Here is a 55,963-nt window from a genome sequence, read left to right as displayed (position 1 = left end):
GGTTTGCCAACGCGGTCAGGGCCATGCTGCGCCAAGACCCCGACATCATCATGATCGGCGAAATCCGCGACCGCGAAACCGCCCTGGTGGCGGTGCAGGCAGCGCTGACCGGGCACCTGGTACTGTCGACCCTGCATACCAACGACGCCTGCGCAGCCATCACCCGCTTGCAAGAGCTGGGTGTGGCCGACTACCTGATCAAGGCGACGCTTATCGGGGTGATGGCCCAGCGCCTGGTGCGAACCGTCTGCACCGACTGCCAGGCAGGCTCATCAGCTACCTGCCGAGCCTGCCGCGGCACCGGCTTTCAGGGGCGCACGGGATTATTCGAACTGCTCGAGCCCAGCGACACCTTGCGCGCATTGATCGGCCCTGATGCCGACCTGACCCGTTTGCGGCGCCAGGCGCTGGCCGATGGCCTGGTTGACCTGCGCCGTTGCGGCGAGGCCAAAGTGGCCGCTGGGCAGACCCGTACCGAGGAAGTGCTGCGCGTCTGCAACTGACGAAAAGTCCTTTGTATTCAAGGAACTTGCCTTGCCTGTAAAGATCCAAGCGCGCATCTTCAATCATCACCCTTCGAGGTGTTTCAAAATGCGTCTCAAAACCGCCATTGCCGCGGCTACCTTGCTTTCGCTGCCTCTTGGCTCGGCCATGGCCGATACCTTCTGGCGTAACGTGATGACTTCCGGCGCTACCACGGCGTCAAGCTACCTGACCTCGCGGGATCACAAGCGGGTAGTGGCCGCGCAGGATGACGCCAGCAGTTTCGTCGCCAGCGAAGGCGCGATCCGCGGGCCGTTCCTGGAAGCGGCCATGCGCGAGGCACGGGCAGAGAACCCAGGGATGCAGGCTTCCGACATGGAGCTGGCCAATGCCATCCTGGCCAAGAATGCGGTAGCCGAGTAACTGCGTCGCCTGCTTCGCGGGTAAACCCGCTCCTACAGGTACCCGCGAAGCATCCAACACCAACCTCAGCGATAAGCCTCCACCGGCACACACGCACAGAACAGGTTCCTGTCCCCATATACGTTGTCTACCCGGTTCACCGCCGGCCAGTACTTGTGCTGGCGCACGTGAGCACTGGGGGCCACCGCCTGCTCCAGGCTATACGGCCTGTCCCACACCCCCAGCACATCAGCCAAGGTATGCGGTGCATGCTTCAGCGGGTTGTTCTCCGCTGGCCAGTTGCCCTGCTGTACCTCGTCAATTTCCGCTCGAATCGCCAGCATCGCCTCGACGAACCGGTCCAGCTCGGCCTTCGATTCACTCTCGGTCGGCTCCACCATCAGCGTGCCTGGCACCGGGAAGGACATGGTCGGTGCGTGGAAGCCATAGTCCATCAGGCGCTTGGCCACGTCCTCTTCGCTGATGCCTGTCAGTGCCTTCAACGGCCGTAGGTCGAGGATGCACTCATGCGCCACACGCTGGTTGCGTCCGCGGTAGAGCACCGGGAACGCCGCGCCCAACTGGCTGGCGAGATAGTTGGCCGAGAGGATAGCCACCTCGCTGGCGTCGGCCAGCTGCGGGCCCATCATGGCGATGTACATCCAGCTTATCGGCAAGATGCTTGCACTGCCCCAAGGGGCGGCGCTGACCGCGCTATTGTTCGGGTCCAACCCAGGCACCGGCACTACCGGGTGGCTGGCGACGAACGGCTTGAGGTGCGCGCGGATACCGATCGGCCCCATGCCTGGGCCGCCGCCACCGTGGGGAATGCAGAACGTCTTGTGCAGGTTCATGTGTGAAACATCGGCCCCAATGTCTGCGGGGCGCGCCAGGCCCACCTGGGCATTGAGGTTGGCACCGTCCATGTAAACCTGGCCGCCGTGCTGGTGCACCACATCGCAGATTTCGCGTATCCCCTCCTCGTACACACCGTGGGTCGAGGGGTAGGTGATCATCAGGCACGACAGACGCTCCCCGGCTGCGTGTGCCTTGGCTTTGAGGTCAGCCAGGTCGACGTTGCCATCGTTGTCGCAATCGACGATTACCACTTCCATGCCGGCCATCTGTGCCGACGCCGGGTTGGTGCCGTGGGCCGACGACGGGATCAGGCACAACGTGCGCATCGGCTGATGGCGGCTGCGGTGATAGCGCGTGATGGCCATCAGGCCGGCGTATTCACCCTGAGCACCGGAGTTGGGCTGCATGCAGATCGCATCGAAGCCGGTGATCGCGCACAGCCAGCTTTCCAGTTCGTCGATCATCGCCTTGTAGCCTGCTGCCTGGGCCGCCGGGGCGAACGGATGCAGTTGAGCAAAGCCGGGCCAGGTGATGGGGATCATCTCACTGGTGGCGTTGAGTTTCATGGTGCACGAGCCCAACGGGATCATCGACTGGTTAAGCGCCAGGTCCTTGTTCTCTAGCTGCTTGAGATAGCGCAGCATCTCTGTTTCGCTGTGATGCAGGTTGAACACGGGGTGGACGAGAAATGGTGTGCGTCGCACCAGGCTGGCAGGGATACCTTCAGGCAGGGCCAACTGGTCGAGGGCGTTGATTTCCAGGCCATGATCCACCCCCAGGAAGATGTCGAGCAGGCGCAGCACCGTCTGTTCGTTGCAGGTTTCGTCCAGGCTCACCCCCAGGTGCCCGCGACCGAGAATACGCAAATTGATGTGCGCGGCCTCGGCGCTTTCAATGATGGCCGCCTGGGCACCGCCAACATCCAGGGTAAGGGTGTCGAAGAAGTGCTGATTGAGGCGTTTGATGCCTTTGGCCTCGAGGCCGGCAGCCAGGATGAAGGTCAGCCGGTGCACACGCTGAGCGATGCGCTGCAGGCCTTCCGGGCCATGGTAAACCGCGTAGAAGCCAGCAATGTTGGCCAGCAGCACCTGGGCCGTGCAGATGTTGGAATTGGCCTTTTCGCGGCGAATATGCTGCTCGCGGGTCTGCAGGGCCATCCGTAGTGCGGTGTTGCCACGGGCATCGCGTGACACGCCGATGATGCGTCCCGGCATAGCCCGCTTGTAGTCGTCGCGACAGGCGAAGTAGGCCGCGTGAGGCCCGCCGTAACCCATCGGCACACCAAAGCGCTGGGTCGAGCCCAGCACTACATCGGCGCCCAGTTCTCCGGGCGGCGCCAACACTACCAGGCTGAGCAAGTCCGCGGCCACGCAGGCCAAGGCCTGCTGGCTGTGCACCTGGTCGATCAGCGGGCGCAAGTCGCGCACTTTACCGTGGGTGTCGGGGTACTGCAGCAAAGCACCGAACACCGAGTGTTTGGCAAGGTTATCCACAGAGTCGACGATCAGCTCGAAGCCGAAGCCCTCGGCGCGGGTCTTGAGTACCGAAAGGGTCTGCGGATGGCAGTGCTCGTCGGCGAAGAAGGCGTTGCTCTTGTTGCGTGCCACCCGCTTGGCCAGGGCCATGGCTTCGGCGGCAGCGGTGGCTTCATCGAGCAGCGAGGCATTGGCCAGAGCCAGGCCAGTGAGGTCGATGACCATTTGCTGGAAGTTCAGCAGCGCCTCCAGCCGGCCTTGGGCAATTTCGGGTTGGTATGGCGTGTAGGCGGTGTACCAGCCAGGGTTCTCCAGCACGTTGCGCAGGATGACTGTGGGGGTGATGGTGCCGTGGTAGCCCATGCCGATGAGGCTGGTCCAGACCTGGTTCTGTTCGGCGTAGCCGGCGAGCTTGGCCAGGGCGGCTTGCTCGTCCAGTGCCGCAGGCAGGTTGAGGGGGCGATTGAGGCGGATGTCTGGCGGAACGGTTTGCTCGATCAGTTCGTTGCGGCTGTTGATACCCAGCGCGTTGAGCATGGCCTGCTGCTCTGCGGCATCGGGGCCCAGGTGGCGGCGCAAAAATGGGTTGAGCTCTTGCAGTTGATGCAGGGATGGCGACTGGGACATGACGACGCTCTCTTCCTAGACCAGGTCTCATGGAGACTTACAAGTCTAGGAAGGGATTGCCGATTGTGCGGGGAAACTTGTCTGCAGGCCCGGCCTCTTCGCGGCTAAAGCCGCTCCTACAGGGGCTGCACCCGCCTCGAATGCAGTGCTGTACCCGTGTAGGAGGCTTTAGCCGCGAAGCAGGCGACGCGGTCTTACTCGCCAATCAGGGCCTTGTAGCCAGCAGCATCCAGCAACTTGTCCAGCTCGGCCGGGTTGCTTGGCTTCAATTTGAAGATCCACGAATCGTAAGGCTCTTCGTTGAGCAGTTCCGGGCTCTCAGCCAGCTCTTCGTTGACCGCAATCACTTCGCCACCGACCGGGGCGTAGATGTCCGAAGCGGCCTTGACCGACTCCACCACACCCGCAGGGTCGCCAGCGCCAAACACTTTGCCGACTTCGGCCAGTTCGACGAACACCACATCACCCAAGGCTTGCTGGGCGTGATCGCTGATACCCACGGTCACACTACCGTCGGCTTCCAGGCGAGCCCACTCATGGCTTTCGGCAAAACGCAGGTCGGCGGGGATATTGCTCATGTCTTGAATTCCTCGATTGGCTCAGCGGTACGCCCGCCGGTTATAAATTGTTCAGATCAGGATCTTGCCGTGGCGCACGAAGGTCGGTTTGACCACCCGCACCGGGTACCACTTGCCGCGAATTTCCACCTCGGCCCGATCACCGGTAGCCATAGGCACGCGCGCCAACGCAATGGACTTGCTCAGCGTAGGCGAGAAACTACCACTGGTGATCTCCCCTTCGCCAATACCGGCGACACGTACTACCTGATGGGCACGCAGTACACCGCGCTCTTCCAGCACCAGACCCACCAGTTTTTCTTGCACGCCGTGCTCGATTTCCGCAAGCAGGCCGGCACGGCCGATGAAGTCGCGCTCGGCCGGTTCCCAGGCGATGCTCCAGCCCAGATTGGAGGTGAGCGGGGTGTGGTTTTCGTCGATGTCCTGGCCGTACAGATTCATGCCGGCTTCCAGGCGCAGGGTATCGCGGGCGCCCAGGCCGCTTGGGGCGATACCGGCGCCGACCAGGTCGTTGAAGAAGGCCACCGCCTGATCGCCCGGGAAGATGATCTCCAGGCCGTCCTCACCGGTATAGCCGGTGCGGGCAATGAACCAGTCGCCGTCGGCAACGCCCTCGAACGGGCGCAGTTCGCGGATGAGTGCAGCGCGCGCGGGGCTGAGCAAGGCCGCGACCTTTTCGCGGGCACGCGGCCCCTGGATGGCAAGGATGGCCAGATCAGGGCGGACCTGGAAGTCCACGGAAAAACCGGCACGTTGCAATTGCAGCCAATCGAGCACCTTGGCACGGGTGGCGGCATTGGTGACCAGGCGATAGCCGGTTTCCGTGCGGTAGACAATCAGATCATCGATCACCCCGCCCTGTTCGTTCAGCAGCGGGCTATACAGCGCCTTGCCGGTGTCGTCGAGGCGGGCCACGTCGTTGGCCAGCAGACGCTGCAGCCAAACAGTGGCATCAGTGCCGTCGACATCGATCACCGTCATATGAGAAACATCGAAGACGCCGCAATCGCTGCGCACCTGATGGTGCTCCTCGACCTGCGAGCCATAGTGCAGGGGCATGTCCCAGCCACCGAAATCGACCGTCTTGGCGCCTAGCGCCAGGTGCAGGTCATACAAAAGCGTGCGCTGTCCCATGGGTTTCTCCTTCCGGGCGTGGCGAAGCGGCGGCGGTCGATGACGTTGGGTCGTCAGCTTTTCTTGTTACTCACACCCGCCGCGCGAATGCCGCGCATTGTAGCCGCAAGGTCGCTAGCTGACATCCTCAGTGACTGTGACCGGGTCGACGTGCCGAACGGCGAATCAGGCCGATGACCGGTAGCAGCCCCACCAATACCAAGGTCAGTGCCGGCAGCGAGGCTCGGGCCCACTCGCCCTCGCTGGTCATCTCGAACACCCGCACGGCGAGGGTGTCCCAGCCGAACGGCCGCATCAGCAAGGTGGCGGGCATTTCCTTGAGCACGTCGACGAACACCAGCAGCGCGGCACTAAGGGCACCGGGCACCAGCAGCGGCAGATATACCTTGAAAAACAATCTTGCGCCGCCAACGCCCAGGCTGCGCGAGGCTTCGGGGAGTGACGGGCGGATACGCTCCAGGCTGCTCTCCAGCGGCCCGTAGGCCACCGCGATGAAGCGCACCAGGTAGGCCAGCAGCAACGCCGAGAGGCTGCCTAGCAGCAGCGGCTTGCCGGCGCCGCCCAGCCAGCTGGACAGCGGAATGACCAGGTGGTTGTCGAGGTAACTGAAGGCCAGCATGATCGACACCGCCAACACCGAACCGGGCAGGGCATACCCCAGATTGGCCAGGCCAACCCCGGCGCGGATACCGCCCGTCGGTGCCTGGCGCCGGGCAAAGGCCAGCAGCAACGCCACGCATACCGTGACCAGCGCCGCCATGCTGCCCAGGTACAGGGTGTGCAGCACCAGGCCGACATAACGCTCATCCAGGTCATGCCGGCCGCGTTGCCAGAACCACGCCAGCAACTGCAGCAGCGGGATGACGAAAGCGCAGGCGAACACCAGCAGGCACCAGCCACTGGCCAGCAGCGCCTTGAGACCACGCAGTTGATAAAGCGCCTGCACGCGTGGTCGCTCGTTGCCACTGCGGCTGGCACCACGGGCGCGGCGCTCGCCGTACAGCACCAGCATCACCGCCAGCAGCAGCAAGCTGGCCAGCTGGGCCGCACTGGACAAGCTGAAGAAGCCGTACCAGGTCTTGTAGATAGCCGTGGTGAAGGTGTCGAAGTTGAATACGGCCACTGCACCGAAGTCGGCCAGGGTTTCCATCAGCGCCAGGGCGATACCGGCACCGATCGCCGGCCGCGCCATGGGCAGGGCCACCCGCCAGAACGCCTGCAGGGGTGACAACCCAAGTACCCGCGCCGCCTCCATCAGCCCCTTGCCCTGAGCCAGGAAGGCCGTGCGTGCCAACAAGTAGACATAGGGGTAGAACACCAGCACCAGAACGGTGATTACCCCTCCGGTGGAACGCACCCGGGGCAGGCGCATTGGCCCGAACACCTCGCGCAGGGCGCTTTGCACCGGGCCGGCAAAGTCCAGCAGGCCGACGAAGACAAACGCCAGCACGTAGGCCGGGATGGCGAACGGTAACATCAGCGCCCAGTCCAGCCAGCGTCGACCAGGGAAGTCGCAGAGGCTGGTGAGCCAGGCCAGGCTGACGCCCAGTACGGTGACACCAATGCCCACACCCACCACCAGGGTCAGGGTATTGCCGAGCAGGCGGCCCATCTGGGTGTCGAGCAGGTGGGACCAGATCTGCAGGTCGATGGATTGCCAGGACAGCAGCAGCACGCTCAGGGGCAGCAGCACCAAGGCGGCGATCAGGGAGACCGGGAGGTACCAGCGGCGTTGGGGGGTGTGGGGCAAGGCTGAAATCTCGAGTGCGATGGCGACCGCTGCGCGGTCGTTCGCGGGTAAACCCGCTCCTACGGGGACCGCGCAAGGCAGTGCAGATCCTGTAGGAGCGGGTTTACCCGCGAAAGGGCCCTAAGGGGCCCAAAGAGGATAAAGCCTGGCGCTTAGTTGTAGCCAGCACGATCCATCAAGCGGATGGCTTCAGCCTGGCGCTTGCCGGCAATTTCCACCGGAATGCTGTCGGCCTTGAAGCTGCCCCACGCCGCCACTTCCTCCGATGGTTTCACCTTCGGGTTGGCCGGGAATTCCTGGTTGATGTCAGCAAACAGCTTCTGAGCTTCTTCGCCGGTCATCCATTCAACCAGTTTCTTCGCGGCTTCCGGGTGTGGCGCGTGCTTGGTCAGGCCGATACCCGAGAGGTTCACGTGAACGCCACGGTCACCCTGGTTGGGCCAGAAGATCTTCACCGGCAGGTTCGGGTTCTGCTTGTGCAGACGGCCGTAATAGTAGGTGTTGACCACGCCCACATCACACTGCCCGGCCTCGATGGCCTGGATCACCGCGTTGTCGTCGGAGAACACATCGGTGGACAGGTTGTTGACCCAACCTTTGACGATTTGCTCGGTCTTGGCCTCACCGTGGGTTTCAATCAGGGTGGCGGTCAGCGACTGGTTGTACACCTTCTTTGCCGTGCGCAGGCACAGACGGCCTTCCCACTGTTTGTCAGCCAGGGCTTCGTAGGTGCTCAATTCTTCGGGTTTGACCCGCTCGGTGGAGTAGATGATGGTGCGGGCGCGCAGGCTCAGGCCGGTCCAGTCGTGCGACGAGGCGCGGTACTGCGACGGGATGTTCTGGTCGATGACGTCGGACTCGATCGGCTGCAGGATGCCCATCTGCTCGGCCTGCCACAGGTTGCCTGCATCGACGGTCAGCAGCAGGTCGGCCACGCCGTTGTCGCCCTCAGCCTTGATGCGCTGCATCAGCGGGGCTTCCTTGTCGGTAATGAACTTGATCTTGACGCCGGTCTTGGCGGTATAGGCATCGAACACCGGCTTGATCAGCTCGTCGATGCGCGAGGAGTACACCACCACTTCGTCCGCTGCCTGGGCAGTGCCGCCGAACAGGGTCAGGGCCAAGGCGGCCAGTAGGGGCTTGCGTGGCAACATTTTAAGCACTCCTCGATCGTATGAGAGGTGCGAATGGTAGTGAATCCCATTTTCTGGCTCACCTACCTAGGCGTTACCGGATGTTGCAAAGGACTGCTACGCAGCCCCGCCGCTCTCAAGCCTTGGCCAGATCCGGCAGGTCACCACTTAAACCCAACGCCTGGCGCACAAACATCGCCTTGGCCTCCGGCATCTGCTCTACCAGTTTCAACCCGCTGTTACGCAACCAGCGCAACGGCAGCGGATCAGCCTGGAACAACCGTTCAAACCCTTCCATTGCCGCCATTAGCGCCAGGTTGTGCGGCATACGCCGCCGCTCGTAACGGCTCAGCACCTTCACATCCGCCAACCGCTCACCACGCTCGCAAGCATTGACCAGTACCTCGGCCAGCACCGCAGCGTCGAGGAAGCCGAGGTTCACACCCTGCCCGGCCAGCGGGTGGATGGTGTGCGCGGCATCGCCGATCAACGCCAGGCCTTCACCCACATAGCGCTTGGCGTGGCGCTGGCGTAGCGGCACGCATACCCTTGGGTCGGCCTGCAACACTTGGCCCAGGCGGCCCTCGAAGGCACGTTCCAGAGCCTGCAGGAAGGCAGCTTCATCCAGCGCCATCAGTTGCTCGGCATGCTCCGGGGTGGTCGACCAGACGATCGAGCACCAGTCCTGCTGGCCATCGCGGGTCAACGGCAGGAAAGCCAGCGGACCTTCGTCAGTGAAACGCTGCCAGGCCGTGGCCTGGTGCCCGGCGCTGCAACGCACGCTGGTGACAATGGCATGGTGCAGGTAATCCCATTCGCGGGTTTCGCAGCCGGCCAGACGCCGCACCGCCGAATTGGCACCGTCGGCAGCGATCACCAATGGCGCACGCAGTTGCCGGCCATCCGCCAGGGTCAGTAGCCACTCATCGCCAGAGCGGCGTAACTGCTCCAGCCGCGCATTGGCCAGCAGGCCGATGTCGCTGTCATGCAGGCGCTCCAGCAGGCCGTCCTGCACCACGCGGTTCTCGACGATATGGCCAAGCACCTGAGCATGCACACTGGCCGCCGAGAAGTGAATCTGACCGGTGCCGCTGCCATCCCACACATGCATGTCGGAGTACGGCGTGGCGCGCCGCTGGGCAATGCCGTCCCAAGCGCCAAGGCGCTCGAGGATGCGCTGGCTGGCCGCCGACAGCGCGCTGACACGCGGCTCGAACGGGGCCTGGGCATCGAAGGGTCCGACCGTCAGCGGGCCACCATCGAGCAACAGGATTTGCAGGCCACTGTGGCGCAACGCCAGGGCCAGGGCGCTGCCGACCATACCGGCACCGACAATCAACAGATCTGCGCGCATTTCCATGCCTTACGCCAGCCTCGCTTGCGGCTTGAGCCGCACGTATAGGGTTTTATCGACCCGCGCCACCAACTCGCCGGCGCCATCGCGGATATCGACCTGCAAACGCGGCAGGCATTTCTTGCCGGTGGCGGCCTGCTGGCGGATTTCCTGCAGCAGCGCATCATCGACGTGGAATTCGGCATACACCGGGCCTTTGCCCGGCGAGATGAAGTCGATGCTGGCGGCCTTGTCCCAGACGATGTAGTCACGCCCCAGCTGCTCGATCAGCAGCAGCATGTAGAATGGGTCGACCATGGCATACAGGCTGCCACCGAACTGGGTGCCGACGTAATTGCGGTTCCAGCGGGTCAGCTTCATCGCCACCTTGACGCTACGCAGGTCCGGGCTGATGTGCTGCACACGGATACCGGCACCCAGGTACGGTGGGTAGAGGTTCAGCAGCCAGCGCAGCATGCGCGCCCGACGCGCCAGTTTACGCGGGTTGCTCATGCCCGGCCCCGCGGATCAGGACGGGTGCCCAGGCCCATGGCCTGACGGGCGAACCAGCTTTTTGCCGGTGGCAACAGGTCGAGCCCGAGCAGGCCCAGGTTGCGCCCGGCAGTCAGCAACGGCTGATTGCTGCCGAACAGGCGGGTGACCTGATCGGAGAAGCCGATGGTCATCACCTGGTCCAGGCGCTGGCGCTGGTGATAGGCCTGCAGCGTGGTCAGGTCGCCAGGCTGCTGTGGACCTGCCAGCAGCGCTTCGGCCAGGGATTGCACGTCACGCAGCGACAGATTGAAACCCTGGCCCGCGATGGGGTGCAGGCTGTGTGCTGCGTTGCCCAGCACCACCAGGTGCGGCCGCACCTGCTCCTGCGCCTCGATCAAGGACAGCGGGTAGAGGTGCCGTGCGCCCACCTGGCGCAGCGCGCCCAGGCGGTAGCCGAACACGCCCTGCAGTTCGCGCAGGAAGCTGCGCTCGTCGATGTCGGCCAGGCGCCGCGCATCCATGCCCTGACGGGTCCACACCAATGCGCAGCGGTTTTCCGGCAACGGCAGCAAGGCCATGGGGCCCTCTTCGGTGAAGCGCTCGAAAGCCTGGCCGCCGTGGGCCTCACCCGGGGTAATGTTGGCGATCAACGCGCTCTGCTGGTAAGGCGTGTGACGCACATGGATACCCAACTGCTCGCGCAAGCCGGAGCGGCCACCATCGGCCAGTACCGCTAGGTCACATTCCAGCTGGGTATCGTCGTTCAGCCGCAGGCGATAACCGCGTTCGATGGCCTGCATCGAGGTCACTTCCGCCGGGCAGCGCCAGCTCACCACCTCGCTGTCCAGCCCTTGCCACAGGCACTGGCCGAGCCAGGCGTTTTCCACCACGTAACCCAGCGCTGGTACGCCCTCTTCCAGGGCATCCAGGCGGGTGGCGCCAAAGCGACCACGGTCGGAAACGTGAATCTGCCGGATAGGCTCGGCGCGGCGGCCGATGGCCTGCCACAGGCCCAACTGTTGATAAATCTGCTGGGTGCCGAATGACAACGCCGACGAGCGTGCATCGTAACTGGGCTGGTAGTTGTCGCCGGGGGCGAACGGCTCGATCAGCAGGATCTTCCAGCCGCGCGCCTTGGCGCCGGCCTGCAGGGCCAAAGCCAGGCTTGCGCCAACCAGGCCGCCGCCAATGATCGCCAGGTTCACCCGGCTCATGCCACGGCCTTGCGGGCAGCCTGCATCAGCGCCTCGATCTCGGCGACCGTACGGGGCACGCCCGAAGTCAGGATTTCACAACCTTGCCTGGTCACTACCACGTCGTCCTCGATCCTTACCCCAATACCGCGCCACTTTTTGGCCACGGCCTGATTGTCGGCGCCAATGTAGATACCCGGCTCCACGGTCAGCGCCATGCCGGGTTCCAGTACCCGCCACTCGCCGCCCACCTTGTACTCGCCTACGTCGTGCACATCCATGCCCAGCCAGTGCCCGGCGCGGTGCATGTAGAAGGCGCGATACGCTTCGCTGTCGATCAGCGCCTGCACTTCCCCTTCGAGCAAGCCCAGCTCCACCAGGCCCGCAGTGATGACCCGCACGGTCGCCTCATGGGCGTGGTTCCAGTGCTTGCCGGGGGCTATTTCGGCAAACGCCGCCGCCTGCGCCTTGAGCACCAGTTCGTAGATGGCCTTCTGCTCGGGCGAAAACCGCCCACTGACCGGAAAGGTGCGGGTGATGTCGCTGGCATAGCAGTCGATTTCGCAGCCGGCGTCGATCAGCACCAGGTCGCCATCCTTGAGCGGCGCATCGTTCTGTTGATAGTGCAGGATGCAGCCATTGCGCCCGGCCGCAACGATCGAGCCGTAGGCCGGCATCTTCGCCCCGCCCTTGCGGAATTCGTAATCCAGTTCGGCTTCCAGGCTGTACTCGTGCAGCCCGGCCCGGCAGGCCTGCATGGCCCGCACGTGGGCTCGCGCAGAAATGTCTGCGGCAGCACGCATCACCTTCACTTCCGCCGCCGATTTATACAGGCGCATATCGTGCAGCAGATGATCCAGCGCAACGAACTCGTTCGGAGGCTGGGCGCCCAGGCGTGCCTTGGAGCGGATAACGTTGATCCAGTCCATCAGCCGGCGATCGAACTCCGGGTTGCTTCCCATGGCGCTGTAGACCCGCTCGCGGCCTTCGATCAGGCCAGGCAGGATCTCGTCGATATCCGTGATGGGGAAGGCATCGTCGGCGCCGAAATCACGCACCGCCCCTTCCTGGCCGGCCCGCAGGCCGTCCCACAGCTCGCGCTCAGGGTTGCGTTCACGGCAGAACAGCACGTACTCGCCATGCTCGCGCCCTGGAATCAAAGCAATCACCGCCTCGGGCTCCGGGAAGCCGCTGAGGTACTGGAAGTCGCTGTCCTGGCGGTACACGTGCTCGACGTCGCGATTGCGGATGGCAACTGCGGCGGCGGGCAGAATGGCGATGCTGTTGGGGACCATCTGCGCCATCAGCGCCTTGCGCCGACGGGCATATTCGGCCTTGGGAATGTGGCTCATGGGCAGACTACCCCTGGTTGATCAGTGCAGCGACGGCTTGGGCGCGGGTGCGGCCGGCTTGGCCAGTTCGGAGAACAGCAGCAGGGGCGCCACGCGCAGGTATTCCATGACTTCCATGTAGTCGCTCTCGCCGTCTTCGGACTCTTCGAGCGCCTCCTGGACCTGCGAAATGGCCACCAGGTCCTGCAGCACTTCCTTGGCCTCGTCGGACAAGTCCTTACCGCCAGCGTTCAGGCCGAAACCGGTCACGAAGCCTTGGCACCACTGGCCCAGCGCGGTGGCGCGGTCGCTCAGTGCAGCATCATCGGAAGGCAGCAGCAGGACGATCGCCATGTCGTCGCTGGTCAGCTCGCCCTTGACCATTTCCTGCAAGCCGACCAAGGCATTGCGGACACTGTCACCAGGCTCGGTTTCCAGCAGTTGGGCGGCATCGGCCAACCAGGCATCGGCATCGAAGCCGGCGCCGGCGCAGCTGCGGCCAATCAGCAGGCCGTGCAGTTCGGCCGGGGTGACGGGATGACCATTGCTCGAGAGCAGCATGGCGAAGGCGATGTAGGGCGATTGAGTATTGGGCATGGGCAGCTAGGCGCCAGACGGCGCAATGTCTAGAATGAAGACCTTGTATCCTAGCATCGGCAGGCGCGCCAAGACTATCGGCACTGGCCGTTGCCGCCCAGGGAGAGGCATCATCGCCAGGTGCCTCAACGACGGAGCGAATCGAGTGCAACCCACGCAAGAGAACGACCTGCAGGCACTGATGAGCCGATTCGAGTTGCTGATCGAACGCATCGAGCAACTAAAACGGCAAAATGCACTCCTAGTAGCTCAGGAAAAATCCTGGCGCGAAGAGCGCGCCCACCTCATCGAAAAGAACGAGATCGCCAAGCGCAAAGTCGAGTCGATGATTTTACGCCTCAAGGCTCTGGAGCAAGACTCATGAGTTCAAGCAATAGCGTCACTGTGCAGATCCTCGACAAGGAATACTCGATCATCTGCCCGCCGGAAGAGCGCAACAACCTGGTCAGCGCTGCGCGCTACCTGGATGGCAAAATGCGCGAAATCCGCAGCAGCGGCAAGGTGATCGGTGCCGACCGCATCGCGGTCATGGCAGCGTTGAACATTACCCACGAAATGCTGCACCGCCAGGAAGACCGCAACGATGCGCCGGTCAGCGGCACAAACCGCGAGCAGGTGCGCGACCTGCTGGATCGGGTGGATAAGGCTTTGTCCGACGACACGGATACCAAAATCGGCTGAGATTGGTATACTGGCGCCACTCCCTGGGGGATGCGCCAGTCGGTTATGTCCCTGAGCCGATACGCACAACCACGGGGGTTGCACGCTGGGGCCGGTGTGCATGTCCGCTCGACGGAAAGCCTTAACGCCCCCTGCAATCTCCACCTTGAACTTTCGGGTTCAAGGGCTACACCGATAGCGGTCTTATCGGGGAGCCTGAATTTTCTTGCCCGCCCTCCCCGGCGGGCAATTCGTTTTGGCCGACTTTATTCAAGCTTTGTACGAATAGTCACCGCGCAGGCACTTTTCGTATAAGGCAGCACATCTGGGACCGCCTGTGCCATGACCGAAACCGTGCCGCTCACCCGCCCCCAGCTACGTCGCCTGCTTCGCAATGCCCGCCGCGCCCTTACCCCTGCGCAGCAACGCCAGGCCACCCTCGGCCTGTACCGCCAACTGGCGCAACACCCCTTGTTCCGCCGCGCCCGCCACATCGCCCTGTACCTGCCCAACGACGGTGAAATCGACCCTCGCCTGCTGATGCGCGAAGCCCAGCGTCGCGGCAAGCGCACCTACCTGCCGGTGCTGCACGCCTGGCCGCGCACGCGCATGGTGTTCCAGCTTTTTGAGCAGGGTGAGAAGCTCAAGCCCAACCGCTTCCGTATTCCAGAGCCGATAATCGATCGCAAACGCCAACGGCCAATCTGGGCGCTGGATCTGATTCTGCTACCGCTGGTCGGTTTTGACGAAGTGGGCGGACGCCTGGGAATGGGCGGTGGCTTCTATGATCGCAGCCTGGCCTACCAGGCGCGTCGGCAAACCTGGAAAAAACCGTTGCTGCTGGGGCTGGCGCATGAATGCCAGAAGGTCGAGCGGCTGGCGCAAGCCAGTTGGGACGTACCGCTGCAGGGCACGGTCTCTGACCGTGGCTGGTACCTGGCGCCACGTTGAGCGGCGCCAGCGGGGATATCAACGTTGTGGCTGGCCGGCGTCTACCGGCATCTGATAGGCGCTGTCCAGCTTGCGCTCCCAGAACCCTTGCGCATAACCGGTAGTGACCACACCCAGGCCAAAAATGAACACCAGGATCCACAGTAGATCCGGCTTTTTACGTTGATTCATCGAAGATTGCCCCCCAGGCAAACTGTTCTGTACTCGGCGACATTCTGGGTACCGCCGGTGCACGCGCTTTAAACGGTGCGCATTTTCCGACAACATGCGTCCGCACGCAAACCTTGACGCCAACCGGCTGTCGGTTTCGTGCAACAGGTTATTTCAAACCTTTTCAGGAGCAGCATTCATGGCTTACTGGCTGATGAAATCCGAGCCCGACGAGCTCTCCATCGAAGCCCTCGCACGCTTGGGTGAAGCGCGCTGGGACGGCGTGCGCAACTATCAGGCGCGTAATTTTCTGCGGGCCATGAGCGTGGGTGACGAATTTTTCTTCTACCACTCCAGCTGCCCGCAACCCGGCATCGCCGGCATTGCCAGAATCACCCGTGCGGCCTACCCGGACCCTACCGCGCTGGAGCCGGAAAGCCATTATCACGATGCCAAGGCCACGACCGACAAGAACCCCTGGAGCGCAGTGGATGTGGCCCACGTACAAACCTTCCCAAGGGTGCTGGAACTGGGGAGGCTGAAACAGCAGGCCGGGCTGGTCGAGTTGCCGCTGGTGCAAAAAGGCAGCCGCCTGTCGGTCATGCCGGTAACGCCCGAGCAGTGGGCGGTGATTGTCGCGTTGCGCTGAATGCGCAGCTAAGGTCAAGGGCTTGACCAATATCAACACGCCACACATGGCCGCAAGGCATGATGGACCGTGCATGACCGCAAGGATGCAGAACGATGAACCGATACGCCCCTAGAATCTTCGCCACTGCACTGATCGCACTGCTCGTTGCAGCCGGCGGGCTGGGGTACTGGAAGTCGCTCCACGACCAGTTGCCCGAAGGCCTGAGCATGGGCAACGGCCGGCTTGAAGCCACCGAAGTGCAGATCGCCAGCAAGATCCCGGGTCGCCTGGCCGAAGTACTGGTCGATGAAGGCGACAACGTTACCCGTGGTCAGCTACTGGCACGCATCGACACCCGTACCATGGAAGCCCAGCGCAGCCAGGCCGAAGCCGAAGTGCTGCGCGCCCGGGAAAACTACGCCGCCGCCCAGGCCAGCGTGCAACTGCGCCAGAGTGAACTGCTATTGGCCAGCCAGGAGCTCAAGCGCGTGCGCGAAATTTTCCAGCGCAAGTACGCCAGCCAGCAGTTGCTCGACCAACAGCAGGCGCGCTTTGACACAGCCAACGCAGCAGTGGTCGCTGCCCGCGCCCAACTGGCAGCGATCAAGGCTGCAATCGGCGCCGCCGAAGCTCAAGTGGCACAGCTTACCAGCGAAATCGACGACAGCAGCCTGCGTGCGCCCATCAACGGCATCATCCAGCTGCGCCTGGCCGAACCCGGTGAAGTGCTGGGTGCCGGCGGCCGCGTCCTGATGCTGATCGACCCCAGCGACCAGTACATGAACCTGTACCTGCCGGCGTCCACCAGCGGCCGGCTGACCGTAGGCGATCAGGCGCGCATCGTGCTCGACGCCCTGCCCGAGCGCGCGCTGCCGGCCAAGGTGGCCTTTGTTGCCGCCAAGGCCCAGTTCACCCCCAAACAGGTGGAAACCCGCGACGAACGGCAAAAGCTGGTGTTCCGGGTCAAACTGCGCCTGAGCGACCCGGGCGCCGTGCCGCAAGCCAAACCAGGCATGCCAGGCGCCGGCTATGTACGCACGGCTGAAGTGGACTGGCCGGCCAACCTGCAATGAACGCCCCGGCACTGCTGGCCGAAGGCATCAGCCACCGTTACGGCGACCTGGCAGCCCTGCACCCGCTAGGCTTCAGCCTGCCGGTGGGCACCCGCTGCGCGCTGATCGGCCCCGACGGGGCCGGCAAATCGACCCTGCTGGGGCTGATCGCCGGCGTAAAACGCCTGCAGCAGGGGGAGTTGCAGGTGCTGGGCGGCTCGATCCGCCAACGCCGCCATCGCACGGCGCTATACCCCAAAGTAGCGTTCATGCCGCAGGGGCTGGGCAACAACCTGTACCCGGAACTGTCGATCAGCGAGAACATCCGCTTTTTCGCCACCCTGTTCGGGCTGGGCCGCCGCGAGTGTGAGCAGCGTATGGCCAATCTGTTGCAGGCCACCGACCTGCAGCGCTTTGCCCAGCGCCCGGCCGGCAAGCTGTCGGGTGGCATGAAGCAGAAGCTGGGTCTTTGCTGCGCGCTGATCCACGAGCCAGACCTGCTTATCCTGGACGAGCCGACCACCGGCGTCGACCCACTGTCGCGGCGGCGCTTCTGGGAGCTGGTTGAGCAGGTTCGCGTACAACGCCCGCAACTGACCCTGCTGGTGGCTACCGCCTACATGGAAGAAGCCGAACAGTTCGAGCATTGCCTGATGCTCGATGGCGGCCGGCTGCTGGCCGCCGGCCCTAGCCACGAACTGGCTGCGGTAACCCCCAGCGGCAAGCTGGATGACGCCTTTACCCACTACCAGGGCGCTGGCAAGACGCAGCATCAACCACTGGCAATCCCGCCGCGCCAAGCCACGGACGGCCCGGTCGCCATCGAGGCGCACGACCTGACCCTGCGCTTTGGCGACTTCACAGCGGTGAACAAGGTCAGTTTCGCCATTGGCCGTGGGGAGATCTTCGGCTTCCTGGGTTCCAACGGTTGCGGCAAGACCACCACTATGAAAGTGCTCACCGGCCTGATGCCGGCCAGCGAGGGCAGCGCCAGCCTGCTGGGTCGCCCGGTGGACGCCAGCGACCTGGCCACACGCAAGCGAGTCGGCTTCATGTCGCAGAGTTTCTCTCTGTATGGCGAGCTCAGCACCCGGCAGAACCTGGCCCTGCATGCCCGCCTGTTCGACTTGCCCAAAGCCGAGAGCGCCCAGCGCATCGATGAGCTGATCGAGCGCTTCGACCTCGCCGCTATCGCAGACCAACCGTCTGGCGCCCTGCCCCTTGGTTTGCGCCAGCGTCTGTCGCTGGCAGTGGCGGTTCTGCATCGCCCGGAAGTCTTGATCCTCGACGAGCCGACCTCCGGCGTCGACCCGGCCGCCCGCGACGACTTCTGGCGCCTGCTGGTAGAACTGTCGCGCGAGCAGGGCGTGACCATTTTCCTCTCCACCCACTTCATGAACGAAGCCCAGCGCTGCGATCGTATTTCGCTGATGCACGCTGGGCGGGTGCTGGCCTGCGACACACCCGAAGCCCTGCAGCATCAGTACCAGGGCGCCACGCTGGAGGACGCGTTCGTCCGCTGCCTGGAGCAGGCCCAGGAGCTGGCGCCAGCCGCCACCGACAGCTGCGTGCTGGAACAGGCGCCCACTCCCACCCTGCCGCTACGCCAGGGTTTCAGCCTGCGCCGCCTGCTGGCAGTGGCCGGCCGTGAGGGCAAAGAGCTGCTGCGCGACAAGGTGCGCCTGGCCTTCGCCTTACTGGGTGCACTGTTCATGATGGTGATCTTCGGCTACGGCATTTCACTGGATGTGGAAAACCTCGCCTTCGCCGTGCACGATCAGGACCAGAGCCCGCAAAGTCGCGCCTACCTCGAAGCCTTCCGTGGCTCACGTTACTTCGCTGAACAAGCGCCGATCCGCGACAGCAGAGAGCTGCACCAACGCCTGCAACGCTCGGAAATCAAACTGGCACTGGAGATTCCGCCCGGCTTTGGCCGCGACCTGTATGCAGGGCGCCAGCCGGTGGTGGCCGCCTGGCTCGACGGTGGCATGCCGTTCCGCGCAGAAACCAGCCGCAACTACGTGGAAGCCGTGCACCAGGCCAACCTTGAGCAACTGGCACAGGCCAGCCCACAGCCGCAGCCGCGCCAGGACCCAGTGCGCCTGGAAACGCGTTTCCGCTACAACCAGGATGTGGTCAGCGTGAACGCCATCGGCCCTGGCGTAATGGCGCTGATACTGGCCTTCATTCCGGCCATGCTCACTGCGCTGGGCATCGTGCGCGAGAAGGAGCTCGGCTCCATCACCAACTTCTACGCCACACCCCTCACCCGCCTGGAGTTCCTGCTTGGCAAGCAGATGCCCTACCTGGCTGTGAGCCTGGTCAACCTGGCGCTGTTGGTGGCGATGAACCGCTGGCTGTTCGCCGTACCGCTCAAGGGCAGCGTACTGGCCCTGGCGTGTGGCGGCATGGCCTACCTGCTGGCAACCACCAGCCTGGGCCTGCTGATCTCGGCATTCACCCGCACCCAGATCGCCGCCATTCTCGGCACCATGATCATTACCAGCCTGCCGACCATCCAGTTTTCCGGGCTGATCGTGCCACGCTCGTCGCTAGACGGCGCAGCAGCGGTGATGGGCCAGTTGTTCCCGGCGGGCTACTTCCTCGACATCGCAGTCGGCACCTTCACCAAGGCGTTAGGCTTGCGCGAGTTGTGGCCGCAGTGCCTGATCCTGCTGAGCTTCTTTGCCGCATTCACTGGCCTGAGCCTGGCAATGCTGAAGAAGCAGGAGGCCTGACATGTCGCGCCTGAACCACACACTGCGCCTGGGTCTGAAAGAACTGACCAGCCTGCGCCATGACAGCGTACTGCTGCTGTTCCTGCTATATGCCTTCAGCGTGGCGATCTACATGCCGGCAGCCGGCTCGGTGATCGGCGTACACAACGCCAGCGTGGCGGTGGTGGATGAAGACCATAGCCTGCTCTCGCGCAAGCTCAGCGAAGCCCTGCAACCCCCCGAGTTCCAGCCAGCCGTGCCGCTGCCCCCGCAGCGCCTGGACCAGGCCATGGACAGCGGCCAGTACACCTTCGTCATCAACGTACCGGTGAACTTCCAGAGCGACCTGCTGGCCGGGCGCTCGCCGGAGCTGCAGATCAACGTCGACGCCACGGCCATGAGCCAAGCATTCATGGGCGCCGGCTACATCGGCCGCATCTTCGAGCGTGAGCTGCTCGACTACAGCCAGCGTGGCAACGTGCAAAGCCCGGTGCTAATCAACCCCAAGGCGCTGTTCAACCCCAACCTAGAGGGGGGCTGGTTTCTGGCAGTGATCCAGATCGTCAACAACATCACCATCCTGGCGATCATCCTCACCGGCACCGCGCTGCTGCGCGAGCGTGAGCACGGCACCCTCGACCACCTGCTGGTGCTGCCGCTGACCGCGCTGGAGATCATGCTGGCCAAGATCGGCAGCAACGCGCTGGTGGTGGTGATCTGCACCTGGATTTCGTTGGTGGTAGTCGTCAAAGGTGCACTGGGCGTGCCGCTGTCTGGCTCGATGGGGCTGTTCCTGGCTGTGACCGCGCTGTACCTGTTCGCCAGTACTGCGCTGGGCATTTTCCTCGCCACCCTGGCGCGCTCGACGCCGCAGTTCGGCCTGCTGGCGATCCCGGTGATCATTCCGATGCTGTTGCTGTCCGGCGGCAGCACACCACTGGACAGCATGCCGCAGTGGCTGCAGTGGGTGATGCAAGGGTCACCCTCAACGCACTTTGTCAGCCTGAGTGCCGCAATCCTGTTCCGGGATGCCGGGTGGGCGGTGGTATGGCCGGATATCCTGGCGCTGACGCTGATCGGCCTGGTGTTCTTCAGCGTGGCCCTCGCGCGGTTCCGCCGTACCCTGGCGTCCTGAAGGCATGCGCGAGCGTCCGCCGAAAATTGGAAAACTGGCACAAAGACAAAGGGCGCCTTTCGGCGCCCTACTCACAGACAGGTCGACTTGTCATCGCCATATACCTGCCCGGCTCTGTAATTGCTGGTTGAACCAGGATCCTCAGAGTCTTACAAGCCCCTTGCGGGAACAGGCTGATTATCACGCATCGAGCGTAACATTGACAACAGACCGCTCTGTTGCTGGATGTGTGAAACCCAGCGTAAAGCCAACTGCAGCCCTCACGGCGGCGAAATGCTCTGGCCGCATTGTAAAGGTCATGTATTCCCGACCACTTCCTTGCCGCGATTTGACCCGACATCTGTCCAATCTGGAGGTAGCCACCGTGTAGATCATGTCGCACTTGGCCCAGCATGTCAGGGCCGAACCAGGCAGATAACTCGGCAGCACAACGTGATGCCCTGCCATGTGATCCGGTGCAGTGGTACTCAACGGGACTATCGTCACTAACTGGCGATTTTGACTGTGCTTGCGAAGAACGACCACGGGACGCACCTTGATCATTTCAGGCACTTGAAAGCCTGAAAAGTCGCACATCAGTACAGTCGCCTCTTTCGGCTGGTACTTCAAAGCCATTGCCAACACTCTCGAGCAACTGAAGACAAGGCACAATCTAGCTTGGCCATGGCCCCAAAAACTGAAAACTGGCGGGCTTACAGGAAAGACAGAAGGGTCCTACACACGGGGTAAGCCTGAATTCAATCCGACTTACCAGTGATGGACCTCACACTGTTTCAGGTCACTGCACAATCAGGTTGTTGAACAGCAGGTCCTCAACGATCGGCTTGCCCTCTTCCGCCTCCAGCACCTGCTGCACCTGTTTCAGCGCCTCTTGGCGAAGATGCTCCTTGGCCTCGACGTTGCTCATGCTGTCCACCGTCTGCTGGGTGAACAGTGCCACCAGCTGGTTACGGATCAGCGGTTCGTGGTGTTTCACCGTCTTGGCCGCTTCGTCACCCGTCACGCGCAGGGCCACGTCAGCCTTGTACACGCGCAGCCGCGGGCTGCCGTCGAGCGCATAGTTGCCAACAAAGGGCGGGCTCAGACTGATGTAGGCGACCTTGGGCGCCCCTTCCTTGGCTTCTTCGGCCATGGCCGCAGCCGGCAGCAGCAGCGCCAGCACCATCAAGATCCACGCTTTCACGAATTCGCTCCTCAATACAATTGGCGCCAGCTTACCCAGCACACCGCTCAAACCCAAGCCCGGGCTTATGCCGCCCCATCAGGGCGGGCCATGCTCGTTGACCCGCCAAGCGGCCCTCCTACACTTATCGGCCACTACCCGCAAAGGAATAGCCCCGATGAAAGCTGTGTTGTGCAAAACCCTGGGTCCAGCGCGCAACCTGGTGCTGGAAGAGGTGGCCAACCCACTGCCGAAGAAAAACGAGATTCTGCTGGACGTGCAGGCTGCTGGGGTCAACTTCCCCGACACCTTGATCATCGAAGGCAAGTACCAGTTCCAGCCACCGCTGCCGTTCTCTCCAGGTGGCGAGGCAGCGGGCGTGGTGGCCGCCGTCGGCGAAAAGGCCGGCGCGTTCAAGGTAGGCGACCGGGTCATGGCGCTCACCGGCTGGGGGGCGTTCGCCGAGCAAGTGGCGGTGCCGTTCTATAACGTTCTGCCGATCCCGGCGAGCATGGACTTCACCACCGCTGCGGCCTTCGGCATGACCTACGGCACCTCGATGCACGCCCTTCGCCAGCGTGGCCAGTTGCAAGCAGGCGAGACTCTGCTGGTACTGGGCGCTTCCGGTGGGGTCGGCCTGGCGGCGGTGGAGATCGGCAAGGCCATGGGCGCGCGAGTGATCGCGGCGGCCAGCAGTGCCGAGAAACTGGCCGTGGCCAAGGCTGCCGGGGCGGATGAACTGATCGATTACAGCCAGGCCAACCTGCGCGAAGAAATCAAACGCCTGACCGGCGGCCAGGGCGTGGACGTGATCTACGACCCGGTCGGAGGCGAGCTGTTCGAACAAGCGGTGCGCGGGTTGGCCTGGAATGGCAGGCTGCTGGTGGTGGGTTTTGCCAGCGGCAGCATTCCACAGCTAGCGGCCAACCTGGTGCTGCTCAAGGGCGCGGCGGTACTGGGCGTGTTCTGGGGGGCATTTGCCCAGCGCCAGCCGGAGGACAATGCCGCCAACTTCCGCCAGCTGTTTGCCTGGCATGCCGAGGGCAAGTTGAAGCCGCTGGTGTCGCAGACTTATCCACTGGCAGAGGCTGGGGCCGCGATTGAGAAACTGGGGCAACGGCAGGCTGTGGGTAAGTTGGTGGTGGTGGCCAGGTAAGGCAGGACCCGCGAATACGGTGGTGACGGCAACGGTGAACGGCGGGTGGAATTGGCCGGCAGGCCCGGCCCTTTCGCGGGTAAACCCGCTCCTACAGGCGACCGCGCAGGGTTTACCCGCGAAGAGGCCGGAACAGGTTGTTCACACTTCGCGCAGATTATGGCAACGCCTGAATCGCGCCTCCAGATTGCGATCGGGCATCTGGTGACTGCGCAGTGCATTCAAGGTCTGCTCGACATAGTCGCGCGTGGTGCCATAACGCCCCTTGGCACTGGCCAGGATCTGGCTGAGCAAGGTATCCGGCAAGTTGCCGGCATAGCACGGCAAATGCCGCTCCAGCACAAAGCCCAAGGCCTGCACCTTGCTACCATCGCCCAGGCGGCAGTGGAGCCAGTGCGGCCGGTAGGCCGGATACGGCATCTCGCGTTGCCACAGAGCCATCAGTGAATCGTCCAGGTTGCGCTCATCCAGCCGGTAGGCAAAACCGCTGCAGGAACCACCGCGGTCCAGGCCAAACACCAGGCCGGGGGTTTCCGGGGTGCCGCGATGTTCATGCGACCACAGGTACAAGCCACGGTGATAACCATGTACCCGCGCGCGCTGGCGCTCCACCGAATTGCACTCCGGGCGCCAGATCAACGAGCCATAGGCAAACAGCCACACCGGCCCGCCCTGATGCCTGGACATGGTTGTCTTCATGGAGCTGAACAACTGTTCGCGAGTATGTTGCTGACCGAAATCGAGTGCTGGAGGGTATGAAACTTCCCAAGACATACTTTCAAGAGCCGACATAAGCTGCCGCCATTATTCCTGTGAACTACGGAGGTAGCGAGATTCGATTACGCTGCGGCCCGAGGCCGCTTTACCAAGGGCGCTTGCAGTAACCATAGGCCAGAATTGCAGGAATACTCAAGCCCTTGAGCACGCGTTTCATGCACGGCTCCGACGACTGGAAAGTACTGTTTCAGCAACGGTGAAAGTTATTGGCCAAGGCGGTAATAATTACCGCCTTATACCCATACTTTCAAACTTCGGTTATTAACCGCGCGGCGCGTAGGCGAACACATCGGCACGCATGCGGTGCGCATCCATACCGGCTTCGACCAGGGCGTCGAGTGTGGCGTAGATCATGTTCGGTGAGCCGCTGGCATACACATGCACGCTATTGAGGTCGGCAATATCTTCGCAGACCGCTTCATGCAGCATGCCGCAACGGCCTTCCCAACCGCACAGGTCGCTGACCACTTGATGCAGGAACAGGTTGGGCAGGCGCTGCCATTCGTCCCAGTGCTCGATCTGGTAGAAGTCCTCAGGCCGGCGCACACCCCAGTACAGGTGCACTGGGTGCTTGAAGCCCTGGGCCCGGCAGTGCTCGACCAGGCTGTGCATCTGGCCCATGCCGGTGCCGGCGGCAATCAGCACCAGCGGCCCGTCGGGCAGCTCGGCCAGGTGGGTGTCGCCAAACGGCATTTCGATGCGCGCCAAGCCATCTCGCCTGAGCTGGTCGATCAGTTGCACCGCACTGGGTTCACGCGCCAGCACATGCAGCTCCAGCTCACGCCCGGCATGTGGCGCGGATGCCAGCGAGAAGGCCGCCTGCTTGCCGCCCTCACGTTCGATCATCAGGTATTGCCCTGCGTGGTAGCGCAGTGGCTTGCCGGCAGGCGCACGCAGGCGCACCCGCCAGACGTCGCCACCGACGTCGACGCACTCACTGACGCTGCACGCCAGCTTGCGCACTGGCAGCTCGCCCAAGGCAAGCACACCGTCCCAGAGCAACACGCAGTCCTCCAGCGGTTCGGCAATGCAGGTGAACAACTCGCCATGGTCGCGGACTTCGCCATCCTGGCGCACCCGCCCTTCAACCAACAACGCGGCGCAAACATGGCAATTGCCATTGCGGCAGCTGTTTGGGCAGTCATAGCCCAGCCGACGCGCCCCATCCAGGATCCGTTCCCCGGGTTCAAGCGCCAGCACCGCCCCGGACGGCTGCAACGTTACCTGCATCAATCTATTCCCAACTGATCCCACAGCTCATCGATACGGCGGGTGACGGCCTCATCCTTGACGATGACCCGGCCCCATTCGCGTGTAGTCTCGCCCGGCCACTTGTGAGTAGCGTCCAGGCCCATCTTCGAACCCAGCCCCGACACCGGTGACGCAAAGTCCAGGTAGTCGATCGGGGTGTTGTCGATCATTACCGTATCACGCTTGGGGTCCATGCGCGTGGTAATGGCCCAGATCACATCGTTCCAGTCACGGGCGTTGATATCGTCATCGGTGACAATAACGAATTTGGTGTACATGAACTGTCGCAGGAACGACCACACACCCAGCATTACGCGCTTGGCGTGGCCTGGGTACTGCTTCTTCATGGTCACCACCGCCATGCGGTACGAGCAGCCTTCCGGCGGCAGGTAGAAGTCAGTGATTTCCGGGAACTGCTTCTGCAGGATCGGCACGAAGACTTCGTTCAGCGCCACGCCGAGAATGGCCGGCTCATCTGGCGGCCGGCCGGTGTAGGTACTGTGGTAGATCGGTTTTTGCCGGTGGGTGATGCGCTCGACGGTGAACACCGGGAAACTGTCCACTTCGTTGTAGTAGCCCGTGTGGTCGCCGTACGGGCCTTCCGGGGCCATTTCGCCCGGGTGGATCACCCCTTCCAGGATGATCTCGGCGGTTGCCGGTACCTGCAGGTTACTGCCGCGGCACTTGACCAGCTCGGTGCGGTTGCCTCGCAGCAGGCCGGCGAAGGCGTACTCGGAGAGGGTGTCCGGTACCGGGGTCACGGCGCCGAGAATGGTCGCTGGGTCAGCGCCCAGCGCCACGGCGACCGGAAACGGCTGGCCGGGGTTTTTCTCGCACCACTCTCGGTAGTCGAGGGCGCCGCCACGATGGCTGAGCCAGCGCATGATCACCTTGTTGCGGCCGATCACCTGCTGGCGATAGATGCCCAGGTTCTGACGGTCCTTGTTCGGCCCACGGGTAACGGTGAGGCCCCAGGTAATCAGCGGCGCCACGTCGCCAGGCCAGCAGTGCTGAATCGGCAGTGCGCCGAGGTCGACATCGTCACCCTCGACCACCACTTCCTGACACACCGCGTCCTTGACCACTTTGGGCGCCATCGACACGACCTTCTTGAAGATCGGCAGCTTCGACCAGGCGTCCTTCAGGCCCTTGGGCGGCTCGGGCTCCTTGAGGAAGGCCAGCAGCTTGCCGATTTCCCGCAGTTCGCTGACCGACTCGGCGCCCATGCCCATGGCCACCCGCTCCGGGGTACCGAACAGGTTGCCCAGCACGGGGATGTCGAAACCGGTGGGCTTCTCGAACAACAATGCCGGGCCCTTGGCGCGCAGGGTGCGGTCGCAGACCTCGGTCATTTCCAGGACGGGGGAGATCGGTACCTGGATGCGCTTGAGTTCGCCGCGCTGTTCCAGGCCACGAATGAAGTCGCGCAAGTCGCGATACTGCATGCAGGAGCCTCGTGTTGGCCGTATCGGTCGGGGTGCAGAGTGTAGCGCCGTTCGAGGCCTGTTTGGGGGCAAAAATGCACTGGGGCCGCCTTGCGCCCCTTCGCAGGCACGCCCGCCCCCACAAGGATTGTATTTAACCTGTGGGAGCGGGCGTGCCCGCGAAGGGCCGCAAGGCGGCCCCAATTACTGCCTGATCGGGAAGCTTACTTGCGCTTCATCGACAGGAAGAACTCATCGTTGGTCTTGGTCTGCTTGAGCTTGTCGACCAGAAACTCGATGGCGGCGATTTCGTCCATCGGGTGCAGCAGCTTGCGCAGAATCCACATACGCTGCAGTTCGTCGTCAGCGGTCAGCAACTCTTCGCGGCGGGTGCCGGAACGGTTGATGTTGATGGCCGGGAACACACGCTTCTCGGCGATGCGGCGGTCCAGCGGCAGCTCCATGTTGCCGGTGCCCTTGAACTCTTCGTAGATCACTTCGTCCATCTTCGAGCCGGTTTCAACCAGCGCAGTGGCGATAATGGTCAGCGAGCCGCCCTCCTCGATGTTACGCGCAGCACCGAAGAAGCGCTTGGGCTTCTCGAGGGCGTGAGCGTCGACACCACCGGTCAGCACCTTGCCGGAGCTCGGGATCACGGTGTTGTAGGCACGTGCCAGTCGAGTGATCGAGTCCAGCAGGATAACCACGTCTTTCTTGTGCTCGACCAGGCGCTTGGCCTTCTCGATCACCATTTCGGCAACCTGCACGTGGCGGGTTGGCGGCTCGTCGAAGGTGGAGGCAACCACTTCGCCACGCACGGTGCGCTGCATTTCGGTCACTTCTTCCGGGCGCTCGTCGATCAGCAGGACGATCAGGTGGCACTCGGGGTTGTTGCGGGTGATATTGGCCGCAATGTTCTGCAGCATGATCGTCTTACCGGCTTTCGGCGGGGCAACGATCAGGCCGCGCTGGCCTTTGCCGATCGGGGCGCACAGGTCGATGACGCGACCGGTCAAGTCCTCGGTGGAGCCGTTACCGGCCTCCATCTTCAGGCGCTTGTTCGGGAACAGCGGCGTCAGGTTTTCGAACAGGATCTTGTTCTTCGCGTTTTCCGGGCGGTCGAAGTTGATGGTATCGACCTTCAGCAGGGCGAAGTAACGCTCCCCTTCCTTCGGTGGGCGGATCTTGCCGACGATGGTGTCGCCGGTACGCAGGTTGAAACGGCGGATCTGGCTGGGCGAGACATAGATATCGTCTGGGCCGGCCAGGTAGGACGCATCAGCCGAACGCAGGAAACCGAAACCATCCTGGAGAATCTCCAGCACGCCGTCACCCGAGATCTCTTCGCCGCTTTTCGCATGCTTCTTCAGCAGGGCGAAAATCACGTCCTGTTTGCGCGAACGGGCCATGTTTTCGATGCCCATCTGTTCGGCCATTTCCAAAAGATCGGTAATCGGCTTTTGCTTGAGTTCAGTCAGGTTCATAAGGGGAATGACGTAATCATGTAAGAAGGGAGAATTAAGCTTCTGGCTTAATGAGGCCGCGCCGCTGGATGGCGACAGGATCGCGTACTGATTCGAATTAGGGATGCTTCGGCGACGGCATGTAGAGGGCACTGGAAAAGCAGTGCGAGGCCGAATGTAACACTTGCTTTTTTCTGCGTCTAGTGCTCTGAAAAAGAAAAGCCCCGCATTTGCGGGGCCTTTTCACATCACAGGTGGGCGTCGAGGAATGCGGCCAACTGCGATTTGGACAGTGCACCAACCTTGGTGGCTTCGACGTTGCCGTTCTTGAACAGCATCAGCGTCGGGATACCACGCACACCGTGCTTGGCCGGGGTTTCCTGATTCTCGTCGATATTCAGCTTGGCGACGGTCAGTTTGCCCTCGTAGGTGGAAGCGATGTCGTCCAGAACCGGAGCGATCATCTTGCATGGACCGCACCATTCAGCCCAGTAGTCGACCAGTACCGCGCCTTCGGCCTTCAGGACATCGGCTTCGAAGGAGGCGTCGGTGACATGTTTGATCAGATCGCTGCTCATGGATATCTCCAGGGTCGTAAGCAAAAAACGTGGCCCATGATAGCCGCACCCACGCCGGACAGGAAGCCACGGACGATTGAGTGTAACTATAGTTGCGCAAGACGCCGCGAATCGAAACTGTCATATGACCGTCATAGAATCGAATGGCACATTGCCTTGCATCAAGACCAGTACAACGGCGGAGTGCCACGCGTTGGCGATAGCCTGCTATCGTGGCACGATTGCCAGGTTAACGACCGAGAACAACCAGATCATGCCGCATACCATCGCGAAGAACCTGTCCCTGATCGCCGCCATCGACCTTGGCTCCAACAGTTTTCACATGGTCGTGGCCAAGGCCCACCATACCGAAATCCGCATCCTTGAGCGGCTCGGCGAGAAGGTTCAGCTGGCCGCCGGCATCGACGAAGAGCGCATGCTCAGTGAAGAGGCAATGGAAAGAGGCCTGGATTGCCTCAAGCGCTTTTCCCAGCTGATCAACGGCATGCCGGCAGGCTCCGTGCGTATCGTCGGTACCAACGCCTTGCGCGAAGCGCGCAACCGTAACGAATTCATCCAGCGCGCCGAAGCCATCCTCGGCCACCCGGTGGAGGTCATCTCCGGCCGTGAAGAGGCGCGCCTGATCTACCTGGGCGTGTCGCACACCCTGGCCGACACCCCCGGCAAACGCCTGGTCGCCGACATCGGCGGCGGCAGTACCGAGTTCATCATTGGCCAGCGCTTCGAGCCGCTGCTGCGCGAAAGCCTGCAGATGGGTTGCGTAAGCTTTACCCAGCGCTACTTCCGCGACGGCAAGATCACCCCGGCCCGCTATGCCCAGGCCTACACTGCCGCGCGTCTGGAACTGATGAGCATCGAAAATGCCCTGCACCGCCTGACCTGGGATGAGGCGATCGGCTCATCCGGTACCATTCGCGCCATCGGCGCCGCCATCAAGGCCGGCGGACTGGGCAATGGCGAGGTCAACGCCGAAGGCCTGGCCTGGGTCAAACGCAAGCTGTTCAAGCTGGGCGAGGTCGACAAGATCGACTTCGACGGCGTCAAGCCAGACCGCCGCACCATCTTCCCCGCTGGCCTGGCGATTCTCGAAGCGATCTTCGATGCCCTTGAACTGCACCGCATGGACCACTGCGACGGCGCCCTGCGCGAAGGCGTGCTGTTCGATCTGCTCGGCCGCCACCACCACGAAGACGTGCGCGAACGCACCCTGAACTCGCTGATGGAGCGCTATCACGTGGACCAGGGCCAGGCTGCGCGCGTCGAGCGCAAGGCCTTGCACGCATTCGACCAAGTGGCCGACGCCTGGGACCTGAAAGATGGAAACTGGCGCGATCTACTGAGCTGGGCAGCGAAAGTGCACGAAATCGGGCTGGATATTGCCCATTATCACTACCACAAGCACGGTGCCTATCTGATCGAGCACTCGGACCTGGCAGGCTTCTCCCGGGAAGATCAGCAGATGATGGCCCTGCTGGTACGCGGCCACCGCCGCAACATCCCCAAGGACCGTTACGCCGAACTGGGTGATGAAGGGGTCAAGCTGCTGCGCCTGTGCGTGCTGCTGCGCTTTGCCATCCTGTTCCACCATATCCGCGGCACCCAGCAGATGCCAAAGGTAGAACTGCACGGCGGGGACAACAGCCTGGATGTAGCCTTCCCTGATGGTTGGCTGGAGCAGAACCAGCTGACCCAGGCCGACTTCGCCAACGAGGCGGAGTGGCTGGCCCGGGTCGGCTTCGTCCTCAGCGTACGTTGAGGACCGGGTTGCTCAGGCGCTCCAGCAGGGTCGCCTGAACGCTGCGCGGGTTCTGGTTGCCGGTCGGGGTGCTGCGCACGTAGCGCCCGTCTGGCTGCAAGGTCCAGGCGTGGGTATTGTCGGTCAGGTAGCCTTCCAGCTCCTTCTTCACCCGCAGCAACAGCTTCTTGCCTTCCACCGGGAAGCAGGTCTCGACACGCTTGTCGAGGTTGCGCTCCATCCAGTCGGCGCTGGACAGGTAGATCTGCTCTTCGCCGCCATTGAGGAAGTAGAACACCCGCGTGTGCTCGAGGAAGCGGCCAATGATCGAGCGCACCTGGATGTTGTGCGAAACCCCCGGAATACCCGGACGCAGGCAGCACATGCCACGCACCACCAAGTCGATTTTCACGCCCGACTGGCTGGCCTTGTACAGCGCCTTGATGACTTTGGCGTCGGTCAGCGAGTTGAACTTGGCGATGATGTGCGCCGGTTTGCCTTCGAGGGCAAACTGGGTTTCCCGCGCGATCATGTCGAGCATGCCCTTTTTCAGGGTGAACGGCGCATGCAGCAGCTTCTTCATGCGCAGGGTCTTGCCCATGCCGATCAGCTGGCTGAACAGCTTGCCGACGTCTTCGGTGAGCGCATCGTCAGAGGTCAGCAGGCTGTAGTCGGTGTACAGGCGGGCGTTGCCGGCGTGGTAGTTACCGGTGCCCAGGTGCGCGTAACGCACGATCTCGCCCTGCTCGCGGCGCAGAATCAGCATCATCTTGGCGTGGGTCTTGAAGCCAACCACACCGTAGATCACTACCGCACCAGCCGCTTGCAGGCGGCTGGCCATCTGCAGGTTGGACTCTTCGTCAAAACGCGCACGCAACTCGATCACCGCAGTGACCTCCTTGCCGTTACGCGCCGCGTCCACCAGGGCGTCGACGATTTCCGAGTTAGCCCCCGAGCGGTACAGGGTCTGGCGCACGGCGAGCACGTGCGGGTCCTTGGCGGCCTGGCGCAGCAGGTCGACCACTGGTGTGAAGGACTCGAACGGGTGCATCAGCAGGATGTCCTGCTTGCTGATCACACTGAAAATGTTGTCAGCGTTCGCCAGCAGCTTGGGGATAGCCGGGGTGAACGGTGTGTATTGCAGTTCCGGGTGGCTGTCCAGGCCGGTGATGCTGAACAGGCGGGTGAGGTTGACCGGGCCATTGACCTGGTACAGCTCGCTTTCGCTGAGGCTGAACTGCTTCAACAGGTAGTCCGACAGGTGTTTCGGACAGGTGTCGGCCACCTCCAGGCGCACGGCGTCACCGTAGCGGCGCGAGAACAGCTCGCCGCGCAGCGCGCGGGCCAGGTCGTCGACCTCTTCAGAGTCCAGCGCCAGGTCGGCGTTGCGCGTAAGACGGAACTGGTAGCAGCCCTTCACCTTCATGCCCTGGAACAGGTCGTCGGCGTGCGCGTGGATCATCGACGACAGGAACACGTAGTTTGCGCCCGGGCCGCCTACCTCTTCCGGCACGCGAATAACCCGCGGCAGCAGGCGTGGCGCCGGAATGATCGCCAGACCCGAGTCGCGACCGAAGGCGTCCACCCCCTCGAGCTCAACTATGAAGTTGAGACTCTTGTTCACCAGTAGCGGGAACGGGTGAGTCGGGTCGAGGCCAATCGGGGTAATGATCGGAGCAATTTCGTCGCGGAAGTAGCGGCGTACCCAGGTCTTGAGCTTGGGTGTCCAGTAACGGCGGCGGATAAAGCGGATCTGGTGCTTTTCCAGCTCAGGCAACAGCACGTCGTTGAGGATCGCGTACTGGCGCTCCACCTCGATGTGCACCAGTTCGCTGATGCGCGCCAGCGCCTGGTGGGGCTGCAGGCCATCGGCTCCGGCCTGTTCACGGGCGAAGTTGATCTGCTTCTTCAGGCCAGCGACGCGAATCTCGAAGAACTCGTCGAGGTTACTGGAGAAGATCAACAGAAACTTGAGGCGTTCCAGCAGCGGGTAGCTCTCGTCCAGTGCCTGCTCCAGCACCCGGATATTGAACTGCAGTTGCGAGAGTTCGCGATGAATGTACAGGCTGCTGTCGTCCAGGCCAGGGACGGTGATTGCCGGAGACGGCGCGGGCGCGGGCGCCGGAGCCACAGGCTCGACCACCTGCTCCGCTACAGGCTCGGCCGCCGGAGGCAGGTCGGGCGGGGTCTGCACCATCTCTTCTGGGAGCTCCTGAGCATCCTTGATCGCGACAGGGCTTAGCACTTCATTATTCATCTGGCGTTCCTGAGGACGTTAACGCCCTATCATCTATTGAGCGGCAAGATAAGCGCCCATTATGACGCCCGTGTTACACACATGGGCAAGCCGTGGCAAGTGGCCTCTGGCATTGTCTGCGCTGAAATTGTTCACGTCGAGACACATTTGGACACTTTCACGAACGCGCGCGAAGGGGTAGGCTGCGCGTTCATTTCGCCAGCACCTCAGAAAATGCTTCAACAATTCCTGCAGGATTTCGGCTACTTCGCCCTTTTTCTAGGCACCTTCTTTGAAGGCGAGACCATTCTGGTGCTTGCGGGTTTCCTTGCGTTCCGCGGTTACATGGATATCAATCTGGTGTGCCTGGTGGCCTTCTTCGGCAGCTACGCGGGCGACCAGTTGTGGTACTTCATGGGCCGACGCCACGGGCGCAGGATCCTGGCGCGCAAGCCGCGCTGGCAGGCAATGGGTGACCGCGCGCTGGACCACATCCGCCGCCATCCTGATATCTGGGTGCTGAGCTTCCGCTTTGTCTATGGTTTGCGCACGGTCATGCCGGTAGCCATAGGCCTGTCGGGTTACCCGCCACGCCGCTACCTGCTGCTGAACGGGATTGGCGCGGGCATCTGGGCAGTGGCCCTCGGCGCCGCGGCCTACCACTTCGGCGCCATCCTCGAAGGCTTGCTGGGCAACGTCAAGCGCTACGAGCTATGGGTGCTTGGCGGTTTGGTGGCGCTGGGCGGCCTGCTTTGGCTGCGCCGGCGCTTCCGCGCGTTGCGCGCGGAGCGCAGGGCGGCGAGCCAGCCCCAGCCCCCAGAGGCTGAGCAGGCTGTAAGCCACGAGCAGAAACCAGGTCAGCGGCACGACCACCGCTAAACCCAAGGCGCCGGCCAGGTACAATGCCGGCGCATTCAGAAACAGCCGCGCCAGCTCCAGGCGTGCAGACCAGGGCCGGTTCTCCAGCAACGCGCCCAGTACGAACAAACCAAACGCCATCAGTGACCAGCCGAGCACCAGCGCGGCGACCGGCACGCGCTCGGCCACGTCCATCAAGTAGCTACCCAAGGCCACGTAGACCACGAACTGCGCGGCCACATAGGCTTGCTGCGCGCGCCCTAGGGCAATCTCGAACTTGCGAAATAGCGCCAGGTCCTGCTTGGACTGTGGGTAGCGTGCAGCCACATCGGCCGGGCGCCAGCCGGTAGGCATGAACCAGATACGCAGCTTGTCCCACAGGCTGGTGGTGCGCCGGGCGTCGTGCCAGAGCTGGGCATAGAACTGCAGATTGGCCCATAGCGGGTTCCAGCTGGCCAGCGGCGTGGTCACCCCGAACACCACCGGCTCGGCCGGGTCCTCCTCCTTGAAAGTGCCGAACAGGCGGTCCCAGAGAATGAACACACCGCCGTAATTGCGATCCAAGTAAGCAGGGTTTTGCGCATGGTGGACGCGATGATTGGATGGCGTGATCAACACCCACTCCAGCCAGCCAAGCTTGGGGATATGCCGGGTATGCACCCAGAACTGATACAGCAGGTTGAGCGAAGCCACGGTGATGAACACCAGTGGCGGCACGCCCAGCAGCGCCAACGGCAGGTAGAACAGCCACGAGAAAATGAACCCGCTACTGGTCTGGCGCAGCGCCGTGGTGAGGTTGTACTCCTCGCTCTGGTGATGCACCGAGTGCGCAGCCCACAGCACGTTGCGCTCATGCCCCAGGCGGTGCAGCCAGTAGTAACAGAAGTCGTACAGGACAAAGGCCAGCAACCAGACCCACCCTGCCTCTGCCGGCAATCGCAGCAGCGCCAGGTGCTCGAAGGCCAGGGCATAGGTGACCAGCCCTACGCCTTTGGTCAGCAGCCCGGTACTGGTCGACAGTGCGCCGGTACTCAGGCTGTTGATCGAATCGGCCAAGGTGAAATTGCGCTGGCCACGCACACGATCGGCGACCAGCTCGACGGCTATCAGCACAAAAAAGAACGGCACGGCCAGCAGTATCAGGTCCATGGGCGCGACCTCAGGCGTTATCCACCAAGATTAGGCCGCACCCGCAGGAATCCCTATGGCGACATCTGCCAAACTAGAGGACATTTAGCGCCTCGACACTGGAGTAATGAGCATGACAAAAAAAGTAGCGGTGATTCTTTCCGGCTGTGGCGTGTATGACGGCGCCGAAATCCACGAAAGCGTGATCACCCTGCTGCGCCTCGACCAGCGCGGTGCGCAGGTGCAGTGCTTCGCGCCGAACATCGCACAGATGCATGTAATCAACCATCTGACCGGCGAAGAAATGCCCGAATCGCGCAATGTGCTGGTGGAGTCGGCGCGCATCGCTCGCGGCGAGGTCAAGGATATCCGTGAGGCCAAGGCCGAAGACTTCGATGCGCTAATCGTGCCGGGCGGTTTCGGCGCAGCAAAAAACCTGTCCAACTTTGCCGTGGAAGGCGCCAACTGTAGCGTGAACCCAGACGTGCTGGCCTTGGCCGAAGCCTTTGCCGGCGCCTGCAAACCCGTTGGCCTGATCTGCATCTCGCCGGCGCTGGCGGCGAAGATCTACGGGCCGGGCGTGGTCTGCACCATCGGGAGCGACGCCGGCACTGCGGCGGCTGTCGAAAAGATGGGCGGCACCCATGAAGAATGCGATGTACACGACATTGTCGAAGACACCCAGCGCAAGCTCGTGACTACCCCGGCGTACATGGAGGCCAAGTCGATCAGCGAGGCGGCGGGCGGGATCTACAAGCTGGTGGACAGAGTGCTGGAGCTGACGCACGAGTAAGTTACTGCGTTAGCTTCTTCGCGGGCACGCCCGCTCCCACAGGTCCTGTAGGAGCGGGTTTACCCGCGAACACCGGCAGAGCCGGTGCCATCCACCGCGCTACGCTGGGCTGTCGCCTACAGGAACCATGTCAGCGCTCAGCTTTTCGAGAGCCGGGCAATGATCCGGTCCAATGCATTGGCAAACGCCTGCTTCTCGCGCTCCCCATAAGCCGCCTGTCCGCCCCCCACCTGGCCCTGCTCACGCAGCTCGGTGAACAAGTTGCGCGCCGCCAGGCGGTCGCCCATGTTGCGCTCGTCGAACTCACGCCCACGCGGGTCCAGTGCGGCCACGCCCTTTTTCACCAGGCGGTCGGCCAGCGGCACGTCACTGCAGATCACCAACTCGCCCGGCACGGCGTGCTCCACAATGTAGTCGTCGGCCGCATCCATGCCGCTGGGCACCACGATCAGGCGCACGATCGCGAACGCCGGCTTGGCCACCGCCTGCCCCGCCACCATCACCACCTCGAACTTGCGCTTGAGGGCGAACTTGACGATCAGATCCTTGGCCGCCTTGGGGCAGGCGTCGGCATCGATCCATACACGCATTGGACACTCTCTACATGAACTCAATGCGCCCATCATGCCTGAAGCGCAGCGAAAGCTGGAGCAGGCCTGTGCTGGAAAAATGGCGCCAGATTTCAATTACCGCTTATCCGACCCCGCCACTCAGGCTAAACTCGCCACAGCTTCAATGGCCTGCCCGAGCGCGCAATGAACCACCCTCACGAAATACGCCCTGACCTGGACGAAGGCATCGACCGCAAGGTCCTGGCGACATTGCGTGCGCGCTTCCTGCATCTCAACCAGGGCCGACTGCAGCGGGCAAAGGAGGGCCTGTCAACGCGCCAGCAACAGGTACTGTCGTTGCTGCCGCTGCTGTTTCACGTGAACCACCCGCTATTGCCGGGTTACGTCTCCGGCAGCACCCCCGCGGGCGTATCGGCTTACGAGCCAAGCGCCGAGCTGGTGGCAGATGCCCAACGCCTGGCCCGCTCGTTCATCTACAAGGCCCAGCATGGCAACCCGCCACGCCCGATCCACGGCCTGTTCCTGATGGGCAGCCTGGGCTCGCTGGCGCAGGCCGAGCACAGCGATATGGACCTGTGGGTGTGCCATGCCCCCGGCTTGCCCGAACAGCTGCTGGGTGAGCTGCGCCGCAAGTGCCAGCTGCTGGAGGTCTGGGCGGCAAGCCTGGGGGCCGAAGCACACTTTTTCCTGATCGATGCACAGGGCTTCGCCCAGGGTCAGCGCGATGGCCAGCTCGGCTCCGACGACTGCGGCACCACCCAGCACTACCTGCTGCTGGATGAGTTCTACCGCACCACCCTGTGGCTGGCCGGGCGCACGCCGCTGTGGTGGCTGGTACCGGTGTACGAGGAGCACAACTACTACAGCTACACCCAGACTTTGCTGTCCAAGCGCTTCATCCGCAGCCAGGACGCCCTTGACCTCGGCAACCTGGCGCACATTCCGCCCGGCGAGTTCGTCGGCGCTGGCCTGTGGCAATTGTTCAAAGGCATCGACTCGCCCTACAAATCGCTGCTCAAACTGCTGCTGACCGAAGCCTACGCCAGCGAACACCCTGCGGTGCGCTGCCTGAGCCTGGACTACAAGCAGGCAGTGTTTGCCAACCAGCTCGACCTCGACGAGCTGGACCCCTACGTGATGGTCTACCGGCGCATCGAACGTTACCTGCTGCAACGCGGCGAACCCGCGCGCCTGGAGCTGGTAAGGCGCAGCCTGTACCTGAAGGTGAACAAGAAGCTCAGCGACCAGGGCCGCAGCCATGGCTGGCAACGCCGGCTGCTGCAGCGCCTGGCCGACGAATGGGGCTGGGACCAGCGCCAGTTGGCCCTGCTGGACAGCCGCAGCCACTGGAAAGTGCAACAGGTTGCCGTCGAGCGCCGCGAGCTGGTGGCCGAGCTTAACCTCAGTTATCGCTTCCTCAGCCAGTTCGCCCGCACCCAGAACGCCAGCAGCCGCGCTGACCAGCGCGACCTCAATGTGCTGGGCCGGCGCCTGTACGCTGCCTTCGAGCGGCGCGCCGGCAAGGTCGAAGTAATCAACCCCGGCATCGCCCCTGACCTCGCCGAAGGCACCCTGACACTGGTTCAGGCACCCAACCGCAAGGAGCCGGGCAGCTACCACTGGGAGCTGTACAGCGGCAACCTGAGCACCCATGAAGTGCAGCACTTCAGCCCGATCAAGCGCTGCCGCGAGCTACTGGAACTGCTGGCCTGGGCCCATCGCAACGGGGTGATCGACAGCAGCACCCGCATGGCACTGCATCCAGGGGCCAGCGACCTCGGGGAGTTCGAGCTGTTCAACCTGCTGGGCTGTCTGCGGCAAAGTATCCCCCTGCCCTTGCCGACCGTCAGCGAAGTGCGCCTTTTGCAGCCCAGCGTTGCCGATGAGGTGTTGTTGCTGGTCAACGTCGGCGTCGACCCGCTGCGCCACCACCGCGGCCTGAACGTATTGATGACCACAGAGCGCACCGACGCGTTGAGCTACGCTGGCGTGCGCGAAAACCTGGTTCTGACCCTGGACCAGGTCACCGTCAACAGCTGGAACGAGGTGCTGATCCAGCGCTATGACGGCGAACACGCGCTGGTGCGCTGCCTGCGCGACTTCCTCAACAGCCCGGCGCAACGCGGCCACCGGCCACGGGTGCGGGTACGCTGCTTCTGCCAAAGCCGCGCCCAGCCTATCGGCCAGCGCGTAGAGGAAATTTTCGACACTGTGCAGCTGCTGCGGGACCAAGGGCTCCACCACCGCTACCTGCTACAAGTGGCCCAACACACCCATGTGCTGGAGCTTTTGCCCGAGCATGTCAGCCTGACGACCCTGGCCGAGCATGAGGCACTGCTGGCCTACCTGGGCGAAGAGCGCGGCACCTACAGCCCGCTGTACCTGGATGCCAATGCCCTGCAGGATCACGATCTGCGCCTGGTGCTGGAGCAAGGCCGGCCAGCCTGTATTCAGGTGTTCTACCGCCTGCAGGGCGGCTGGGCCGACGTGTATGTGCTGGATGAATACAACGCATTGTGGCAACAACGTCTGCCGCTGCATGACGAAGCGCATCTGCTGTTGCCACTGCAACGCTTTCTGCGCTCGGTGGTGATGCGCCGCGATGCACGCCTGCCCCTCGATAGCCTGCGGCCCGCCTCGCTGGATATCCACTTCGCGCAGCTGTTGCCCTCCGGCCCAGGCAAGGCACGCAGCATCGAGCCGCGCCTGGTCCCGGCCGAGGGCAGCGACCAGCCTTACTATGAGGTACAGGCGATTATCCAGGCCGGTGTAGCGGGTGTGGCGCATGTGACGTTGTACTGCGATCAGCAGGAGTTTTCCGAGCTGGAACATGGTGAGCAGCTGTACGCGGTGGTGGCCCGGCAGATCATCGGTCAGCGGTCTGGCGAAGAGCGGTACCGGTGCTATATCACCGACCTGGATTTGTCCGAGCTGCTGGATGACCGGCTGGGGGCAACGCAGGTCTACCTGAGCTACAAGCGGGTGCTGGAGCAGGCTTTGAATGAGGGGCTGGAACAGGTTTTGGCGCAGGGCGCCTGAACTCGCAGCACAAGACCGCTGTGGAACAGCCTTGTGCTGCAAATGGGCCGCGAAGCGGCCCCCTGGCCCTTACAGGTCGTAATCGCCCGCCGCTTCCGGCTGGTACTCCACTTCCAGCAGCTTCAGCTTGAGGGTCTTGCCCCCCGGTGCCGGCCAGTCGATCTGCTCGCCCACCGACAGCCCCAGCAAGGCGCAGCCAATCGGCGCCAGGATCGAGACCTTGCCTTCCGGCCCGGCATCCTTGGGGTACACCAGTGTCAGGTGGTAGTCCTTGCCGCTGGCTTCCTCACGGCAGTGCACCCGCGAGTTCATGGTCACCACGCCCGCCGGTACTTCCTCGTGACCGACCACCTGCTCGGCGCGGTCCAGCTCGTCCTGCAGGGCGAGCACACCCGGCGTACTCTCGTCGAGGCTGTCGATCAGACGCTCCAGACGCTGTACGTCCAATCGGGTGAGGATTAGGGAAGGCTTGGTGCTCATGATCCAGTCAGACTCCTTTGAACAGGCAGTTTTCAATGCGCAAATAAAGCAAAACCCCGCCCAAGGGCGGGGTTTGAGAAGGCTTTGGCGTCACCGACGCAGAACCCGACACTACCACAGCCGGGCAAATACTCAAGCCCCTGCGTTCAGTGTGCCTTAGCCTGCTCGCGCAAGACCTGGGCCTCGCGGCAGATCTGCCGGCGCCGTTCGTCATCGGCTGAGCGCCATTCGCGAATGTGCTCGACATGCCGATGGCAACCGGTGCACACCCGCTGTTCGTCCAGCCGGCATACGCTGATGCACGGTGACGGCACTGCCGGGCTGACGTTGCTGTAAAGCGGCTTGGGCGGCCGGGCCTGGGCGCTACTCATGTCAGATTTCGTCGAAGTCCAGCTTCTCGCCGGCCCGCTCCCAGACGATACGCTCAAGCATTTCACCCAGCAGCTCTTCGCTCTTTTCGCACACCCATTTGCCGCTGTCTTCGTCGTAATCGAAGTGGAAACCACCGGAGCGGTCGGCAAGCCACAGCTGGCGCAGTGGCTCCTGACGGCTGAAGATCAGCTGGGCACCGCCCTCGAACTTGACGGTCAGGACACCGGCGGAGTTCTCCATGTCCAGGTCCAGACCGCTCTCGTCGAACAGATCTTCCAGGGCCTGTTGGGTCGCGTCGACCAGATCATGGAAACGCGCTTCACTCAAACTCATTGCAGGAACCTCGAAATTGGCTGCGTTACAGGCAAGCCGGGCAAGATACGGGCGCTTGCCGCCGAATGCAAAGGTTTAGCCGTTGCCTTCACCGGCCTCTTCGCGGGCAAGCCCGCTCCTACAGAGGGCTGCGCAGAGGCTAAGCATAGCCCGCCCGGCGGACCGGTCCTTGCATAGGCAAGCCGCCGGTCGCTCGGTATACTCGGGCGCAATACTGCATTTTTCTAAGGATTTCACCCATGAAGCGCCTGATTTCCTCCTTCGCGGCGCTGGTCGCTGTTGCCTGCCTCGTTTCGGCCTGTGGCCAGAAAGGCCCGCTGTATCTGCCTGAAGATGGCGATAACGGCAAAGCGCACAAGTCGCACCAGCACCAGCCAAAAGCCGAGCCGGCCCCGGAACAAGAACAGCAGCCTGAGCTGCAGTCCGAGCCCGAGCAGTCGCCAGCGCAGTAAGGAAACCAGATGAACGCTTTCAATTACCGCGACGGTGAGCTGTTCGCGGAAGGCGTGGCCCTGTCGGCCATTGCTGAACGTTACGGCACCCCGACCTATGTGTACTCGCGCGCCCACATCGAGGCCCAGTACCGTAGCTACGCAGACGCCCTGCAAGGCACCGAGCACCTGGTGTGCTTCGCGGTCAAGGCCAACTCCAACCTTGGCGTGCTGAACGTGCTGGCGCGCCTGGGCGCAGGCTTCGACATCGTCTCCGGCGGTGAACTGGAGCGTGTGCTGGCCGCTGGCGGGCGTGCCGACCGCGTGGTGTTCTCCGGCGTCGGCAAAACCCGTGAAGACATGCGCCGCGCCCTGGAAGTTGGCGTGCACTGCTTCAACGTCGAATCCACCGACGAGCTGGAGCGCCTGCAAGTAGTCGCCGCCGAAATGGGCAAGGTTGCCCCGGTGTCGCTGCGGGTCAACCCGGACGTCGATGCCGGTACCCACCCGTACATCTCCACCGGCCTTAAAGAAAACAAATTCGGCATCGCCATTGCCGATGCCGAGGCCATCTACGTACGCGCCGCACAGCTACCGAACCTGGAAGTGGTTGGTGTCGACTGCCACATCGGCTCGCAGCTGACCACCGTCGAGCCATTCCTCGACGCCCTCGACCGCCTGCTGGTGCTGGTCGACCGCCTGGCCGAGTGCGGCATACACCTGCGCCACCTGGACCTGGGTGGCGGTGTCGGCGTGCGCTACCGCGACGAACAGCCACCACGGGTGGCCGACTACATCAAGGCCATCCGCGAGCGCGTGGGCGAGCGCGACCTGGCCCTGGTGTTCGAACCAGGCCGCTACATCGTCGCCAACGCCGGCGTGCTGCTGACCCGCGTGGAATACCTCAAGCACACCGAACACAAGGACTTCGCCATCATCGATGCAGCGATGAACGACCTGATCCGCCCGGCCCTTTACCAGGCCTGGATGGGCGTCAGCGCAGTCAAGCCACGTGCAGGCGAAGGCCGTGCCTACGACCTGGTCGGCCCTATCTGCGAGACTGGCGACTTCCTCGGCAAGGACCGCGTACTCAACCTGGCCGAAGGTGATCTGCTGGCCGTAGAGTCCGCGGGCGCCTATGGTTTTGTCATGAGTTCCAACTACAACACCCGCGGCCGTTGCGCTGAAATCCTGGTCGACGGCGACCAGGCGTTCGAAGTACGCCGCCGCGAGACCGTCGCCGAACTGTATGCTGGCGAAAGCCTGCTGCCGGAGTAAGCCCATGCTGCTGCGTTTTACCAAGATGCATGGGCTGGGCAACGACTTCATGGTCCTGGACCTGGTCAGCCAGCACGCGCACATCCAGCCCAAGCACGCCAAGCAATGGGGTGACCGCCATACCGGTGTCGGCTTCGACCAGTTGCTGATCGTCGAGGCGCCGAACAACCCGGAAGTGGACTTCCGCTACCGCATCTTCAACGCCGACGGCTCCGAGGTCGAGCAATGCGGCAACGGTGCTCGCTGCTTTGCCCGCTTCGTGCTGGACAAGCGCCTGACCGCGAAAAAGCGCATCCGCGTGGAAACCAAGAGCGGCATCATCGTGCTGGACGTGCAGAACGACGGCCAGGTGAGTGTCGACATGGGCCCACCCCGCTTCATCCCTGCCGAAATCCCCTTCGTTGCTGACGCGCAGGCGCTGAGCTACCCACTGGAGGTCGACGGCCAGCTGCATTCCATAGCCGCCGTGTCCATGGGTAACCCGCACGCCGTGCTGCGTGTCGACGACGTGCATACTGCCCCCGTGCACGAGCTGGGCCCGAAGATCGAAAACCACCCACGCTTCCCACAGCGGGTGAATGCCGGCTTCATTCAAGTCATCGACCGCCACCGCGCCAACCTGCGCGTGTGGGAACGCGGCGCCGGCGAAACCCAGGCTTGCGGCACCGGCGCCTGCGCCGCGGCCGTGGCGGCGATCAGCCAGGGCTGGATGGACTCCCCGGTGTCCCTCGACCTGCCCGGTGGCCGCCTGCACATCGAATGGGCCGGCCCCGGCAAGCCCGTGATGATGACCGGCCCGGCCGTACGCGTCTACGAAGGACAGGTTCGTCTCTAAACGAGTAACCGCCATGACCGATCAGCCCAAGGTTGTACCCAAGCAGTCCGCCGAGCTCGATGCCGAAGCGGTGGTCGCCTACCTGCGCGCCCACCCTACCTTCTTCGCCGAGCACGACGAGCTGCTGATCGAACAGCACATCCCGCACCAGCGAGGTGACAGCGTGTCGCTGGTGGAACGCCAGCTCAAGCTGCTGCGTGACCGCAACATCGAAATGCGCCATCGCCTGTCGCAACTGATGGACGTGGCCCGCGACAACGACCGGCTGTTCGACAAGACCCGCCGGCTGATCCTTGACCTGCTCGATGCCGGCAGCCTGGAAGAAGTGGTAATGGCGGTCGAAGACAGCCTGCGCCAGGAATTCCAGGTGCCCTTCGTCAGCCTGATCCTGTTCGGCGACAACGTCGCGCCGGTCGGGCGCTGGGTCAGCAATGCCGAGGCGCAGCAAGCCATCGGTGCCCTGCTGGGCGGTGGCAAGACCGTCAGTGGCAACCTGCGCGAGCACGAGCTGGCTTTCCTGTTCGGTGAAGAACAGCGCCAGGAAGTGGGCTCCAGCGCCGTGGCAGCTCTTGAGTACCAAGGGCTGCACGGGGTGCTGGCCATCGGTAGCCGCGACCCGCAACACTACAAGAGCAGCGTCGGCACCCTTTTCCTCGGCTATATCGCCGAGGTGCTCGGCCGCGTTGTGCCACGCGTTACCCAGACCCTGCGCTCGGTACGCTGATGAAACGCCAGCTGGAGGCTTATTGCGCACACCTGCGCAACGAGCGCCAAGTGTCGGAGCACACCTCGCTGGGCTACCGTCGCGACCTGGAAAAAGTCATCGCCTACTGCGAAGAGCACGGCATTGCCGACTGGCAGGCGCTGCAAATTCAGCAACTGCGCCAGTTGGTCGCTCGCTTGCACCACCATGGCCAGTCCCCGCGCAGCCTGGCACGCCTGTTGTCGGCAGTGCGCGGCCTGTACCGCTACCTCAACCGCGAAGGCCTGTGCCAGCACGACCCGGCCACCGGCCTGAGCGCGCCCAAAGGCGAGCGTCGGCTGCCCAAGGTACTGGATACCGACCGCGCACTGCAGCTGCTCGATGGCGGCGTGGACGACGACTTCATCGCCCGGCGTGACCAGGCGATCCTCGAACTGTTCTATTCCTCGGGCCTGCGCCTGTCCGAGCTGACCAACCTCGATCTTGATCACCTCGACCTCGCCGCCGGCCTGGTACAGGTACTGGGCAAGGGTGGGAAGGCCCGCGTGCTGCCGGTGGGTCGCAAGGCTCGCGAGGCGTTGCAGGCCTGGTACCGTTTGCGCGGCATCGGCAACCCGCGCGACCGTGCAGTGTTCATTACCCGCCAGGGCAATCGCATCAGCCCCCGGGCCGTTCGGCTGCGGGTAAAGGCCGCCGGTGAGCGTGAGCTGGGCCAACACCTTCACCCGCACATGCTTCGCCATTCTTTCGCCAGCCATGTGCTGGAATCGTCCCAGGACCTGCGCGCGGTGCAAGAGATGCTCGGCCATGCCGACATCAGCACGACGCAAATCTACACCCACCTGGACTTCCAGCACCTGGCCGCGGTGTACGACAGCGCCCACCCTCGGGCCAAACGCAGCAAAGGCACAGACTCATGAGCATCAAGCTGATCACCTTCGACCTCGACGACACCCTGTGGGACACCGCGCCGGTGATTGCCACCGCGGAAGTCGTGCTGCGCGACTGGCTCGAGGCCAACGCACCAACCCTCGGCAGCGTGCCGGTGGAACACCTGTTCGCCATCCGCGAGCGCCTGGTGCAAGCAGAGCCCGGCCTCAAGCACCGCATCAGCGCCCTGCGCAGGCGCGTGCTGTTCCATGCCCTGGAAGAGGTCGGCTACAGCGAGCAGCACGCGCAGGCGCTGGCCAACGAAGGCTTCGAAGTGTTCCTGCATGCCCGCCACCAGGTGGAGATCTTCCCAGAGGTGCAACCGGTGCTTGAGATCTTGCGCCATCAATACATCCTGGGCGTGGTCACCAACGGCAATGCCGACGTCAGCCGGCTGGGGCTGGCAGACTACTTCCGCTTTGCCCTGTGCGCCGAGGACCTGGGCATTGGCAAACCAGACCCCGCACCATTCCTTGAAGCATTGCGCCGTGGCGAGGTGGACGCGGGTGCGGCGGTTCATATTGGCGATCACCCTGGCGATGATATTGCCGGTGCTCAGCGCGCCGGTTTGCGCGCGGTGTGGTTCAACCCGCAGGGCAAGGCCTGGGCTGGCGAACAGGCGCCGGATGCCGAGATCCAGCGCCTGTCGCAACTGCCTGACGTGCTCGCGCGCTGGCGCTGACGGGGCCGCTTTGCGGCCCATTCGCGGGCACGCCCGCTCCCACAGGGACCGCGCAGGCCCTGGACCTTGTGGTGAACCTGTGGGAGCGGGCATGCCCGCGAAGAGGCCGGAACAGGCAACACAAAACCCACAGGCATAAAAAAGCCCGCAGCGACGGCGGGCTTTTTTGCGATCAACCACTCAGATAGGGCGGCTGCCGTACTTGTTGTCTGGCTTCTTGGGCGGGTCGGCGACCACGTTGGCCTCGACTTCCTGCACCTTGCCGCCGCGAGAAAGGAATTCTTCCATCGCCTTGGCCAGTGCATCACGCTCTTTCTGCTTGGCTTCCATGCTCGGCATCTCGTCTACCGAGACCGCCGCCTTGGATTTGCCCTTGGCAACGGGTGCCGGGCTGCTGTCGTCATCGCCAGCATCTTCCACGCCGTCATCAGCCGCCGCCTCGAGGCCCTCATCACCCTCGTCTTCGTCGCCTACTTCGAGGTCATCATTTTCCAGATCGTCGTCGCTCATGTTCTACCTCATGACTTGCGAAAAGCAGGTTGGTTATAGACCAGTGCAGCCGTAGACCGGCAGCCACCAGTGAAAATTCAACTGGCCGTGGGTTAGGCCACTGCCCTTGGGTCGGCACTCCTGATGGGAGGCGGTACCCAGCAGGCCCTGCTCCTGGCAGGACCTGACAAATCCATTAGCCCCTGCTGGCCACACGCTATTGGCAAGCCTAGCAAAGGCTGGCGAAGTGTGTGGACTACTCGTCAAACACCCTTCGGCGCGCATTCTAGCGCGCCCGTGGAAAAAGCAAAGCACCATAAACGCCCTGCGACTTGTAAGTTTTTTACCTACGTCACGAACGTGTCGAATAAACCGTTTGCCGTGCGGGAAATGCTGAAAAACTGGCAAAAAAATGCCCGGCAAGCCGGGCAAGTTTTTACCGCGTCGCAGTTACAGGTTGTAGCCGCGTTCGTTGTGCTGAGCCAGGTCGAGGCCGACCGACTCTTCTTCTTCGTTGACCCGCAGGCCCATCACAACATCCAGCACCTTGAGGATCACGTAGGTGACGATAGCGGTGTAGACCACAGTGAAAATCACACCCTTGGCCTGGATCCAGACTTGCATGCCGATGTCGGTGACGGTACCGAAGCCACCCAGTGCCGGGGCTGCGAACACACCCGTGAGGATGGCACCGATGATGCCGCCAACACCGTGCACGCCGAAGGCATCCAGCGAATCGTCATAGCCGAGTTTGCGCTTGAGGGTGGTCGCGCAGAAGTAGCAGATCACACCCGAAACCAGGCCGATGATCAGCGCGCCAATCGGCCCGACGGTGCCCGCAGCCGGGGTGATGGCGACCAGGCCAGCCACCACGCCCGACGCGATGCCCAGCGCACTTGGCTTACCGTGACCGACCCACTCGGCGAACATCCAGCCCAGTGCGGCGGCGGCGGTAGCGATCTGAGTGACCAGCATGGCCATGCCAGCAGTACCGTTGGCGGCAGCAGCAGAGCCTGCGTTGAAGCCGAACCAGCCGATCCACAGCATTGCCGCGCCCATCAGGGTATAGCCGAGGTTGTGCGGGGCCATCGGGGTGGTCGGGTAACCTTTGCGCTTACCCAGCACCAGGCAGCAGACCAGGCCTGCGATACCGGCGTTGATGTGCACCACGGTGCCGCCAGCGAAGTCCAGTACCCCCCAGTCCCACATCAGGGCACCGTCACCGCTCCACACCATGTGTGCGATCGGCGCATACACCAGGGTGAACCAGATACCCATGAATACCAGCATCGCCGAGAACTTCATGCGCTCGGCAAAGGCGCCGACAATCAATGCCGGGGTGATGATGGCGAACGTCATCTGGAAGGTGATGAACACCGCTTCGGGGAACAGCGCGGTGGCCGAGGTCAGGCTGTCAGGCGTGACACCGCTGAGGAAGGCCTTGGAGAGCCCACCAACGAAGGAGTTGAAGTTGAGCACGCCCTTTTCCATACCGCCGGTATCGAAGGCCATGCTGTAGCCGTAGACGACCCAGAGAATGCTCATCAGGCCGGTAATTGCAAAGCATTGCATCATCACCGACAGCACGTTCTTGGAACGCACCATGCCGCCATAGAACAGGGCCAGGCCCGGAATGGTCATGAACAGCACCAGCGCCGTTGCGGTCAGCATCCAGGCGGTGTCGCCGGAGTTCAGCGCTGGGGCAGCTTCCTCTGCCAGGGCAAGCCCGGGCATTACGAGGGACAATAGGGCTCCTAGCCCTGCGATCTTACGCAGAGTCATGTTGTTTTCTCCTGGGGCGTTGGGTTTGGTGAGGCTTTGTTGCTGCTTAAATCGCGTCGGTATCGGTTTCGCCGGTACGGATGCGGATTGCCTGCTCCAGATTCACCACGAAAATCTTGCCGTCACCGATCTTGCCGGTGTTGGCTGCCTTGGTGATGGCTTCGATTACCCGATCAAGGTCCTTGTCATCGATGGCGACATCGATCTTCACCTTGGGCAGGAAATCGACCACATATTCAGCACCGCGATACAGCTCGGTGTGGCCCTTCTGCCGACCGAAGCCTTTGACTTCAGTGACGGTGATGCCCTGCACGCCGATTTCCGACAGCGACTCGCGCACGTCGTCCAACTTGAACGGCTTGATGATGGCTGTGACTAGCTTCATGAAACTCTCTCCCGATTTGGTGGACTTGCCCCAGGAAAACAAACCCGTCTCAAGTCTAAGCGCAGCGGTTGGCTTTGTAACGCGTCGTCGGCATCCGGCTCCGCGTGCGCACTGCCTGGTCACAAGGAACTGCTTCAGTGCATGGCTCGTACAGGTCATTGCAGAAACCTTGCCAGTTCCGACAAAGCGCCGAAAAACAGAGAGTTATGTGATTTGGTCGGGATTGGCCAGTCGCCAGCATGGGAAACATGCACAATTTCGGTGCGCAGCAGCGGGGCAAGTTGCGCGAAAAATGTGCAACGGATTAGTAACCGCAGATCATTCTTTTGTGGGAGCAACTGTCTTGCTCAATTTCTAAAAGTTGCCGCGATTGTGGGAGCGGGCTTGCCCGCGAACACGGGCGAAGCCCGTGCCATCCACCGCGGTGTCTTCTTCGCGGGTAAACCCGCTCCTACGAAGGCCAATGTGCACTCAGGCGCCAGGTTTGTGCGTGCTACACTGGCGGCCATTTCTCCGTTTCAGTGGACAGCCCCATGCTCGCGCCCAAAGCCCTTCTCGATGCCCTGAGCGACCAGGCCTCGCGCCTGTTCAGCAGCGATGCCGCCCAGCCCCGTGCGGAACTGGAAAGCCAGTTCAAAGTGTTGATGCAAGGTGCCTTCAGCAAGCTGGACCTGGTCAGCCGTGACGAATTCGACAGCCAGATGGTCGTACTGGCGCGTACCCGCGCACGCCTAGAGGCCTTGGAAAAACAGGTAGCCGAACTGGAAGCCCGGTTGAACCCAACCTCACAGGATGAGTGAATGCAGCCCTCCAGCGCATACCCGGTACTGTTGTTTTCCTACGGCACCTTGCAGGATAAAGCCGTGCAACTGGCCAACTTTGGCCGTGAGCTGAACGGCCAGGCCGACCGTATGCCGGGCTACCGCCTGGACTGGGTCGAGATCACCGACCCAGGCGTACTGGCGACCAGCGGCAAGTCCCATCATCCCATCGTTTCCCCCAGCGGCCAGGCCAACGACAGCGTGGCCGGCATGGTCTTCCAGATCAGCGAAGACGAACTGGCAGCGGCGGACCGCTATGAAGTTGCCGACTACAAGCGCGTCGCCGTCACCCTTGCATCGGGCCTGACAGCCTGGGTTTATGTACGTGCCTGAGACGGTCCGATGCAGGCTGAACCCGCAACGACTCGGTGTGGGTGAAGGCCTGTTTCGGTGGTAGCTCACTTGCATGCAGTGTGCCGCGGAACAACGCCGCCCCGCACTGAGTAAACAGCGTCTTCACCCGGTTGTGCGAATTGAGGATCTCGGCCTGGATATCACCAATGGCCGAATCCCTTGGTTGCAAGCTGGCCGCTCGGTTGACCCATTCGATGGCGGCAAAGCGGCTTTGCTTGCGGGTGCCACGCCCCTGCATCCAGGCCAGCCCCAGTTCGGCGCTGGCACGCCCTGCAAGCCACGGGTCCGGGTGCTCGACCAGGCTCAGCAGGTAAGCAACCGCCTCGGTCCGCTCCTGCGCCTCACCAAACCGGCGTAACAAAATCCCCAGATGCAAACGCGCACGCGCGTTGATCTGCGGGTTGCCCAGCGCGTCGACAAGCAGGCGCCTGACCGCCAGCATGGCACTGCGCTCGTTCAAATCCTCATCGCCGTCCATGCGCAGGCAGGCCAGGTTGTATTTGGCCTGCCTGCTGCCCGCCTCCACCGCACGCTGCAGCCAATACCCGGCTGCCTCGTCGTCCAAGTAATGCGCCGGGGTGTTGGCCAGGCCGCCATGGTGCAGCTCGTACAGGGCCAAGGCAGCACCCGGCAGGTTCAGTTCGGCGCAGCGTTCATACAGGTAACAGGCCACTTCATGCCGGTTGGCTGCCCACAGCAACCGTGCCACTTCAAGCACTTCGAACCCCGGTGCCTGGCCCGCGCACTGGCGATTCACCGCCCGTTGCAACCATAGCCTTGCCTGCTCGGCCGAGCGTGGCAGCGCCCACAGCCCGAAACGGTGCCCGGCCGCGCGTAATGCACAGGCAGCAGCATGTGAACGGCCGTCACACAGGCGCTCAATGGCGCCGTGTAACAGTTGCCTCTCATCTGCCATGCCATCGCGCAGTATCAGCTCGGCCAAACAGCGAAAAGGCACGCCCATGGCGCGGATGGTGCCGAGATCGGCATTGCACGCCAAGCTCGCGGCAAAGTCGCGCATCGCGCCAGCATGGTCGCCCGATGCCCTGCTACGCAGCGTCCCCCGCCATGCCAGAACAACGGCACGCTCTCTGAGCCTTAACGGGCGTTCTGACCAGTCTTCGACCACCTGCTGCCAGTCGGCGACGGCCTGCAACAGGTCAGCCTGTGGCAGCAACAGGCGGCCTTCGACGGCCATCCAGCGCAGCGCATTACGCAAGCGCTCGTCCCAGGTCGCGCACAACGGGCCATTGACCAACAGCTCGAACGCATCGAGGCTGCCGCCCCAGCGGGGCAGCAGGTACACAGCAAGGGCCTGGATCGCTTCGAAGCAACCGGGGCGGGCGATCAGCGCATGGCGCAGCCAGTAATAGCGAGGGTCTTCGTTTTCATGAACGATCCGCTTGCCCAGGTAGAGCGGCAGCGCCTGTGGCAGCTCGGCCAAGGCCAACAGCCCATGCCTCACCAGCAACGGCGCTGCAGCTTCCTGCACCTCTACATCGGCATGGGCACTGGGCCTGAAGCGTGCAGGCTCCCCATGAAACAGTTGCAGCAACCAACCAGGCTCATGGAACTGCGCACTGATGCGCAGCATGCCAATGGCCGCTGCCACGGGGTGCGCAGAGCGGTCCATTGCACGCAATAGGTGCGCGGTGGCGGATTCACAAATTTGCTCGACAGCCAGCAAGCGTGCAGCGTTGCGTTGGCCACCAACCTGCACCTGGCAGGCCCGGTGGAAGCAGTGCATACCCATTACCACTTGTGGGTGGTATGCCCTGGGGCAGGCATCAATCCAGGCTCTGAGCACTTGGCTCAGGGCCCTGTCACTCTGGTTTTCCTGGTCGAGCAGCATGTGCCCTTCAATGGCCGCCAGGTAGGCCGGGAACTCGCCGGTCGGGGCCTGACGCCACTGAGCCTCGAGCCTGTCGAAAAAGCGGTTGAGTTCAACGAATGCACTGGCCTGCACCAGTTCGCGAATTGCCTGGTGCGTGCAGGTGAGCGTTTGCACGGAGCAATACCTCAAGTCCATTTGAAAGAAGACGCAGTGCCATCCCATGGCAACTGCGGTTGCCCAACAACACTAAGTCATACCTGACAACTGCGCAAAGCCTATTGGATCCATTTTTGCCGATCCGTAGGAAACCGCAGGGAAAACCCCTGCCCTGAAAAACCACGACGCACACTTGTTGCGCCTGCCATGGCAGCACTGGCTATTCTTTGCCCAGCCGCAGGAAGCGGCATTTTCCAGCAACAATGGAGTGTCCATGTCCCTAGCCCTCGTCCACAGCCGCGCCCAAGTTGGCGTGCAGGCACCGGCGGTCAGCGTCGAAACCCACCTGGCCAACGGCCTGCCTCATCTCACCCTGGTCGGCCTGCCGGAAACCACGGTCAAGGAAAGCAAGGACCGGGTGCGCAGCGCCATCGTCAACTCCGGGCTGAAGTACCCGCAGCGGCGCATTACCCAGAACCTCGCCCCCGCCGACCTGCCCAAGGATGGCGGCCGATATGACCTGGCCATCGCCCTGGGCATCCTCGCCGCCGACGGCCAGGTGCCGATTGCCACCCTGGCCGATATGGAATGCCTGGGCGAACTGGCGTTGTCGGGGAAATTGCGCCCGGTGCAGGGCGTGCTGCCTGCGGCACTGGCGGCACGCGAAGCAGGCCGGGCGCTGGTGGTACCACGGGAAAATGCCGAGGAAGCCAGCCTGGCCGGCGGGTTGGTGGTGTATGCGGTGGGCCACCTGCTGGAGTTGGTCGCCCACCTGAACGGCCAGGTGCCGCTACCGCCCTACGCCGCCAACGGTTTGATCCTGCAGCAACGGCCCTACCCGGACCTGAGCGAAGTGCAGGGCCAACTGGCAGCCAAGCGTGCCTTGCTGCTGGCTGCGGCCGGGGCGCACAACCTGTTGTTCACCGGGCCGCCCGGCACCGGCAAGACCTTGCTCGCCAGCCGCCTGCCCGGGCTGCTGCCACCGCTGGACGAGCACGAAGCGCTGGAAGTGGCGGCAATCCAGTCGGTCAGCGGGAAAGCGCCGCTGAACAGCTGGCCACAGCGACCCTTTCGCCACCCCCATCACTCTGCGTCCGGCCCGGCGCTGGTCGGTGGTGGTAGCCGACCGCAACCAGGCGAAATCACGCTCGCCCATCACGGCGTGTTGTTTCTCGACGAACTTCCGGAGTTTGAGCGGCGCGTACTGGAAGTGCTTCGCGAGCCACTGGAGTCAGGTGAAATCGTGATTGCCCGTGCCCGCGACAAAGTGCGTTTCCCCGCGCGCTTCCAGCTGGTGGCGGCGATGAACCCCTGCCCTTGCGGCTATCTGGGCGACCCCACTGGCCGCTGCCGCTGCAGCACCGAGCAGATCGCGCGCTATCGCAACAAACTTTCCGGGCCACTGCTGGACCGCATCGACCTGCACCTGACCGTGGCTCGCGAAAGCACTACGTTGAACAACCAGCCTTGTGGTGAAACCAGTGCCGATGTCGCCGTCAGGGTAGCTGAAGCGCGGGAGCTGCAGCACAGGCGACAAGGGTGTGCGAATGCATTTCTAGACCTTGAAGGTTTAAGGCATCACTGTGGGTTGGTAGCGGCGGACCAGGTCTGGCTGGAAGGGGCCTGCGAGCGGCTGACCTTGTCGCTACGGGCGGCGCACCGGTTGTTGAAGGTGGCGCGGACGTTGGCGGACCTGGAGGGATGCGAGACGATTGGCCGGACGCACCTGGCCGAGGCCCTGCAGTACCGGCCAGGGAGCAGTTAGATTGCCGGGCTGCTTTGCAGTCCCGAAACCGGTCAGGTAACCCTGTTCCGCCAGATGCATCCGGCAACTGAGTAAACCCCAGGCCCTGTCAAGGCCAAGCCGCCATAAAGCGCCACCAGTAACCAGGCAAACTGGCCCTGCTCCAGTGTCCAGTCCGGGTGCACCACCACCAGCGCCACCAGCAACACCGCCAGCACGGGCAGGCAAGCCAGACGTGCAGCGATCCCCAGTAGCAGCAGCAGTGGGCAAACCACCTCGGCAAACACAGCCAAGGCCAAGGTCAGTGTCGCGCCCAGGCCGAAGGGGTCTTCGATGCGCTGCAATTCCTCGCTCCAGTCCAACAGCTTGGGCAGGCCGTGAATGAACAGCAACAGCAAGGCAGCCGTTACCCGCATGAACAGCAGGCCGATGGCGGTCAGGGTTGGGGGATGGGGGTCGAGAAAGGGTTTCAAGCGTGGCATGGCAAGGGGGCTCGCTAATCGATCAACCTGCGGAGCATTGCGCATCTATCCAGAGATTGATTGCGCAGGTGTGCTGTGAGGGGTCTTAAAGCGTAAGGCCTCTTCGCGGGCTTAACCTCACTGACCGCCGGCCAAAGCCTCTTCAACCACCTTCAGCAGCACCTCTTCAGAAAACGGCTTGCCCAGGCAGGCCAGTGCCCCAAGGCCCATCGCTGCCCGTACCGAGCCATCGTCCCAATGTGCCGACATGCAGATAACCGGCAAGCGCCACCCCCGCTGTGCCAGCTCACGCTGTACCTCCAGCCCGCTCATCCCCGGCATCTTCAGGTCAAGCAACACACAGCCCGCCTCGCCCGCCAGTGGCGAGGCCAGGAAGGCGTCCGCGGCGGAAAACGACAAGGTCTCGAACCCCGCCGAGCGCAGCAGGTTGGCCAGGCTTTTGCGCACCGAGGCATCGTCGTCGACGATGCACACCACTCTGCTCATGCGCTGCCCAGGCTCTCAGACCGCGCGCCGAGAAGGTTGTGCATGGCCGCAAGCTCCAGCAACGAGCGGGACTGCATCTTGTTCATGATGTTCTTCTTGTGCACCTTGGTCGTCACCTCACTGGTGCCGATCTGCCTGGCAATCTGCTTGTGCGACAAGCCGCCTACCACCAGCGAGAAGACCTGGCGCTCACGCTGAGTCAGGCGCTGGTACTTTTCCTCGACCTGCCGCGCATGGAGCCACTTGCGGCCTTCGGCCACGGCACGGGCGCGCACTGTCTGCAACAAGGTCAGCAACTGGTCTTCATCGAACGGCTTGGTCAGGAACTCCACCGCTCCGGCGCGCATGGCCTGGACTGTCATCGGGATGGTGCCGAAGCCGGTCATGAACACGATCGGCCAGGGCAGCGCCAGCCGGCACAGCGCATCCTGTACCTCCAGGCCGCTTGTACCCGGCAAGTGCATGTCCAGCAGCAGGCAGGCACAGGGGGTTTCCAGGCGGGCCTCGAACAGGGCCTCGGCGCTGGCAAACAAGTGATGCGGGATGTCCTGCGAGCGCAACAGCCGGCCCAAAGCGGTGCGCACCGACGGGTCGTCATCCACGACCAGCACCGGCACGTTCACGCGCTCATCGAGCGGCTCGACAGCCTCGGCCATGGTGTGCAGCAACGACCCACCCAGTGCCTGACCCGGCACCTCGAGGCTGATCTGCGCGGCCAGACGGTAGCCCCGGCGCGGCACGGTCTGGATCAGGCCGCGGTCGCCAAAGGCCTTGCGCAGCAAGGACACCTGCACCTGCAAGTTATTGTCCTCAACCACCGTACCAGCCCACACCTGACTGAACAGCTCGTCCTTGCCGACCACGCGGCCCCTGGCCCTGATCAGCGTGGCCAGCACTTCGAAAGCACGCCCCCCCAACAGGATCGGCTTGCCGTCGACATAGACTTCGCGCCGCTCCAGCGACACCAGGGCATTGCCTATTCGGATCATGGCTTCCTCGCGCGGGCACGGGCGTTTTCGCTGCATGGGCAGCCTAAGCCAGCATACGCATTCAGACAATTATCCCGAGGGATAGGTTGGCCTGAGGACTATACAAAAGCCCGCCAACCCTCAGGGGACGATAACGGACAACAGCGTGCCCGTTCCTGCCAAGCAGGCTGTATCCCGCATTCATGCTGGGCCCGCTGCGTATACTCGCGCCTCAGGATGTCGCTAGCGGGGGTGCTTTATGCTCGATGAACGCCTTGCCCACAGGCCCATCGATTACGATCAGTCAATCGACGAAGGCTGGCTGAACCAGTGCGAGATCAGCGCGCTGGGCCAGGAAGGTGAACTCAGCTATTTCCGCCTGCGCGACCCAGCCACAAATCAGGCTTGGATTGCCGTGCGCGCCCCGCTCGAGGCCCCTACCGCCTGTCAGCGCCTGGAACGTGACTACCGCCTGCAACTGGACCCGCAATGGGCGGTGATCCCCTCTGCGTTCGTGCGCTCGGCTGAAGGCCCATTGCTGGTGTACCCGGCCGTGCGCTCAGTCGCCGACCTGATCGCGGAAGGCCCTGCGGCGCTGGAGCCGTTTCTCGACATCGCGGTGAACGCCTCCCTCGCGTTGGCGCAAGCGCACGAAGCCAATGTGCTGCACGGTACACTGCAGCCCGGGCATGTGTGCCTGGGCGCCCACCAGCGGGTGCGACTGGGCTTCTTTCGCGCCGACCCGGCAGAGCGGATCAGCGAACAGGGCACCCCGCTCGGCAATTGGGCCTACCTGGCACCGGAACAGGTTTGCCCGCACGGTAGCACCAGCGACCGACGCAGTGACATCTATGCCCTGGGCGCGATCCTCTACCAGTTATTGCTGGGCGATCTGCCACTGGCCGGGCGTGACACCCAGCACTGGCGACAGCTGCATGCGGGTGTGCAGCCGCGTGCGGCCTGCGAAGTGGACAGCAACGTGCCGCCACCCCTCAGCCTCATCCTGGCAAAGGCCTTGGCCAAAGAGCCGGACGCCCGCTACCAGAGCGCGCGCGCCCTTGCAGTGGACTTGGCTCACTGCCAGCGGCAGTGGGCCGCCCACAAAACCCTGGCACCCTTCACGCCAGGTTGCGCCGACCCGGTAGCGCCTGGCCGCGCACGCCTGTACGGCCGCGGCGCCGAGCAAAAGGCCATTACCCTGCTGCTCAGGGCCTTGCATCGCCACAGCAAACCACAAGCCCTGGTCATCAACGGCGCTGCTGGCATGGGCAAGTCGAGCCTTGTCGAAGCAGCGCTCAAGGTCAACGCTGAAGGTTACTGGGCCCTCGGCAAGTGCAACAGCCAAGCCCAAGCTGTGCCCTACACGCCCTGGATCGAAGTACTCGGCGCCCTGACCACCCAGTTGCTGGCCAAGAACAGTCAGGACCTCGACACCCTGCGCCGCGAAATCCTGCGCCGCATCAAAGGTCATGGCCGCCTGCTCGGCAAGCTGGCCCCGGACCTGCAACTGATTCTCGGCCCACTGCCCCAATTACCCGCCAAGCCCACGCGCCTTGCGCTG

Annotated in this window: 54 protein-coding genes, 1 other RNA gene and 1 pseudogene (2 of these 56 only partly in view); 25 read left to right on the top strand and 31 right to left on the bottom strand. The window is 63.0% G+C overall.

Going from position 1 to position 55,963, the window contains the following annotated elements; genetic code table 11:
• Both INQ47_RS06210 and INQ47_RS06205 read left to right on the top strand, forming a co-directional pair.
• On the top strand, positions 1–503 hold the 3' portion of the coding sequence (locus INQ47_RS06210) for a GspE/PulE family protein (protein WP_404701332.1). Its footprint begins 1,171 nt before the window's first position; 503 of the gene's 1,674 nt are visible here — the last part of the coding sequence; the start codon falls outside the window, past its left edge; its stop codon occupies positions 501–503.
• Positions 504–591: 88 nt separating this feature from the next.
• Complete coding sequence (locus INQ47_RS06205) at positions 592–906, top strand: DUF2388 domain-containing protein (protein WP_176682818.1); 315 nt, start codon at positions 592–594, stop codon at positions 904–906.
• Between the two features lie 65 nt (positions 907–971).
• Here the strand turns inward: INQ47_RS06205 and gcvP are convergent, their stop codons facing one another.
• The 10 genes from gcvP to INQ47_RS06155 form a co-directional block, all read right to left on the bottom strand.
• A complete protein-coding gene (gene gcvP / locus INQ47_RS06200) occupies positions 972–3,845 on the bottom strand; it encodes an aminomethyl-transferring glycine dehydrogenase (protein WP_404701331.1) in 2,874 nt (957 codons plus the stop codon).
• Between the two features lie 194 nt (positions 3,846–4,039).
• A complete protein-coding gene (gene gcvH / locus INQ47_RS06195; protein WP_252460453.1) occupies positions 4,040–4,423 on the bottom strand; it encodes a glycine cleavage system protein GcvH in 384 nt (127 codons plus the stop codon).
• Between the two features lie 51 nt (positions 4,424–4,474).
• A complete protein-coding gene (gene gcvT, locus INQ47_RS06190) occupies positions 4,475–5,557 on the bottom strand; it encodes a glycine cleavage system aminomethyltransferase GcvT (RefSeq protein ID WP_252460452.1) in 1,083 nt (360 codons plus the stop codon).
• A gap of 127 nt (positions 5,558–5,684) precedes the next feature.
• A complete protein-coding gene (locus INQ47_RS06185) occupies positions 5,685–7,307 on the bottom strand; it encodes an iron ABC transporter permease (protein WP_252460451.1) in 1,623 nt (540 codons plus the stop codon).
• A 152-nt stretch (positions 7,308–7,459) separates the two neighbouring features.
• On the bottom strand, positions 7,460–8,461 hold the full coding sequence (locus tag INQ47_RS06180) for an extracellular solute-binding protein (protein WP_012054051.1): 1,002 nt from the start codon (positions 8,459–8,461) through the stop codon (positions 7,460–7,462).
• A gap of 115 nt (positions 8,462–8,576) precedes the next feature.
• Complete coding sequence (locus INQ47_RS06175) at positions 8,577–9,794, bottom strand: 2-octaprenyl-3-methyl-6-methoxy-1,4-benzoquinol hydroxylase (RefSeq protein WP_404701330.1); 1,218 nt, start codon at positions 9,792–9,794, stop codon at positions 8,577–8,579.
• A 9-nt stretch (positions 9,795–9,803) separates the two neighbouring features.
• Positions 9,804–10,286, bottom strand: coding sequence for a DUF4442 domain-containing protein (locus INQ47_RS06170; protein ID WP_404701329.1), 483 nt, complete (start codon positions 10,284–10,286; stop codon positions 9,804–9,806).
• Positions 10,283–11,482, bottom strand: a complete 1,200-nt coding sequence (gene ubiH, locus INQ47_RS06165; RefSeq protein ID WP_404701328.1) for a 2-octaprenyl-6-methoxyphenyl hydroxylase — start codon at positions 11,480–11,482, stop codon at positions 10,283–10,285. Before ubiH ends, INQ47_RS06170 begins: the two co-directional genes overlap by 4 nt.
• Positions 11,479–12,813 (bottom strand): Xaa-Pro aminopeptidase, encoded by a 1,335-nt coding sequence (gene pepP, locus INQ47_RS06160; RefSeq protein WP_252460447.1) that lies wholly within the window; start codon positions 12,811–12,813, stop codon positions 11,479–11,481. The genes ubiH and pepP overlap by 4 nt, the downstream gene beginning before the upstream one ends.
• A 21-nt stretch (positions 12,814–12,834) precedes the next feature.
• Positions 12,835–13,389 (bottom strand): YecA family protein, encoded by a 555-nt coding sequence (locus tag INQ47_RS06155; RefSeq protein ID WP_404701327.1) that lies wholly within the window; start codon positions 13,387–13,389, stop codon positions 12,835–12,837.
• Between the two features lie 181 nt (positions 13,390–13,570).
• On the opposite strand from INQ47_RS06155, the gene INQ47_RS06150 reads away from it, so the two are divergent.
• The 4 genes from INQ47_RS06150 (at position 13,571) to INQ47_RS06135 (ending at position 15,000) form a co-directional block, all read left to right on the top strand.
• A complete protein-coding gene (locus INQ47_RS06150; protein WP_031322377.1) occupies positions 13,571–13,753 on the top strand; it encodes a TIGR02449 family protein in 183 nt (60 codons plus the stop codon).
• A complete protein-coding gene (locus INQ47_RS06145) occupies positions 13,750–14,070 on the top strand; it encodes a cell division protein ZapA (protein ID WP_003253687.1) in 321 nt (106 codons plus the stop codon). The genes INQ47_RS06150 and INQ47_RS06145 overlap by 4 nt, the downstream gene beginning before the upstream one ends.
• A gap of 17 nt (positions 14,071–14,087) precedes the next feature.
• A non-coding RNA gene (gene ssrS / locus INQ47_RS06140) (6S RNA) lies at positions 14,088–14,267 on the top strand.
• 124 nt (positions 14,268–14,391) lie between these two features.
• On the top strand, positions 14,392–15,000 hold the full coding sequence (locus tag INQ47_RS06135) for a 5-formyltetrahydrofolate cyclo-ligase (protein ID WP_176682825.1): 609 nt from the start codon (positions 14,392–14,394) through the stop codon (positions 14,998–15,000).
• 18 nt (positions 15,001–15,018) lie between these two features.
• Here the strand turns inward: INQ47_RS06135 and INQ47_RS06130 are convergent, their stop codons facing one another.
• Positions 15,019–15,171, bottom strand: a complete 153-nt coding sequence (locus INQ47_RS06130; RefSeq protein ID WP_176682826.1) for a hypothetical protein — start codon at positions 15,169–15,171, stop codon at positions 15,019–15,021.
• Positions 15,172–15,349: 178 nt separating this feature from the next.
• Between INQ47_RS06130 and INQ47_RS06125 the strand changes: the two genes are divergently transcribed.
• The 4 genes from INQ47_RS06125 (at position 15,350) to INQ47_RS06110 (ending at position 20,685) form a co-directional block, all read left to right on the top strand.
• Positions 15,350–15,799, top strand: a complete 450-nt coding sequence (locus INQ47_RS06125) for an EVE domain-containing protein (RefSeq protein ID WP_404701326.1) — start codon at positions 15,350–15,352, stop codon at positions 15,797–15,799.
• Positions 15,800–15,894: 95 nt separating this feature from the next.
• Positions 15,895–16,854 (top strand): HlyD family secretion protein, encoded by a 960-nt coding sequence (locus INQ47_RS06120; RefSeq protein WP_021783530.1) that lies wholly within the window; start codon positions 15,895–15,897, stop codon positions 16,852–16,854.
• Positions 16,851–19,571, top strand: coding sequence for a ribosome-associated ATPase/putative transporter RbbA (rbbA, locus tag INQ47_RS06115; RefSeq protein WP_404701325.1), 2,721 nt, complete (start codon positions 16,851–16,853; stop codon positions 19,569–19,571). Before INQ47_RS06120 ends, rbbA begins: the two co-directional genes overlap by 4 nt.
• Position 19,572: 1 nt before the next feature.
• The gene (locus INQ47_RS06110; RefSeq protein ID WP_101196396.1) at positions 19,573–20,685 is read left to right on the top strand and encodes an ABC transporter permease; all 1,113 of its coding nucleotides are present in this window, start codon (positions 19,573–19,575) and stop codon (positions 20,683–20,685) included.
• A gap of 180 nt (positions 20,686–20,865) precedes the next feature.
• Here INQ47_RS06110 and INQ47_RS06105 read toward each other — a convergent pair whose 3' ends face one another.
• Together INQ47_RS06105 and INQ47_RS06100 are read right to left on the bottom strand one after the other, a co-directional pair.
• Positions 20,866–21,300: a type II toxin-antitoxin system PemK/MazF family toxin gene (locus INQ47_RS06105; protein ID WP_060489058.1), complete on the bottom strand. Its 435-nt coding sequence runs from the start codon at positions 21,298–21,300 to the stop codon at positions 20,866–20,868.
• A gap of 163 nt (positions 21,301–21,463) precedes the next feature.
• A complete protein-coding gene (locus INQ47_RS06100) occupies positions 21,464–21,868 on the bottom strand; it encodes a flagellar basal body-associated protein FliL (protein ID WP_021783527.1) in 405 nt (134 codons plus the stop codon).
• Positions 21,869–22,025: 157 nt separating this feature from the next.
• Between INQ47_RS06100 and INQ47_RS06095 the strand changes: the two genes are divergently transcribed.
• A complete protein-coding gene (locus INQ47_RS06095) occupies positions 22,026–23,003 on the top strand; it encodes an NADPH:quinone oxidoreductase family protein (protein ID WP_404701324.1) in 978 nt (325 codons plus the stop codon).
• Between the two features lie 141 nt (positions 23,004–23,144).
• On the opposite strand, the gene INQ47_RS06090 is transcribed toward INQ47_RS06095, so the two are convergent.
• From INQ47_RS06090 to trxA, 5 genes are all read right to left on the bottom strand, one after another.
• Entirely contained in the window at positions 23,145–23,795 is a 651-nt protein-coding gene (locus INQ47_RS06090; RefSeq protein ID WP_021783525.1) for a gamma-glutamylcyclotransferase, read from the bottom strand.
• A gap of 246 nt (positions 23,796–24,041) precedes the next feature.
• Complete coding sequence (locus INQ47_RS06085) at positions 24,042–25,010, bottom strand: CDP-6-deoxy-delta-3,4-glucoseen reductase (RefSeq protein WP_010955736.1); 969 nt, start codon at positions 25,008–25,010, stop codon at positions 24,042–24,044.
• Entirely contained in the window at positions 25,010–26,476 is a 1,467-nt protein-coding gene (gene ubiD, locus INQ47_RS06080; protein WP_020192776.1) for a 4-hydroxy-3-polyprenylbenzoate decarboxylase, read from the bottom strand. Before ubiD ends, INQ47_RS06085 begins: the two co-directional genes overlap by 1 nt.
• A gap of 203 nt (positions 26,477–26,679) precedes the next feature.
• Positions 26,680–27,939 (bottom strand): transcription termination factor Rho, encoded by a 1,260-nt coding sequence (rho, locus tag INQ47_RS06075; protein ID WP_003253661.1) that lies wholly within the window; start codon positions 27,937–27,939, stop codon positions 26,680–26,682.
• A gap of 227 nt (positions 27,940–28,166) precedes the next feature.
• Complete coding sequence (gene trxA / locus INQ47_RS06070; protein WP_003253660.1) at positions 28,167–28,496, bottom strand: thioredoxin TrxA; 330 nt, start codon at positions 28,494–28,496, stop codon at positions 28,167–28,169.
• Between the two features lie 253 nt (positions 28,497–28,749).
• Between trxA and ppx the strand changes: the two genes are divergently transcribed.
• Entirely contained in the window at positions 28,750–30,252 is a 1,503-nt protein-coding gene (gene ppx / locus INQ47_RS06065) for an exopolyphosphatase (RefSeq protein ID WP_252460475.1), read from the top strand.
• Here ppx and ppk1 read toward each other — a convergent pair.
• The gene (gene ppk1, locus INQ47_RS06060; protein ID WP_252460439.1) at positions 30,239–32,488 is read right to left on the bottom strand and encodes a polyphosphate kinase 1; all 2,250 of its coding nucleotides are present in this window, start codon (positions 32,486–32,488) and stop codon (positions 30,239–30,241) included. The two genes, ppx and ppk1, sit on opposite strands and share 14 nt — an antisense overlap.
• Positions 32,489–32,701: 213 nt before the next feature.
• On the opposite strand from ppk1, the gene INQ47_RS06055 reads away from it, so the two are divergent.
• Positions 32,702–33,346, top strand: a complete 645-nt coding sequence (locus tag INQ47_RS06055) for a DedA family protein (RefSeq protein WP_252460438.1) — start codon at positions 32,702–32,704, stop codon at positions 33,344–33,346.
• Between the two features lie 501 nt (positions 33,347–33,847).
• On the opposite strand, the pseudogene INQ47_RS06050 reads toward INQ47_RS06055, so the two are convergent.
• Positions 33,848–34,474: pseudogene (locus INQ47_RS06050) on the bottom strand (sterol desaturase family protein); the annotation flags it as partial.
• A gap of 112 nt (positions 34,475–34,586) precedes the next feature.
• Here INQ47_RS06050 and elbB point away from each other — a divergent pair.
• A complete protein-coding gene (gene elbB, locus INQ47_RS06045) occupies positions 34,587–35,246 on the top strand; it encodes an isoprenoid biosynthesis glyoxalase ElbB (RefSeq protein ID WP_252460437.1) in 660 nt (219 codons plus the stop codon).
• A gap of 137 nt (positions 35,247–35,383) precedes the next feature.
• On the opposite strand, the gene INQ47_RS06040 is transcribed toward elbB, so the two are convergent.
• The gene (locus INQ47_RS06040) at positions 35,384–35,836 is read right to left on the bottom strand and encodes a YaiI/YqxD family protein (protein WP_003253654.1); all 453 of its coding nucleotides are present in this window, start codon (positions 35,834–35,836) and stop codon (positions 35,384–35,386) included.
• 165 nt (positions 35,837–36,001) lie between these two features.
• Here INQ47_RS06040 and INQ47_RS06035 point away from each other — a divergent pair, with 165 nt between their 5' ends.
• Positions 36,002–38,857 carry a class I adenylate cyclase gene (locus INQ47_RS06035; protein WP_404701323.1) on the top strand — a complete coding sequence of 952 codons (2,856 nt, stop codon included), beginning with the start codon at positions 36,002–36,004 and terminating at the stop codon, positions 38,855–38,857.
• Between the two features lie 69 nt (positions 38,858–38,926).
• Here INQ47_RS06035 and rnk read toward each other — a convergent pair whose 3' ends face one another.
• The 3 genes from rnk to cyaY all read right to left on the bottom strand — a co-directional run bounded on the left by rnk (position 38,927) and on the right by cyaY (position 40,042).
• A complete protein-coding gene (gene rnk, locus INQ47_RS06030; protein ID WP_003253652.1) occupies positions 38,927–39,337 on the bottom strand; it encodes a nucleoside diphosphate kinase regulator in 411 nt (136 codons plus the stop codon).
• A gap of 146 nt (positions 39,338–39,483) precedes the next feature.
• Positions 39,484–39,708, bottom strand: a complete 225-nt coding sequence (locus INQ47_RS06025) for a DUF1289 domain-containing protein (protein ID WP_003253651.1) — start codon at positions 39,706–39,708, stop codon at positions 39,484–39,486.
• A gap of 1 nt (position 39,709) precedes the next feature.
• The gene (cyaY, locus tag INQ47_RS06020; protein ID WP_004575827.1) at positions 39,710–40,042 is read right to left on the bottom strand and encodes an iron donor protein CyaY; all 333 of its coding nucleotides are present in this window, start codon (positions 40,040–40,042) and stop codon (positions 39,710–39,712) included.
• Between the two features lie 239 nt (positions 40,043–40,281).
• Between cyaY and INQ47_RS06015 the strand changes: the two genes are divergently transcribed.
• From INQ47_RS06015 to INQ47_RS05990, 6 genes are read left to right on the top strand one after another with little or no spacing between them, the layout of a single operon-like run.
• Positions 40,282–40,494 (top strand): lipoprotein, encoded by a 213-nt coding sequence (locus tag INQ47_RS06015; RefSeq protein WP_176682839.1) that lies wholly within the window; start codon positions 40,282–40,284, stop codon positions 40,492–40,494.
• 9 nt (positions 40,495–40,503) lie between these two features.
• Positions 40,504–41,751, top strand: a complete 1,248-nt coding sequence (gene lysA / locus INQ47_RS06010; protein WP_010955746.1) for a diaminopimelate decarboxylase — start codon at positions 40,504–40,506, stop codon at positions 41,749–41,751.
• Positions 41,752–41,755: 4 nt separating this feature from the next.
• Positions 41,756–42,586, top strand: a complete 831-nt coding sequence (dapF, locus tag INQ47_RS06005) for a diaminopimelate epimerase (RefSeq protein WP_014592814.1) — start codon at positions 41,756–41,758, stop codon at positions 42,584–42,586.
• A 13-nt stretch (positions 42,587–42,599) separates the two neighbouring features.
• Entirely contained in the window at positions 42,600–43,310 is a 711-nt protein-coding gene (locus INQ47_RS06000) for a DUF484 family protein (RefSeq protein ID WP_209969222.1), read from the top strand.
• Positions 43,310–44,209, top strand: coding sequence for a tyrosine recombinase XerC (xerC, locus tag INQ47_RS05995; protein WP_176682842.1), 900 nt, complete (start codon positions 43,310–43,312; stop codon positions 44,207–44,209). The genes INQ47_RS06000 and xerC overlap by 1 nt, the downstream gene beginning before the upstream one ends.
• Positions 44,206–44,901: an HAD family hydrolase gene (locus INQ47_RS05990; protein WP_021783510.1), complete on the top strand. Its 696-nt coding sequence runs from the start codon at positions 44,206–44,208 to the stop codon at positions 44,899–44,901. The genes xerC and INQ47_RS05990 overlap by 4 nt, the downstream gene beginning before the upstream one ends.
• 180 nt (positions 44,902–45,081) lie before the next feature.
• On the opposite strand, the gene sutA is transcribed toward INQ47_RS05990, so the two are convergent.
• From sutA to glnK, 3 genes are all read right to left on the bottom strand, one after another.
• On the bottom strand, positions 45,082–45,411 hold the full coding sequence (gene sutA / locus INQ47_RS05985) for a transcriptional regulator SutA (RefSeq protein ID WP_021783509.1): 330 nt from the start codon (positions 45,409–45,411) through the stop codon (positions 45,082–45,084).
• 429 nt (positions 45,412–45,840) lie between these two features.
• Positions 45,841–47,172: an ammonium transporter gene (locus INQ47_RS05980; protein WP_404701322.1), complete on the bottom strand. Its 1,332-nt coding sequence runs from the start codon at positions 47,170–47,172 to the stop codon at positions 45,841–45,843.
• Between the two features lie 46 nt (positions 47,173–47,218).
• Positions 47,219–47,557 carry a P-II family nitrogen regulator gene (glnK, locus tag INQ47_RS05975; RefSeq protein ID WP_002555808.1) on the bottom strand — a complete coding sequence of 113 codons (339 nt, stop codon included), beginning with the start codon at positions 47,555–47,557 and terminating at the stop codon, positions 47,219–47,221.
• A 533-nt stretch (positions 47,558–48,090) separates the two neighbouring features.
• On the opposite strand from glnK, the gene INQ47_RS05970 reads away from it, so the two are divergent.
• The gene (locus INQ47_RS05970; RefSeq protein ID WP_003253640.1) at positions 48,091–48,357 is read left to right on the top strand and encodes an accessory factor UbiK family protein; all 267 of its coding nucleotides are present in this window, start codon (positions 48,091–48,093) and stop codon (positions 48,355–48,357) included.
• Positions 48,358–48,711, top strand: coding sequence for a gamma-glutamylcyclotransferase family protein (locus INQ47_RS05965; protein WP_021783507.1), 354 nt, complete (start codon positions 48,358–48,360; stop codon positions 48,709–48,711).
• Here INQ47_RS05965 and INQ47_RS05960 read toward each other — a convergent pair.
• On the bottom strand, positions 48,665–50,761 hold the full coding sequence (locus INQ47_RS05960; protein WP_404701321.1) for a DUF4034 domain-containing protein: 2,097 nt from the start codon (positions 50,759–50,761) through the stop codon (positions 48,665–48,667). The two genes, INQ47_RS05965 and INQ47_RS05960, sit on opposite strands and share 47 nt — an antisense overlap.
• Before the next feature lie 235 nt (positions 50,762–50,996).
• On the opposite strand from INQ47_RS05960, the gene INQ47_RS05955 reads away from it, so the two are divergent.
• Entirely contained in the window at positions 50,997–52,487 is a 1,491-nt protein-coding gene (locus INQ47_RS05955) for a YifB family Mg chelatase-like AAA ATPase (RefSeq protein WP_012054072.1), read from the top strand.
• 32 nt (positions 52,488–52,519) lie between these two features.
• Here the strand turns inward: INQ47_RS05955 and INQ47_RS05950 are convergent, their stop codons facing one another.
• The 3 genes from INQ47_RS05950 to INQ47_RS05940 all read right to left on the bottom strand — a co-directional run bounded on the left by INQ47_RS05950 (position 52,520) and on the right by INQ47_RS05940 (position 54,423).
• Positions 52,520–52,948 carry a DoxX family protein gene (locus INQ47_RS05950; RefSeq protein WP_021784859.1) on the bottom strand — a complete coding sequence of 143 codons (429 nt, stop codon included), beginning with the start codon at positions 52,946–52,948 and terminating at the stop codon, positions 52,520–52,522.
• Positions 52,949–53,065: 117 nt separating this feature from the next.
• Positions 53,066–53,434: a response regulator transcription factor gene (locus INQ47_RS05945; protein ID WP_031322660.1), complete on the bottom strand. Its 369-nt coding sequence runs from the start codon at positions 53,432–53,434 to the stop codon at positions 53,066–53,068.
• Complete coding sequence (locus tag INQ47_RS05940; protein WP_021784861.1) at positions 53,431–54,423, bottom strand: response regulator; 993 nt, start codon at positions 54,421–54,423, stop codon at positions 53,431–53,433. The genes INQ47_RS05945 and INQ47_RS05940 overlap by 4 nt, the downstream gene beginning before the upstream one ends.
• A 238-nt stretch (positions 54,424–54,661) precedes the next feature.
• Between INQ47_RS05940 and INQ47_RS05935 the strand changes: the two genes are divergently transcribed.
• Positions 54,662–55,963, top strand: partial view of an AAA family ATPase gene (locus tag INQ47_RS05935; protein ID WP_404701320.1) — the 5' end (the start) only. The gene runs 3,747 nt beyond the window's last position; the window shows 1,302 of its 5,049 coding nt (coding positions 1–1,302); its start codon is at positions 54,662–54,664; its stop codon lies off the right edge, out of view.

The sequence above is a fragment of the Pseudomonas sp. 3HC3 genome (genome assembly GCF_044904505.1).
GTDB classification, from domain to species: Bacteria; Pseudomonadota; Gammaproteobacteria; order Pseudomonadales; family Pseudomonadaceae; genus Aquipseudomonas; species Aquipseudomonas putida_Y.
This window is presented reverse-complemented; position numbering and strand designations above follow the sequence as displayed.

Excerpts from the sequence above, each read along its gene's own strand:
- INQ47_RS06205 (WP_176682818.1), top strand. The coding sequence starts at position 592 with ATGCGTCTCAAAACCGCCATTGCCGCGGCTACCTTGCTTTCGCTGCCT.
- gcvP (WP_404701331.1), bottom strand. The coding sequence starts at position 3,845 with ATGTCCCAGTCGCCATCCCTGCATCAACTGCAAGAGCTCAACCCATTT.
- gcvH (WP_252460453.1), bottom strand. The coding sequence starts at position 4,423 with ATGAGCAATATCCCCGCCGACCTGCGTTTTGCCGAAAGCCATGAGTGG.
- gcvT (WP_252460452.1), bottom strand. The coding sequence starts at position 5,557 with ATGGGACAGCGCACGCTTTTGTATGACCTGCACCTGGCGCTAGGCGCC.
- INQ47_RS06180 (WP_012054051.1), bottom strand. The coding sequence starts at position 8,461 with ATGTTGCCACGCAAGCCCCTACTGGCCGCCTTGGCCCTGACCCTGTTC.
- INQ47_RS06175 (WP_404701330.1), bottom strand. The coding sequence starts at position 9,794 with ATGCGCGCAGATCTGTTGATTGTCGGTGCCGGTATGGTCGGCAGCGCC.
- INQ47_RS06170 (WP_404701329.1), bottom strand. The coding sequence starts at position 10,286 with ATGAGCAACCCGCGTAAACTGGCGCGTCGGGCGCGCATGCTGCGCTGG.
- ubiH (WP_404701328.1), bottom strand. The coding sequence starts at position 11,482 with ATGAGCCGGGTGAACCTGGCGATCATTGGCGGCGGCCTGGTTGGCGCA.
- pepP (WP_252460447.1), bottom strand. The coding sequence starts at position 12,813 with ATGAGCCACATTCCCAAGGCCGAATATGCCCGTCGGCGCAAGGCGCTG.
- INQ47_RS06155 (WP_404701327.1), bottom strand. The coding sequence starts at position 13,389 with ATGCCCAATACTCAATCGCCCTACATCGCCTTCGCCATGCTGCTCTCG.
- INQ47_RS06150 (WP_031322377.1), top strand. The coding sequence starts at position 13,571 with ATGAGCCGATTCGAGTTGCTGATCGAACGCATCGAGCAACTAAAACGG.
- INQ47_RS06145 (WP_003253687.1), top strand. The coding sequence starts at position 13,750 with ATGAGTTCAAGCAATAGCGTCACTGTGCAGATCCTCGACAAGGAATAC.
- INQ47_RS06135 (WP_176682825.1), top strand. The coding sequence starts at position 14,392 with ATGACCGAAACCGTGCCGCTCACCCGCCCCCAGCTACGTCGCCTGCTT.
- INQ47_RS06130 (WP_176682826.1), bottom strand. The coding sequence starts at position 15,171 with ATGAATCAACGTAAAAAGCCGGATCTACTGTGGATCCTGGTGTTCATT.
- INQ47_RS06125 (WP_404701326.1), top strand. The coding sequence starts at position 15,350 with ATGGCTTACTGGCTGATGAAATCCGAGCCCGACGAGCTCTCCATCGAA.
- INQ47_RS06120 (WP_021783530.1), top strand. The coding sequence starts at position 15,895 with ATGAACCGATACGCCCCTAGAATCTTCGCCACTGCACTGATCGCACTG.
- rbbA (WP_404701325.1), top strand. The coding sequence starts at position 16,851 with ATGAACGCCCCGGCACTGCTGGCCGAAGGCATCAGCCACCGTTACGGC.
- INQ47_RS06110 (WP_101196396.1), top strand. The coding sequence starts at position 19,573 with ATGTCGCGCCTGAACCACACACTGCGCCTGGGTCTGAAAGAACTGACC.
- INQ47_RS06105 (WP_060489058.1), bottom strand. The coding sequence starts at position 21,300 with ATGGCTTTGAAGTACCAGCCGAAAGAGGCGACTGTACTGATGTGCGAC.
- INQ47_RS06095 (WP_404701324.1), top strand. The coding sequence starts at position 22,026 with ATGAAAGCTGTGTTGTGCAAAACCCTGGGTCCAGCGCGCAACCTGGTG.
- INQ47_RS06090 (WP_021783525.1), bottom strand. The coding sequence starts at position 23,795 with ATGTCGGCTCTTGAAAGTATGTCTTGGGAAGTTTCATACCCTCCAGCA.
- INQ47_RS06085 (WP_010955736.1), bottom strand. The coding sequence starts at position 25,010 with ATGCAGGTAACGTTGCAGCCGTCCGGGGCGGTGCTGGCGCTTGAACCC.
- ubiD (WP_020192776.1), bottom strand. The coding sequence starts at position 26,476 with ATGCAGTATCGCGACTTGCGCGACTTCATTCGTGGCCTGGAACAGCGC.
- rho (WP_003253661.1), bottom strand. The coding sequence starts at position 27,939 with ATGAACCTGACTGAACTCAAGCAAAAGCCGATTACCGATCTTTTGGAA.
- trxA (WP_003253660.1), bottom strand. The coding sequence starts at position 28,496 with ATGAGCAGCGATCTGATCAAACATGTCACCGACGCCTCCTTCGAAGCC.
- ppx (WP_252460475.1), top strand. The coding sequence starts at position 28,750 with ATGCCGCATACCATCGCGAAGAACCTGTCCCTGATCGCCGCCATCGAC.
- ppk1 (WP_252460439.1), bottom strand. The coding sequence starts at position 32,488 with ATGAATAATGAAGTGCTAAGCCCTGTCGCGATCAAGGATGCTCAGGAG.
- INQ47_RS06055 (WP_252460438.1), top strand. The coding sequence starts at position 32,702 with ATGCTTCAACAATTCCTGCAGGATTTCGGCTACTTCGCCCTTTTTCTA.
- elbB (WP_252460437.1), top strand. The coding sequence starts at position 34,587 with ATGACAAAAAAAGTAGCGGTGATTCTTTCCGGCTGTGGCGTGTATGAC.
- INQ47_RS06040 (WP_003253654.1), bottom strand. The coding sequence starts at position 35,836 with ATGCGTGTATGGATCGATGCCGACGCCTGCCCCAAGGCGGCCAAGGAT.
- INQ47_RS06035 (WP_404701323.1), top strand. The coding sequence starts at position 36,002 with ATGAACCACCCTCACGAAATACGCCCTGACCTGGACGAAGGCATCGAC.
- rnk (WP_003253652.1), bottom strand. The coding sequence starts at position 39,337 with ATGAGCACCAAGCCTTCCCTAATCCTCACCCGATTGGACGTACAGCGT.
- INQ47_RS06025 (WP_003253651.1), bottom strand. The coding sequence starts at position 39,708 with ATGAGTAGCGCCCAGGCCCGGCCGCCCAAGCCGCTTTACAGCAACGTC.
- cyaY (WP_004575827.1), bottom strand. The coding sequence starts at position 40,042 with ATGAGTTTGAGTGAAGCGCGTTTCCATGATCTGGTCGACGCGACCCAA.
- INQ47_RS06015 (WP_176682839.1), top strand. The coding sequence starts at position 40,282 with ATGAAGCGCCTGATTTCCTCCTTCGCGGCGCTGGTCGCTGTTGCCTGC.
- lysA (WP_010955746.1), top strand. The coding sequence starts at position 40,504 with ATGAACGCTTTCAATTACCGCGACGGTGAGCTGTTCGCGGAAGGCGTG.
- dapF (WP_014592814.1), top strand. The coding sequence starts at position 41,756 with ATGCTGCTGCGTTTTACCAAGATGCATGGGCTGGGCAACGACTTCATG.
- INQ47_RS06000 (WP_209969222.1), top strand. The coding sequence starts at position 42,600 with ATGACCGATCAGCCCAAGGTTGTACCCAAGCAGTCCGCCGAGCTCGAT.
- xerC (WP_176682842.1), top strand. The coding sequence starts at position 43,310 with ATGAAACGCCAGCTGGAGGCTTATTGCGCACACCTGCGCAACGAGCGC.
- INQ47_RS05990 (WP_021783510.1), top strand. The coding sequence starts at position 44,206 with ATGAGCATCAAGCTGATCACCTTCGACCTCGACGACACCCTGTGGGAC.
- sutA (WP_021783509.1), bottom strand. The coding sequence starts at position 45,411 with ATGAGCGACGACGATCTGGAAAATGATGACCTCGAAGTAGGCGACGAA.
- INQ47_RS05980 (WP_404701322.1), bottom strand. The coding sequence starts at position 47,172 with ATGACTCTGCGTAAGATCGCAGGGCTAGGAGCCCTATTGTCCCTCGTA.
- glnK (WP_002555808.1), bottom strand. The coding sequence starts at position 47,557 with ATGAAGCTAGTCACAGCCATCATCAAGCCGTTCAAGTTGGACGACGTG.
- INQ47_RS05970 (WP_003253640.1), top strand. The coding sequence starts at position 48,091 with ATGCTCGCGCCCAAAGCCCTTCTCGATGCCCTGAGCGACCAGGCCTCG.
- INQ47_RS05965 (WP_021783507.1), top strand. The coding sequence starts at position 48,358 with ATGCAGCCCTCCAGCGCATACCCGGTACTGTTGTTTTCCTACGGCACC.
- INQ47_RS05960 (WP_404701321.1), bottom strand. The coding sequence starts at position 50,761 with ATGGACTTGAGGTATTGCTCCGTGCAAACGCTCACCTGCACGCACCAG.
- INQ47_RS05955 (WP_012054072.1), top strand. The coding sequence starts at position 50,997 with ATGTCCCTAGCCCTCGTCCACAGCCGCGCCCAAGTTGGCGTGCAGGCA.
- INQ47_RS05950 (WP_021784859.1), bottom strand. The coding sequence starts at position 52,948 with ATGCCACGCTTGAAACCCTTTCTCGACCCCCATCCCCCAACCCTGACC.
- INQ47_RS05945 (WP_031322660.1), bottom strand. The coding sequence starts at position 53,434 with ATGAGCAGAGTGGTGTGCATCGTCGACGACGATGCCTCGGTGCGCAAA.
- INQ47_RS05940 (WP_021784861.1), bottom strand. The coding sequence starts at position 54,423 with ATGATCCGAATAGGCAATGCCCTGGTGTCGCTGGAGCGGCGCGAAGTC.